Source organism: Ruegeria lacuscaerulensis, from assembly GCF_013033355.1.
Lineage (GTDB): Bacteria > Pseudomonadota > Alphaproteobacteria > Rhodobacterales > Rhodobacteraceae > Ruegeria > Ruegeria lacuscaerulensis_A.
Genome location: NZ_WQDY01000011.1, coordinates 114,801 through 170,680, shown reverse-complemented (window position 1 = coordinate 170,680; position 55,880 = coordinate 114,801). Strand labels below are relative to the sequence as shown.

The following is a 55,880-nucleotide window of genomic DNA, read 5'->3' as shown; positions in this document are numbered from 1 at the left end:
GTGCAGATGTTCATGAACCCAGCCGGGAATTTGGTCGGGTCCGCACAGGCGTCAAAGCCGCCGTGATCCGCCGTCGTGTGACACCACAGACCGGTGATCTTACCGTCCGTCGTTGCCGCGATTTTGCCCTGCATCCAGTAGTCGCGGGCAAAGGCGGTGGACATAAGGTTCTCCATCCGGTCCTCGACCCATTTCACCGGCTTGCCGGTGACAATCGAGGCCACAACCGAGCAAACATACCCTGCATAGGCCCCAACCTTGTTACCAAAGCCGCCGCCGATATCGGGACTGATGACGCGGATATTGTGCTCGGCAATGCCCGAGATCAGCGACACAACAGTTCGGATCGCGTGCGGGGCTTGGAACGTACCGTAGAGCGTCAGCTTGCCGGTCACTTTGTCCATGCTCGCGACCGACCCGCAGGTCTCCAGCGGGCAAGGATGGGTGCGGTGGTAATAGACCATCTCTTCAGCCACCACATCGGCCTCGGCCAGAATAGCCTCCGTCGCGTCTTTGTCGCCCTGTTCCCAGGTGAAGATGTGGTTGTGATGCTTGCGCGGCCCGTGCGCACCTTCGGTCTGACCCTCAAGGTCTTCACGCAGGACCACATCGGATTTCAGCGCCTCGAACGGGTCGGTCAGAACAGGAAGTTCCTCGTATTCAACCTCGACCAGTTCCGCAGCATCCGCCGCGATATAGCGATCCTCGGCCACAACGAAAGCGACTTCCTGACCTTGGAACAGCACTTTGCCATCGGCCAGCACCATCTGTTTATCGCCTGCCAGTGTCGGCATCCAATGCAGGCCCAGCGGCGACAAGTCTTCGGCAGTCAGAACAGCGATCACGCCGGGCAGCGCCAGCGCGGCCTCTTTGTTCACGCTGACAACGCGGGCATGTGCGTAGGGGGAGCGCACAAAGTCGCCGAACAGCATGCCATCCAGCTTGATGTCATCGACATAATTGCCCTTGCCTTGGGTAAAGCGCACGTCCTCGACGCGTTTGCGCGAGCTGCCCATCCCTTTGAGGTTGGCTGCGCGTTCTTCGGGGGTCAGAGTTTGATCGTTCATTCCGCGGCCTCCTTCTGAGCGTTCAGCATGTCAGCCGAGGCCGAGATCGCCTTGACGATGTTCTGGTAGCCGGTGCAGCGGCAGAGGTTCCCAGCCATACCGAAACGAATTTCTTCCTCGGTCGGGTTCGGGTTTTCCTGCAGCAAGCGATGCGCGCGGGTGATCATGCCCGGCGTGCAGAAACCGCATTGCAGGCCATGATGTTCACGGAACATCTCCTGCAGCACACCAAGGCTGCCATCGTCGTTGGTAAGCCCTTCGACCGTTGTGATATCGGCACCGTTCACCTGCGCCACGAAGGTGGTGCAGGATTTGACGGACTTGCCATCGATATCAACGGTGCAAGCGCCGCAATGGCTGGTTTCGCATCCGATATGGGGGCCGGTGATTTTCAGATCTTCCCGCAGGAAGTGGATCAGCAACGTGCGCGGCTCGGCCAGACCTTCGACCTCTTTGCCGTTCACGGTGAGTTTGACGTGCATTTTTGACATGGGTTCTCCTCCCCTCAACCCGCGCGGTTTTGGGCGCGGTCGATGGCGCGGCGCAGCATGACGCCTGCCACATGTTTCTTGAATTCGACGGGGCCGCGGTTGTCGGCCACGGGCTCGATCGCATCCAGCATCGCGGCAACGCAGCCATTCACATCGCCATCGGCCAGTGCAGCACTTGCGCTTTCGGACCACACAGGCGTGTCAGCCAGATTGGTCATCGCGACCGAGGCCGTTCCGTTACCCACCATCACAGCAGCCGCAGCCGTGGCATAGTCGCCAATCTTGCGCTTTTGCTTTTCATACGCCTGACCGACTCCCGCGCCGGGCACCGGGATCGAGATACGGGTCAGGATTTCCTCATCCTCGCGGGCGGTGAAATACGCGGCCTCGTAAAACTCACGCGCGGCGACGCTGCGATTGCCATCGGGACCGGACAGATCAAATGTGGCGTTCAGGCATTGCATCAACCCCGGCATGTCATTGCCCGGATCCCCATTGGCCACATTGCCACCGACGGTGCCCACATAGCGCACCTGCGGATCAGCGATCTGCAATGCCGCCTCGCGGATCAGCGGAATTGCAGCGGCCAGACCGTCATGCGTGATCAATTCGTGCTGCGTGACCATCGCACCCAAGGTCACGGTGTCGGAGCCGACCTCGATGCCCTTCAATTCGTCGATGGCTTGCAGATCAACCAGATGGCCCATCTCGGCCATGCGCAGCTTCATCATCGGGATCAGGCTGTGCCCACCCGCGATCACGCGCGCTTCGTCTCCGTGTTCTTGCAAAATGCCGATGGCCGAGGCGATATCGCCTGGCCGGTGATACTCAAAACCGGCTGGTATCATGTTTTTCCTCCCTGGGTCCGAGCAATATGCCTTGGGGGACCTGACGTCAGGAAAGAACGCCCTCGTCAGCCGTGCCAGTCAACGAGAACGGGGCGCGCAGCTTGTTTCACGAAATACGAATAGGCTGCACGAGTTGCGATCAAAGGCCCAGCGCGTCGCGAATGTCAGGCAGGCGTGACCGGCTGACCGGCACCTTGGTCAACGCATCCACACCGTCGAAATAACAAGTGCCATTGTCCTTGTGACGCTCAAAACTGGAGACATGTTTGGGATTCACCAGATAGCTGCGATGGGCGCGCAAAAACCCGTCCGGCGTCAGGCGGGTTTCAGCCTCGGTGATGGACCAGGGACAGAACAGTTTCTCGGCCCCGATATAGAGCACGGTATAATGCCCTTCGGCCCGGATTGCGGCGATCTCGGTCGGGGTGGCGAAAAAGGTCTGGCCTTCGCGCTCAAACGGAATGCCTGCCCGCAAGGTCGCAGGTTCAGGGCTGGGTGGAGCAGGCGCCACAACAGCAGCAGGTTCAAGGAAGCTAACGCCGGTCAACAGGAACGCTCCACAGATCAGGAACACCGCCACGGTGACACCCATCGCCAGCACCTGATTGTTCAGTGCCGGACCGGCCCCGCCGGTGCTGTCGCTGACGGTGAAATCGGTCAGACCGGTGGCCACGAAGTGCATTGTAAACACCGCCAATCCGAAACAGGCCGTTCCCAGCAAGATGTTACGCTGCGTGCGGTTGTCGTAGGCCACCCAGATCGCCACAACCGACAGCACGACCGAGGCCAGCGTTGACAACAGTACGTCCCACACGTTGTAGACCGGGCGACACAGTTCCATCCCGGCCATGCCTATATAGTGCATGACAACGATGCCAAGGCCCACGATCACGCCCGCCCCCACTATGGTCTGCACCGAACGTGGCCGGAAATGCAGCAACAGCAGCGCCAAACCTACCATCAGGATCGCGACAAGAGCCGAAATCAGTGTGATCAGCGCGTCATAGTAGAACAGGATCGGAAGTTGCAGGCCCAGCATGGCGACGAAATGCATCGACCAGATGCCGCCGCCCAGAACCACCGCAGCCAGCGCCACGATGATCTTACGGCGCTGGTCGTCCAGCTTCGATGCGCCATGCGTAAGATAAAGGCCGGTAAACCCCGCCATCAGCGCCACAGCTAACGAGGCTGCCACAAGCCAAGCGTTATGCGAATAGTCCAGCATTTTTGGTTTAGGCGCCCTCCCCGACGCGTGGACGACGTTAGCAAACGGATTTGATTGGGACAATTGGCTCTTGAACACGAATTCGGTGCTCGCCTCGGCCGTAACCTTTTTTCGTTTGCGGCTTAGAAATTCAGCGCGTTACAAGTTCGCGCTCAGATCTACTTGATGGTCCCCGCTGCCTATTGAATCACCGCATTTTCCCATGCGGAAAGAAACTTTTTACGCTTAAGGTCATCCAAAAAAGTCAGCAAAGCCGGGTTCAATCCAATCGTTTCTCTGTCAGTCACCCCTCCCGGAGACGTCAGCGGCGGGAGGGAGGACTGCGTTTCCCGCGCGGCAGATTTTTCGGCAACGAGATGGCGGATGAAAGCTTCTGCTGCGTCTGGTTCCCGAGTTGCATTAGAAACCAAAGCTGTACGCATCATAATCGTTTGAAAATCAGTCGGAAAAATAACTTCAAGCGCATCTTTACCTTCGGCTCGGACAGCGGCGTAGCTGCCCAACACGTTATATGCGACCAAAATCGTGCCATCGGCCAGATCATTGATCATTTCGCCCGAACAACAATACAACCGCACATCAAGCCCGCCCATAACTTCCATCAAGCGCCAATAGGTTTCCGAAGCTCGCGCATCCTGCGTTGCAAAGAGGTAACCCAAACCGGACTGGCGAACATCATAAGTGCCTACCTTGCCACGGAATTCTTCCGGGCGTTTACGTAAAGCTTCGATCAACATTTGGCGCGTTACGGGAACTTGCTGGCCTTCAAATGCCGCCCTGTTGATCACAATGGCCGCCGGCTCAGTGGTGAACGAGAAAAGGCTGTTGTGCCATTGTGCCCAGTGCGGTGTATCGATGTCGTCGATTGGTAGGGCATACCCATCATTGGCCAGTTTGAGTTGCAGATCCATCGCACTGGACACTACTACGTCAAATGCATCAGCAGCGGCTCGGACCCGCATGTTGATATCGGCCGTGCCCGAGACCAGGTATTCGACACTAATTGAGGGATTCTTCGCCACAAACTCCTCGATCAGTGGCGCAAATAGAACTGTGTCCGTGCTCGAGATTACCCGCAGCCTGGGACCCTCTGCACCCTCGTTGAAAATCAACTGATCTTCCCAGTCTTCTGCCCATCCAGCGCCGGGCAGAAAAGCCAGCATCAAAGCGATAATGTAACGCATGCGCCCCCCATTGGCCGGTTCGATAGAACCAGCATTCCCCCATGTGCAGTCGCCACATCCTTTGCAATGGTTAGTCCCAGTCCAGAGCCAATGGTTCCTACAGCGTTTTCCCCACGCTCAAATCGCCGGGTCAGTCTGTCAACTTCGCTCGGAAGAAAGCCGGGCCCGGTGTCGCTGACCTTAATCTCGGGTTTCGCTGTGACCTCTATTTCTACGATGCTGTCTGCAGGTGCATATTTCAACGCGTTGTCGATCATGTTTCTGACAGCGTTTTGAATAAGAATAGGATCTCCAGAATATGGAACCGATTTATCGCCCGTCAGACAGAGCGACAGTTCCTTCATTTCAGCGATAGGCGTCAAACGCTGAACCAGCTCTTGGATCAACTCGACAAGGTCAACATTCTCGCGCTCTAGCCGGTCCGCGCGAGACGTAATCATGGCGTGATCCAAAAGTTGACCTGCCGCGCGCGAGCTTTCGTCGATCGCGCGAACCATAGCACGCAGCGCCTCGCGGTTTTCTTTTCTTTCCACGCGGTGGAGCGTGGCTTCGGCGTATGATCTGACAGTCGCCAAAGGTGTCCTGACGCGATGGGCTGCTTCGGCGATAAAGTCCTCGGATTGGCTAAGCGACTGATCCAACCGGCCCATCAAGGAATTCAAGGACATGACAAGCGGTGCCATTTCTCGTGGCACTGGTTTTTTGAAAGGACTCAGATCCTGCGGCCCCCTTCGGGTTACCGAAGTCGTCAACTTGTTGAGCTGACCAATGGTTGTCGACGTGATCCAGAAAGATAAAGCTGCGGTGAGTAGAAAGAACCCCAACCCAAGAAAAGCAGCATTGCGCGAAATCTGATCAAGAGTTTCGGAAAGCGCATCCTGAGTTTGACCCAGTACGACTTCGACCTCGGTTTGTCGGTCAAGTCCAACAAGAGTCCGGCTGGCGCTGACCTGTCGGATAAGTTCTTCGCGAACTTCGCCGGTTTTGAACGACCAATCGCTTTCTCCGAGCCCACCAGCAAACCGAAGGTCTTCGTAGCCTGATAGGAACTCACCGTCCCGAAAGATCGCATAGAACACTCGGTCATCTGACGGTGTACTCAGCATTGAAAATGCTGCGTACGGGATATCTACCTCGAGTGCACCATCTCTGAGCGCCGCAGCATCCAGTATTGATGTCACTGAAGCTTCAAGTATGTTGTCCTGACCTTGTTGTGCCACCTGCGCCGCGTAATTGCGAACTGTGAAAAACAGAAGAATTGCAAGAACAGCCGCACCGCCAATCAACGCGAGCACCAGCCTGTTTCGCAATGACCCAGAAACGGTCGGATTAGTTGTCATGATCCAGCCTATACCCCAGACCGCGCAGAGTAGTTATCTTGAGGTCCGACTTTTCAAGATGCCTGCGCAATCGGCCCACATAGACCTCGATGGCGTTGTCTGAAATGTTGTCATCGTAGGAAAACAGCCGATCTGCCAGCTTCTGTTTCGAGAACACATGACCAGGTGCGTTGATGAACAGCTCCATCATACGCAATTCACGATTCCGCAAAGAAACAATGTCCCCGGCGACGACCAAATGCCCCGCGACCGGATCGAAGACAATGCCGCCCATCTCGATCGTCGTTTTTGTGATGCCTGACTTGCGACGCAAAACGGCACGGCATCTAGCCTCGAGTTCAGCGTGATCAAATGGCTTTGTGACGTAATCGTCGGCCCCAAGATCCAAAGAACCGATTCGATCAGAAACCTGACTGCGCGCGGTCAATACAATCACGGGAGTGTCCAATCGACTTGCCCGATGCCGTTTCAGAAAGTCTCGGCCATCCCCATCTGGGAGCATGATGTCCAACAGAATCAGGTCGTATTCTTCGGTTTCGACAAAGGCGGTTGCGTCCTCCAAATTCGCTGCGTGATCAATGACATGACCGTCCAGACGCATGCGCGAACTGACCGCGTTCGCGAGGTCCAGGTTGTCTTCGACAAGTAGAAATTTCATCAGGCTTTTTCAGTATTTTGCCGCGTGACAGGTTGATGTCAGGTTGGTGTGTTTTTGTACCATCCAATCTGAGCCGCCATGCGGCCGGTTGTCAAACGGGAGGAAATCATGACAACGATTAAACTGGGCCGTCGCGCCCTAATCGCAGCTGTGGCCGCAATCGGCCTGACCGGCCCGACATTGGCCGAAGATCAAGTCGTGGACAGCATCCACTTTCTGATCCCCGGCGGTGCCGGTGGTGGCTGGGACGGAACTGCCCGCGGCACGGGTGAGGCCCTTACGAATGCGGGTCTTGTTGGCACTGCATCCTATGAGAACATGTCAGGTGGCGGCGGCGGTAAGGCCATCGGCTTTCTGATTGAAAACGCTGACAGCAATCACGGCACATTGATGGTGAACTCAACGCCCATCGTAATCCGTTCGCTGACCGGTGTTTTCCCGCATAACTTCCGCGACCTGACTCTGGTTTCAGGCACCATCGGTGACTATGCGGCGATCGTCGTAGGCAAAGACAGCCCGATCAACTCGATGGACGATCTGTTGGCAGCTTTTGACGCTGATCCTTCGGCCACAGCAATTGGTGGTGGCTCTGTACCGGGCGGCATGGATCACTTGGTTGCAGCCATGGTCATGGAAGCAGCTGGCAAAGACGCTCTGGGCGTAAAGTACATTCCGTATGACGCAGGCGGCAAAGCCATGGCGGCGCTTCTGTCCGGCGAAATCGCGGCTCTGTCGACGGGTTTCTCGGAAGCTGTTGACCTGTCGAACGCGGGCGAAGTCAAAATCATCGGTGTCACATCGGAAGAACGCGTTGACGCCGCTCCTGATGCGATGACCATGAAGGAGCAGGGTATTGATACCACCTTCGTCAACTGGCGCGGATTCTTCGCAGCACCTGGTCTACCGGAAGACAAGCTGGCGGCATATCAAGACGCAATCGCCAAGATGTACGACACTCCTGAATGGGAAGAGGTTCGGGCGCGCAACGGATGGGTCAACATCCACAACTCGGGCGCTGACTTCCAGACGTTCCTTGAGCAGCAGGAACAGCAGATCGGTGATCTGATGAAGAAGCTGGGCTTTCTCTAACTGAAAATCGGCAGAGCGGACCGCCGCTCTGCCTTCCCCAAAGACAACAAAAAAGGAGGGGGCATCATGGCGTTGGATCGCTGGATCGCGCTCGTTCTGCTGGGTGTTTGTTTAACATATGGCTACGCCGCCTGGTTCACGATGGACGGTAGCCTTCCCCCCTTCATGCAAAGAAATCCCATCTGGCCAAGCACCTTCCCCAAAGTGCTGTCCATTCTGGGTATCGTCACGACGACAATTATCCTGCTAGGCTTTGAAAAGTCCGAGATCAAGGAAGCCGACATCGATTATCGCCGGCTGGGTGATTACCATCTGGATCAGGCGCTAATGCTGCTGGCTTTGATGGTGATCTACGCTTTGTGCCTGCGTCCTGTCGGTTTCCTGATTTCCACATCGGCATTCCTGATCCTTGGCTCTTTCATTCTGGGTGAGCGCAAGTGGCACATCATGCTGCCTGTTGCCTTCATCGCTACTGGGGCCGTCTGGTATCTGGTTCAGGAAGTTCTTGGCATTTACATGCGCCCCCTGCCGGGCATTTTCGGAGGCTGACATGCTTGAAGGACTTCTGATCGGCCTGCAAACGGCATTCTCAATCCAAAACCTTCTGATGGTTATCGCTGGGTGCCTGATCGGCACGTTCATCGGGATGTTGCCCGGTCTTGGACCGATGTCGATCATCGCCATCATGATCCCGGTTGCGATCTCGATGGGCGACCCATCCGCCGCACTGATCCTTTTGGCTGGGGTGTACTACGGAGCGATCTTTGGAGGATCGACATCCTCGATTCTGCTGAACGCGCCAGGTGTCGCGGGCACGGTAGCTTCAAGTTTCGATGGCTATCCGATGGCACGACAAGGCAAAGCAGGCAAGGCGCTGACAATCGCTGCGATCGCCAGTTTTGCCGGCGGCACGCTGGGTGCTGTGCTTCTAATGGTGTTTGCCCCTGCCCTGTCATCAGTGGCGCTGTTGTTCCATTCGGCCGAGTATTTCGCGCTTATGGTTGTAGGTCTTTCAGCCATCGCAGCCTTTGCTGGAAGCGGGCAAGTCGCCAAGGCCGTCATCATGACAGTCCTAGGGCTGATCATGGCAACTGTCGGCGAAGGCGCGTTGTTCAACCTGCCTCGGTTCACCATGGGAATCATGGACCTGCAATCCGGCTTTGGCTTCATCACGCTGGCCATGGCCATGTTTGCCTTGCCCGAAGCGCTGTTTCTGGTCCTGAAGCCAAAAGATCTGAAAGGTGATGATGGTGAGATCAAGGACCTGCGCATCACCAAAGAAGAAGCCAAAGCAATTGCGCCAGTTGTGGGACGGCAGTCCGTACAAGGTTTCTTCATCGGCGTTCTTCCCGGCGCCGGTGCGACAATCGCCAGCTTCCTCGGCTATGCTGTTGAACGCAACATCGCTCCGAAAGAGGAACAGGAAGAATTTGGCAAAGGCTCGATCAAGGGTCTGGCAGCCCCGGAAACAGCGAACAACGCGGCCTGCACAGGATCATTCGTTCCACTGCTGACTTTGGGTATTCCAGGTTCCGGCACCACGGCGATCCTACTGGGCGCGCTGATTGCTCTGAACGTGACACCCGGCCCGCGTCTGATGCTGGATGAGCCTCAGATCTTCTGGGCTGTGATCATGTCCATGTTTATCGGAAACCTTGTCCTGTTGATCCTGAACCTACCGCTGATTCCTTACATCGCAAAGGTGCTATCCGTTCCGCGCAACTACCTGATACCGTTCATTTTGTTCTTTACGTTGATGGGCGCTTATATTGGGCAGAACAATGCAACGGAGTTGTTGATCCTTGTGGGTTTCGGCGTCTGCGCCACGGCTTTGAAGTTTGCCGACTATCCGCTGGCCCCGCTTCTGATCGGGTTCATCCTTGGCGGAATGATGGAAGACAACTTTGCAAGGTCCATGCAGCTTTATGACGGGATCTCGTTTATCTGGGAACGTCCCATGACGCTGGGCCTGCTGGTTATCGCCGCGCTGCTGGTGTTGCTGCCCAGCTATCGCGCGCGGCGCGCACGGGCACGGGCTGCCGGTATCGCCGATGGCGACTGAGCCTCTGGCAGGAATACGGGTTCTTGACCTGACGAACGTTCTGGCGGGCCCGTATTGCTGCTATCAGCTTGCCCTGATGGGGGCCGAGGTGATCAAGGTCGAACGGCCTGAGGGCGGCGACCTTGCTCGGGTGTTGGGGGCAGACCCAGACCGCAACAAGGCCGGGATGGGCATCAGTTTTCTCGCCCAGAACGCGGATAAGAAATCCGTCACGCTGGATATGAAGCCCGCAAAGGGCAAAGACTTGCTGAAGAAGCTGGTTCAAACCGCCGACGTGCTGGTCGAAAATTTCCGGCCCGGTGTAATGGACCGGCTTGGCCTTGGCTATGACGTTCTGCGCGCTGAAAATGCCAACCTGGTCTATTGTGCAATCAGCGGTTTTGGGCAGGACGGTCCTCGCAAAAAAGACCCGGCCTACGACCAAATCGTTCAGGGTATCAGCGGTGTCATGTCGATCACCGGAGCAGCCGATACAGCGCCCTATCGCGTCGGCTACCCGCTGGCCGATACCGTCGGAGGGCTAACAGCCGCTTTTGCTATCAGTGCGGCCCTGAACGCCAGACCACGCGGCACGTTTCTGGATATCGCAATGTCCGAGGCGGTGATCTCCACCATGGGCTGGGTGGTGTCGAACTACCTGATCGGGGATGTCACACCGGCAGCGCATGGCAACGAAAACACCACATCCGCCCCGTCAGGAACCTTTGCCACTGCGGACAACCCGATCAATATCGCGGCCAATCGTGACGAACAATGGCAGGCGCTTGCTCGACACCTTGGACGGGAAGATTTGCTGGGTAACCCTGACTATGCCTCGCGTGAAGATCGCAAGAGGAACCGCCATACGCTAAGGGACGATCTTGAAGCCACGCTGCGCACCCGACCCTCCCGGGAATGGGTTCGCGAGTTGAACGCGATTGGCGTTCCGACCGGGCAGGTGCTGACCGTGCCCGAAGCGCTGACCGACGAACAGCTTACAGGCCGCGGATTGATTGGATCTTTGCCGTCCCACAGCGAGGAGTTGAAACTGACTGGCAGCCCTGTTGTGATGGATGGTCAACGCAGAATGCCCCGGACCGCCCCACCGGACTTAGGGGCAGATAATGCCGTGATCTGGTCTGAGCTTGGTCTGAGCCGTGACGAAATAAACGCGTTGACGAAGGAGGGGATCATATGAGCGATGTCGCTGACTGGTGGTCAACATCCATCATCGACATGGAACCCGGACGAATAGACCTGCGGGGCACACCTATTCAGGACCTTATCGGCAACCTTGGTTTCGCGGAAATAATCTGGTTCATGGTGCGCGGAGACAGGCCATCCGCCGCACAGTTGAAATTGTTCGAGGCCGCCTTGGTTGCTGCCGTGGATCACGGGCCACAAGCCCCTTCGATCGCTACGGCACGCATGGCAGTGACGTGCGGACTGCCGCTCAACAATGCCATGGCAAGCGCGGTGAATATGCTAGGGGACATCCACGGCGGCGCTGGTGAACAAGCGGTGACCCTGTATCAGTTTGTCAATGCTCACCCATCCGCCGTTGGCCCGGCGCTGGATGACTGGATTGCCGCGCAAGGGAAAATTCTGCCCGGATTCGGTCACCGCTTTCACACCCCAACGGATCCACGCGCACCACGTTTAATGAGCCTTGTGGACGAAGCGATTGAGGCAGGTGCCTGTGATGGGCGCTACAAATCTGTCGCGATCGACATCGAAGGCGAATTGGCGCAGCGCAAAGGCAAACCCGTTCCGATGAATATCGACGGAGCCACAGCGGTGATCTATGCCGAGCTTGGTTTTGACGCGCCATTGGCGCGTGGCCTGTTTTGCCTGTCCCGTTCTGTCGGCATTCTTGCACATGCGTGGGAACAGTCTCAGCAGGGTGGCCGAAACAAGGGACCGACCCCGCCAAAGTATCGCTGGACGTACTTGCCCAGCGACACGTAAGTGGCATCAAGGTTCTAAAGTGTCCGTTGATCCGAGTCCTCAGACCTTCTCTTCGATCGCAGGCTCGACATCGGGGCGCACGGGTTCGGCCTCCATTTCGATCACGTCGGGCGAAACTTCTTCTTCCGGCTCTTCAATCTCCGGCTCGACCTTGTCTTCAAGCGCGCCAACGATCAGGGGCAGCATGTGAACACCGGTCGCCGAGGCGATCTCGGGCGTTTGTGGGGTTTGCCAGCTGAGCGTGTCAAAGCTGTGGCAGTTCTGGCAGACCGGAGCCCATTCGGGCTGAATATCATGGCAATTATCGCAAACCCATTGCGGCCCGCGCGGCGCGTTCAGCGCCTTGGCCAACCATCCCTGCACCACCGCGTCCGAGGCGCCCTCGCCCCGTTCAATCGCTGCCATCAGCGTATAGGCGCGGGCATCGGCCTGTTTTTCGACCACATCGCCCAGCGCACGGCGAGCTTCGGGGAAATCCTCGGCCACGATGTTCAACTCGGCCAGGATCAGGCGCGTTTCAGGGTTTTCCGGGTGGATACGGGTCAGGGCGGTGAACCGCTTGATCCGCGCATCCGGCGTTTCATCCGGCGCGATTTCCGCAAAGGCATGGGCCAGATCGGGATGCGGCTGCACCTCCCACGCTTTTTTCAGGATCTTGGTCGCGGCGCGCGGCTTGCCCTTTTCGATATAGGCCCGCGCGGCCATCGCAGCGGCAGGAACCAGATCAGGCGACAAGCGGTTGGCCTCGATCGCGTGTTCTTGCTGTTCGACCGTGGCGCCTTCGTCCAGAATGCCCTTGGCTTCGGACAGAGCCAGCACTGCATCACGGCGTTTGAACACGTCGCGCGGCAGATGACCAGCCTTGAGCTTGGCCGTCAGAGTCGAACGCGCGCCCGTCCAATCCTGCGACTTGGTCTGCAAACCCAGCAGAATATCCTGCGTTTCGGCGTGGCGCGGCTTGATCGCCAACGCCTTTTCGGCCAGCTTCCGGGCGGTATCGTCATCACCCTCGGCCAGTTTCTGCTTCAAGATACCACGCACGCCCACAAACCGGGTGGCGTTGTTCGTCACCAGTTTCTTATAGGTATCCGAGGCTTTCTTGGTGTCACCATTCATCTCGGCCGCCTGTGCCACCAGCAGATTGGTTAGTTCAGGCTTGTTCAGCAGTTTTTCGGCCTTGGTGGCCTTGGACATGGCAATGCGCCCCTCGCCCGAAGCCAGTGCCATTAGCCCATCAGCCAGCGCCTGATAGCCGCGCTGTTCACGGCTGCGGTCGAAATAGCGCGACAGGGCGGTTTCATCGCCATTTAGGAATTTCAGCGTGGCGATCAGCAGGGTCAGCAGTTTGAAGAACACCCAGATTGCAAAGACCAACACGCCCAGCGCAATAACCGATTGCAAAGGCCCCAGAGTGTATTCCGTGCCACCCGCCGTGATCTGAATACCGCCGCTGGTTTCCATCAGGAACCCGGCACCAATAGCCAGAAGGCCAACAATGGCAACAAATACAAGGATTTTTATCAGTGACCACAGCATGGCAGGTCCTTCAGTTCGAGTTCGCGCCAGAAGCAAGCGCATCTGCGGCATCCACGGCAGATACCCGTGTCTGCGCCGCTTTTTCCCATTCAGCCAGCGCAGCACGGGCCGCCTCGGGCAGAGATTTCAGTTCGTTCAAAGCCCCAGCCACATCACCGGCGGACAGCGCCGCTTGCGCACGAGACAAGATCGCATCCGGATCATCACCCTCTTGCGGTGTTACCGAACGCGCACCGGTCTGGCGCTGGAGGAACGCGACGATCCCCGTGCCTTTCTCCGCCTCTCGGGCGTCGGCAAGAGCAGCGCGGGCGGCTGGCGCAAAATCCTCACGCAGGGCCGAAACCGTCGCGACTCCATTGTCGGCCGCCGTGGACAGCGCACCCGGGATTTCGACCCCGCCAGCTGACAGCTCGGAAAGAAGGTCGGAATAGGGTTGCCCTGCATCCAATTGCCCGTGGAGCTTAGACAGTATCGCTGCATTGGTCGCGGCCAAAGCCTCATCCGAAGCTTTTGCTTCTAGAGCCTGAGCTTCCGCAACCATCTTTTCAACCTCGGCGCGTTGGGCAGCCAGCGAGTCCTGCAGTTTTTTCAACTCGGCTTCAAATGCGGCTGTGGTTTCGGGGGTGGCTCCTTGGGTCAGCGCGCCGCTTTCCAGCGCGGCCAAGCGATCAGCCAGAGGCTGGATCTGTCCTGACAAACCATCAAGGCCGGATTGGACGGCGTCCAGATCCGAAGTGATCGGAGCCAACTGTTCTGTCAAAGCAGCAATCTTGCTTTCCAAGTCCGAGCCATCGGACAGAGATTTCGAGAGCGCGTCGATTTGGTTGGCTTGATCGGTCAGCTTTGCCTCGAGCGTGGTCAACGCGTCCGAGCTGCCGGAGTCGAACAAACCAGCACTGCCCGCCGCGAACCCGATTGCGGCTGCAATCGCACCGCCGATCAACGCCGGAACAAAGCCACCTTTCTTTTCCGAATGACGTTCGGACAGGTTCTCCTTGAAACGTTCAAGATTGGCTTCGGCTTCGGCTTCGGCTTCGGCTTCGGCTTCGGCTTCGGCTTCGGCTTCGGCTTCGGAAAGGGTCTCTTCTAACGCTGTTGCATCGTCAATAGTCGGTTCCTCAGATGCGGAAACAGCTTCAACCGACTCATCTGTCTTGGGATCATCCACCGGTTTTTGATCGGAGTTCTTCTTATCAGCCACCGCAATATTCCCCTTATCGAATCCGAAATGCTTGGAACAACAGACCCGGCTAAGTTAGTCGGTGGCCACGTCGCCCTCAACCCGCAACGCATGTTTCACAAGTTTTTTAACGGCCTTACGCATTTTCTTGGGTGTCGGCGCTTTCGCGACCTTCAACCGCGCATAGGGCAAAGAATAAAGGGGTTCGGCCGTGGCCTGGCTGATGGTAGCTACCCAAAGCGGGGCAGAACCGCGCCAGATGTCGGCAAAATGTCGCGCCGTTCTGGGTGAAAATATTGGAACCAAAACAGGGGATTTACCGCTTGCGGCGGCAGTCGCTTCGGGTGTCAGCGGTAACAGGTTTTGCTGGTAAACGGGCTGTTCGCGCACGGTCAGCCCGGATTCGGTCAGCCGCGCGGCAATATTGCCCCGGCTGTGCTCGCCTCGCAGGTGCAGTAGCGGACTGAGCGGTCGTGTTTGCAAAAGGGCTGCGATTAACTCCTCGGCGGTCTGGCCCATCATTTGCGCGTCCCACCCAGCACCTTTTGCCGTACCTGTTGTTGCAGGACCCACGCAGAAGGCAGGCAGAGACCGCTCAACCCCAGCCGAGGCCACCGCGTTCACCGCATTGGCTGAGGTGAAAATCAGCCCACGCGTATCAATCGTATCCACACGAACCGGCAGGGGTTTGATTTCCAGAATCGGGGAATAGATGACCTGCACCCGAGACCTGACGCGGGTCGGAAGCTGCGCAACGAACCTTTCAGAGGCCGCGCGCGGGCGGGTCATCAACAAATACAACGGTCGGCGCCTTGGGCCTTGGGATTGTTTGCATCCGCACAGGGTGATACCCCGCTTGGCAACCAAGGTGTAACGGATCGGGCCAATGGTGCAAACACTTACTGTCCTCGGGTTGGAAAGCAGCTGTGACGACACAGCCGCAGCCGTTGTGCGCCATGGCGAAAACGGGGCCGAGGTTTTGTCCTCGATCGTTCATGGCCAAAACGAACTGCACAGTGCCTTTGGCGGCGTTGTCCCCGAGATTGCTGCCCGCGCTCATGCCGAGAAACTGGACACTTGCGTCATGCAGGCGCTTGAGGAGGCCGGTTTGGCTCTGTCCGACATGGACGCCGTAGCCGTGACTGCGGGGCCGGGTTTGATCGGCGGCGTCATGTCCGGCGTGATGTGCGCCAAAGGGATCAGTGCCGCGACAGGGCTGCCCTTGATCGGGGTGAACCACTTGGCAGGCCACGCGCTGACGCCACGCCTGACCGACGGGATCGCGTTTCCGTATCTGATGCTGCTGGTTTCGGGCGGACATTGCCAATACCTGATCGCCCACGGGCCGGACCACTTTACCCGTCTGGGCGGCACCATCGACGACGCGCCGGGTGAGGCGTTCGACAAAACCGCCCGTCTACTGGGCTTGCCGCAACCCGGCGGCCCTTCGGTCGAGGCCGAGGCCCGCGCAGGCGATCCCAAACGGTTCCGCTTTCCGCGGCCTTTGTTGGACCGCCCCGGATGTGATCTGTCTTTTTCAGGCCTTAAGACTGCACTGATGCGGATGCGCGATCAGGTCGTGGCCGAGAAAGGCGGGCTGACCCGTCAGGACCGCGCCGATCTGTGCGCCGGATTCCAACAGGCCGTTGTCGATACACTGGCCGAGAAAACCCGCCGAGCGATGGATCTGTATTTAAACGAAAACCCCGCGGAGCCGGTGATTGCAGTGGCCGGAGGCGTCGCGGCAAATTCGGCCATTCGTTCAGCATTAGAGACTGTATGCGATGAGAAAGGCGGGCGTTTCACCGCACCGCCTCTCGCCCTTTGCACCGACAACGCGGCCATGATCGCCTATGCCGGGATCGAGCGATTCCGCACCGGCGCGCGCGACGGGCTGGACTTGACCGCCCGCCCCCGCTGGCCTTTGGACCAGACCAGCCCCGCAATGCTTGGCAGTGGCAAAAAAGGGGCCAAGGCATGAGCGTTTCGGTTCTGGGCTCGGGTGCATTCGGGACCGCGCTGGCAATTTCGCTGGCCGGAAACGGACCGGTAACGCTTTGGGCGCGAGACGCGGAACAGGCGCGGGTGATGCACAGCACGCGTGAAAACGCGGCGCGGCTGCCGGGTGTGACCTTGCCGGATGCGATCACCGCAACGGCGGACATTACGCAGGCAACGCGCAGTCAAACGTTACTGGTCTCGGTGCCGATGCAAAAACTGCGCGGTGTGCTGACGGATCACGGCGTGGTTCTGGCTGGGAAAACGCTGGTGGCCTGCTGCAAAGGTATCGAGCTATCCACCGGGCTGGGTCCGATCTCGGTCATCCGCCAGACCATTCCCGACGCGCGCCCTGCCCTGCTGACCGGCCCGAGCTTTGCCGATGATATCGCACGCGGATTGCCCACCGCGCTGACGCTGGCCTGCGCTGAGGATGCGCATGAGCTACAGCATGACCTGACCACGGCGAACCTGCGCCTGTACCGCACCACCGATCTGATCGGGGCGGAACTGGGCGGCGCGTTGAAGAACGTCATGGCCATCGCTTGCGGAGCAGCGATCGGAGCCGGTTTGGGCGACAGCGCCCGCGCCGCGCTGATGACGCGCGGATTTGCTGAGATGCAGCGCTTTGCCCTAATTCGCGGCGCGCGGCCCGAAACCCTTATGGGCCTGTCGGGACTGGGCGATCTGGTGCTGACCTGCTCGTCCGAGTTATCCAGAAACTATCGTTTTGGCCTGTGTTTGGGTCGAAATCAGCCCTTTGACACCACCACCACGGTCGAGGGCGTCGCAACCGCGCGTGCCATGTCCGACATTGCCCGGGCCGAGGGGCTGGACATGCCTATCAGCGCTACTGTCGCCGACCTGAGCCAAGGCACATATAGTGTGGCGCAGGCCATTGATACTCTGCTCAACAGACCCCTGAAGGAGGAATAATATGCTCATCGCTCTGATCGCCCGTGACAAGGACGGCGCATTGCAAACCCGGCTGGACAATCGCGCCGACCACCTGGCTTACATCGAAGAAACCGGTGTCGTTGCACAGGCCGGACCCCTGTTGGATGGCGACGCAATGATCGGATCGCTGATCATACTTGAGGTGGAAGACATGGCCGCCGCCCAAAGCTGGGCTGACAATGATCCCTATGTCAAGGCCGGGTTGTTCCAGTCCGTCGACCTGATCGCGTGGAAAAAGGTCATCGGCTGATGGCATATTGGCTGTTCAAATCCGAACCCTCGACCTGGAGCTGGGACCAACAGGTTGCCAAAGGGGACGCAGGCGAGGAATGGGACGGCGTGCGCAACTATCAGGCGCGCAATTTCATGCGTCAGATGGCGGTGGGCGACCGGGGGTTCTTTTACCATTCGCAAAAGGACAAGGCGGTGGTTGGCATCGTCGAGGTCTGCGCCGCCGCCCATCCCGACAGCACCACCGATGACGAGCGCTGGGAATGCGTGGATATCAAGGCCGTACGGCCCTTCAAAACACCGGTCACGCTGGACCAGATCAAGGCCGATGGACGGCTGGACGAGATGGTGCTGGTGAAAAACTCGCGCCTGTCGGTGCAGCCGGTTACGGATGCCGAATGGCAGGTGATCTGCGATCTGGGGCAGACTCAGGCGGAATAAAAAAGGGAAGGTTCCGACGGATGCAGAACCTTCCCTACCCCGCGTGCTCCCGACTCACCACACGCGTATAGAAATTCTTCGGTTCTGACCGTCCTGGCCACAAGATGACACTAGCCGAAACAGCGGCGCCGATACAAACACCAAGTACTTAAAATTGGAAACGCCCGCCGCTGCGACGGGCGCTATTGGATCAGCCGTAGACCGATTCCTTGCCGAAGTGTTTGGTCAGCATGTAATAGACCACAGCGCGGTATTTGTTGCGCTCTCACATACCATAAGTGCCAAGCACCGATTGTATCGCCTCATCTAACGCAGAACTATCGGACAGGCCCAGTTTCTTGATCAGGAAGTTGTTTTTGACAGTCTCAATCTCGCCCTCTTGCGAGGCCGCCACGGTCGATGCGTCGGCATCGTAGATCGCCGGACCGCAACCGATCGTGACCTTGGTCAGCAAGTCCATATCGGGATCCATCCCGCATTTGTTCTTCAGATCTTCCGCGTATTTTGCAATCAAGTCGTCGCGTTTTCCCATGACTGGCTCTCCCGTAAAGCAGCGTCTTGCTGCGAAGTCACAAAAGGTTGAAACAAGTGCGGGAAATCTATTCAGCTGAGGGTAGGTCACAACGGGAAAAACTGGTTTGTTTCCCCCCAAGGAAACACGGAAAACTCACTGAAAGGCGCGATTGGCCAAATCCGAGAAAGCGCGCACCTTTCGCCCATGTGTTGCGTTCCCTGCATGCACGAATGAGATCGGAGCGTCAGGTGACCGCAAAACACCAGGCATGACCTCAACCAGTGCTCCGCTTTCCAACTCGCGCTGAACAGCTAAGCGGGATTTGACCGCAAGCCCCAACCCCTGTACCGCCGCTTCGGTCAACATATCCGAGTTCGATACTGCAATCCCGCGCGGGATCGAAAACTGCGCAGCACCGTGACCATCCGTGATGTCGAGCCGAGTTTGCCACGGCAGACAGGCCCAGCGCATTAGGCGTAAGTCTTCAGCCGTGGCCGGCAGTCCATATGTCTCGCAAAACACCGGTGAAGCACAGATGATCCTGTCATTATCGCTTAGTTTACGGGCCTTTAGTGTGCTGTCGGCCATCTGTCCCACCCGGATCGCGCAGTCGATACCCTCATCCACCAACGCGACATAGCGATCAACGGCCAGAAACTCGACCGTCAGGTCCGGATGCTCGGCCTGAAACGCGCTCATAACCGGCATGATGAAGCGCGACAAAATCCAGGGTGACAGCGTCACGCGCAAATGTCCGCGCAATGCGCCAGTGCCACTGCCGGCCTCAAGCTCGGCGTCGCGCAAATCGGCCAACAAAGGTTCGATCCGGTCCAGAAAGATCAGACCTTCTTCGGTCAGTTGCACCTTGCGGCTGTTGCGGTGGAAGAGTTTGAGGTTCAGAACCTCCTCAAGCTTCGTGATGCGATGGCTGACCGTCGCCGCCGAGATCCCCTGCGCCTTGGCCGCGGACCCGACGCCGCCGGTTTTCGCGACCGAGACAAAGGTCAGCAGGTCATTCACATGGTACATTCGAAAATTCCTAACGCTGGTTTCAAGATTGAGCCAGTTATCGCGGAAAATTTCAAATGGTATCTGCTGAATCACGACCAGAGGAGGACCTGATGAAATCACTTTACGCAGCCACATGCGCGCTTGCGCTGGCCATGCCCGCAGCGGCAGCCGAGTTGGAAACCTATCTTGAGTTTGAAAAGGCCATGCCTCCGGGCAATCTGGCCATTGGCCCGGATGGGCGCATGTTCATGTCCGTGCATGAATTCTATGGCCCCGAATTGCGCGTGGTTGAAGTGATGCCGGACGGCTCCACCCAACCCTACCCGACCGAAGACTGGGCCCGCGCCCCGAACGATGATGCGGACGGGTTGAACGGCGTGTTGGGCCTGCGGGCGGATCGCGATGGAATCCTGTGGATGCTGGATGGTCAGGGCGAGAACCAGACCGGACGCGTCGTTGGTTGGGACACCAAAACCGAAACGCTGCACGCAATCCACTATATCGGCGCGCCTGTGGCGCGGCCCACATCGTTCCTGAACGATCTGGCTGTGGATCGCGATCATGGGGCTATCTACATCTCGGATACCGGCGACGGGCAGAACTCGGCCATTATCGTGGTTGATCTGGATACCGGGCGGGCGCGTCGGGTCCTGGAAGGCTCTAAATATACGATTCCTGAAGATACGCCGATGGTGATTGACGGGCGCGAGATTACGCTGGGCGGCAATCCTGCGAAGATCGGCATCAATCCGATCACCGTCGATCCGACCAACACGTGGGTTTACTTCGCGCCCATGACAGCCAGCGCAATGTACCGCATTCCCACCGCCGCGCTGCTGGATGAAAGCCTGTCAGATGCCGATATTGAAGCCAAGGTTGAACGCTATGGCGACAAGCCGATCTCAGATGGGTCAACCGTGGATACCGGCGGCAATGTCTATATCACCGCGATGACGGACAATGCGCTGGGCGTCACCAAGCCGGATGGCAGTTATGAAGTGCTGTTCCAGTCGGACGATGAATTGCCGTGGCCAGACGGGTTTTCGATCGGTGCGGATGGGTATGTCTATGCCACGATTAACGAGTTGCACCGCTCGCCCGTACTGAACAATGGCGAAGATGCCTCGAAGGGTATCTACAAGATCGTCCGGTTCAAATCGCTGGCTGATGCGGTCAGCGGACGCTAAGCCAATCTCCGGCCCCGTTTCGCGGGGCCGGATTATCTGCAATAGCCCCAGCCGGGCCCCTGCAAATGGAAGTGGTCCGCGTGCAGCTTGTTGAAATTGGGGCTCAGCACCACGCGGAACCAATCACAAGCGCCCTGCCCGATCTGGCGTAGGAATTCGGATTCGGACCCTTCAGTTGGCCAGTCGCGCAACAGGTTTAGTGTGCGTCCATCGGCCAGATCGACCCCCACGATATCAATGGAATCTGCAGTTGCATGACTGCTCCATCGGCTGTTCTGCCCCTGCGCGGTCCGCATCCGACGGCAGTTATAGCTGCCCAGATGCCGCAGAGCGCGCGCCTCGGTGCCCAAAATGTCCCGCGCAGCAGGCTGAACCACGTGATGTTCCCACATGGCAAGACGCAGAGCTGTGGTACAGCGCGTTTCGACCCCTCGGACATCTGCGGTAACAAGGCGCGACAGAAGGCCCCGTCCGCTGATCCCGCAATTCTGATCGACGACCAAATCCTCCATCTCAGCAAACGCCACTTCGTCCGCAGACAGCACCGCCTTGCATTGCGCCTCATCCGCCAGAGCACGGTTCAGTTGAAACCGCGTGACCAGATTGACCGGGGCCGTAATCGACAGATCGCGCAAGGGGTTCCAATGGTCAGGCAAGGGTGACTTCGGGTGTGTCACCAGAAGGAATCCGGCAGAGCCAACTAGAAATAGAAATAGAAATAAGATGATGGAAAAGAAAGACGCCGCCAGTCGCATGAACCGGCGGCGTCCCGTGCGTTTCGTCATACCCGATCCGCGATCAGTAGCGGTAATGCTCGGGCTTATAGGGACCTTCGGGTTTCACGCCGATATAGGCCGCTTGTTCCGAGTCCATCTGAGTCAGCTTCACGCCGATACGGTCCAGATGCAGGCGGGCGACTTTCTCATCCAGATGCTTGGGCAGGATATAGACTTCGTTTTTGTACTCATCGCCTTTAGTGAACAGCTCGATCTGCGCCAGAACCTGGTTGGTGAAGGATGCCGACATCACGAAGGATGGGTGCCCAGTGGCGTTGCCGAGGTTCAGCAGACGGCCTTCGGACAGCAGGATGATGCGGTTGCCCGAGGGCATCTCGATCATGTCCACCTGTTCCTTGATGTTGGTCCATTTGTGGTTTTTCAGGCTGGCCACCTGAATTTCGTTGTCGAAGTGGCCGATGTTGCCGACGATGGCCATGTCCTTCATCTCGCGCATGTGCTCGATACGGATCACGTCCTTGTTGCCGGTGGTGGTGATGAACACATCAGCGCTGGCAACTTCGTCTTCCAGCAGAGTGACCTCGAACCCGTCCATTGCGGCCTGCAGCGCGCAGATCGGGTCAACTTCGGTCACCTTCACACGGGCACCGGCACCGGCCAGCGAAGCGGCCGAGCCTTTGCCCACATCGCCATAGCCGCAGACCACGGCAACCTTACCGGCCAGCATGGTGTCGGTGGCGCGGCGGATGCCGTCGACCAGCGATTCTTTGCAGCCATACTTGTTGTCGAATTTCGACTTGGTGACGCTGTCATTCACGTTGATCGCAGGGAAAGGAAGGTGGCCTTCTTTCACCAGCTGATACAAACGGTTCACGCCGGTGGTTGTTTCCTCGGACACGCCCTTGATCTGATCACGCATCTTGGTGAACCAGCCGGGGCTTGCCGCCATACGCTTGGCGATCTGCTTCTTGATCACCTCTTCCTCTTCCGAGCCCGGAACGGGGATGATGTCTTCACCCGCTTCGGCGCGTGCGCCCAGCAGGATATACAGCGTCGCGTCGCCGCCGTCGTCCAGGATCATGTTCGGGCCATCTTCGAACATAAAGGACTTGTCCAGGTAATCCCAATGCTCTTCCAGCGTCTGGCCTTTGATGGCGAAGACGGGAATGCCAGCCTCGGCGATTGCCGCTGCCGCGTGGTCCTGGGTCGAGAAGATGTTGCACGACGCCCAGCGCACATCTGCACCAAGCGCTACCAGCGTTTCAATTAGAACGGCTGTTTGAATGGTCATATGCAGCGAGCCAACGATGCGCGCGCCGCTCAACGGTTTGCTTTCGCCATATTCTGCACGCAGGGACATCAGGCCCGGCATCTCAGTTTCGGCGATATCCAGTTCTTTGCGGCCGAACCCGGCCAGCGAAATGTCTTTGACGATATAGTCCCCGGCCATCAGGTACTCCATTCCGGTAAATACTGTTCCGGGTTGCCCCTAACATCCCTTTATGGGCGTGGCAACGCAGATGGCCGGAAACGGGATTCTTGTCGCTAAAATCAGCTTGGCGTGCCGTCTACCTTGATCTTTGGGATCGCCTCAAAAAAATCGGTGCCAACGGCGACGATACAACTCAGGCCGTTCGCATGGGTCACCAAAACGGTATAGCTTCCCGTTTCCTCAGAGGTCCAAACCTCCATCACCGATTGCCCGCCGCGCGATTTCTGCAATTCGCCAAAGGCTAGCTGTTCCGAATAGCTGTCCTGTAGCTTGGCGATTACGTGATCACGCTGCGCACAAGTGTTCTGCTGTGCAAAAGCCGGAGGCGCAGTCGCGGCCATTCCAAAAGCCAGGGCAACTCCAAATAAACGCTTGAACATAACAAGCTCCTTTCGATTCTGGTTTCAATCGAGAGGGGCACACCGGGAGAAGCATGCGCCCCCCTCGGTACTTGATGTCGGTATCACCGCGCACTTGTTCAAAGCACGAATGCTCAAGAAAAAGTTGGCAGCTGGTGATCTTGACAGGTAAACCATACCATAAAATTGAGGCGCAATCGCGGCTGTACGGACGAGGCATGGCATAATGGCAACACAACCCCGCGCGTGGCAGAGGATGCTGTCGGGCCGTAGGCTGGACCTGCTGGACCCCACCCCTGTGGATATCGAGATCGAAGATATCGCGCATGGACTGGCCTTTGTGGCGCGCTGGAACGGCCAGACGGCAGGGGATTTCGCCTATTCCGTGGCCGAACATTCGCTGCTGGTCGAAGAGCTTTATGGCCGCATCGCCCCCAATGCGCCGGTCAAATGGCGGCTGGCCGCGTTGTTACATGACGCCCCCGAATATGTGATCGGAGACATGATCTCGCCGGTCAAATCCGCCGTCGGTCCCGACTATGGTGCGTTGGATGATCGGTTGGCGGCAGCGATCCACATCCGCTTTGGCCTGCCCGCTGCGGTGCCGAAGACAGTGAAACGTCAGATCAAAAAGGCAGACAAGATCAGCGCCTGGATGGAGGCCACCCAGATCGCGGGCTTTTCCGAAGCCGAGGCGACCAAGTTTTTTGGTCGCCCCGACAAGTCGGTGACAGAGGGGCTGAACATTGTCCTGCGCCCTCCGGTCGAGGTGCGACGCGCCTATACTGACCGGCACGCCGCCCTGTTGGCACAGCTTTAGCCGAAGACGTAGAAACAGATCTTGTTATTGTCCGCATCACGGACATAGGCCCCGTAGAACACATCCGGCACGCGCTGGCCGGGCTCGCCTTCGTCGGTGGCACCAAGGCTGATCGCCTTGTCGTACATCGCCTGCGCGTGCTCTTTCGAATCCGCTGCAAAAGCCACCATAGTGCCGTTTCCCGGCGCACAATCACCACCGTCATAAGGTTCGCACACAGCCAGCATCGGCGCACCGGGCTGGTTGCCGATAAAGGCGATGCGCCCCACATCCAGCGTCACCTTGGCATCGCGATCCGAAAGCAGTTCGGTATAGAATTTCTTTGCGTGCTCCATGTCTGACACGCCGATGGTCACGTAACCGATCATTTGAGAGGTTCCTGTCTTGTTAAGTGTTTTCCCGAGGCGAACACTTGGCCTCAGGTCGCAGAGGTGCAAGTCACGAAGGCGTGACACATGACGACACACGGCAACTTAACTGCCGGCTAGAACATATAGAAAGACTGAATCTCAGCGCCGAGGACTCAAACAAGCTTATCGCGGGCTGCGCTTTGCCAAAATCCGCTGCAACGTCCGACGGTGCATGTTCAGTCGGCGGGCAGTCTCGGACACATTCCGGTCGCACAGCTCATAAACCCGTTGAATATGTTCCCAGCGCACGCGGTCCGCGCTCATGGGGTTTTCCGGGGGCGGTGGTAGTTCGTCGCCCTTGGCCAGCAGCGCGTTGGTGATGTCAGTGGCGTCGGCGGGTTTCGAAAGATAATCGGTCGCACCGATCTTAACGGCGGCCACGGCGGTCGCGATCGCGCCGTATCCGGTCAGAACCACAACCCGGCTATCCGGGCGCTTTTCACGCAGCACTTCGACCACGTCTAAACCATTGCCGTCCTCAAGCCGCAAATCCACGACCGCATAGGCGGGTGGGCGGGCTGTTGAAATGGCACGGCCTGCGGCGACTGAACCTGCGGTCTCGACCTCGAAGCCGCGCTTTTCCATGGCTTTGGCCAGACGTCTCAGAAAAGGCTCATCATCATCTACCAGAAGCAGGGATTTGTCCGGGCCGATATCCAGGTCAGAGCTGTCTGCCATATTCTATTCTTTCCGCTATTTCACGCCGTTGGCCTAGCTATGAGTAATAGCAGCGCCATTGCAAAGGTCAAACGGATCACAGTTTGTCCAGAAAACACCCGACCTTGTCGGCCATCTGTTCAGCTGAGTCATTGCGGTTGAAGAATTCAAGAAATCCGGCCTCGGGCGTCATCAGGTAGGTAAAGGTGGAATGGTCGACCAGATAGTATTCGTCGCTTTTGTCATGGGCCTTGTAATAGGTCTTGTAAGCCTGGCTGGCGGCTTTGACCTGCTCGGCCGAACCGGTCAGCGCGATGGTTTTACCGCCCATGTTAAAGGCATAGTCGGCCACCACTTCTGGCGTGTCCCGGTCTGGGTCGATTGAGATGAAAAGAGGCGTCACCGACTGGCCACGACCTGCCAGTATATCCACGGCCTCGGCGTTGCGCGACATGTCGAACGGGCAGACATCAGGACAGAACGTATAGCCGAAATAGACCAGTGTCGGCTCGGTGATAACGTCGGCGTCGGTGACAGTTTGACCCTCTCCGTTGATCAATTCGAATGGGCCGCCAATGGCTGCGGTGCCGCCGGCAATCTGGCTGGACCGGCATTGTGCGAACTGATCATCCGATCCGGCACCTCGGGTCAGCAGCCACATGACCCCCAGACCAATGGCAAGAACAACGGTGGCTAGAACGGCATAAAGACGGACCATGACTTCAATCCTAATGATCAGAGGGGTTGTTGATCGTTTCGGCCCGGACACCTATCAAGATGATCAGCCGATGCAACAGGACATAGTGAACCCATGGCCAATTCCAACATCATATTATGGCGTGGACAGGAACGCAGCAGCTGGATCAGGCTGCGCACGCTGATCCTGCTGCGCTGGGTTGCCATCATCGGCCAGATCACAGCCATCACCGTCGCCCAACAGACCTATCACGTCGAGCTGGATGTGATGCTGTGCTACCTGGCCATCGGGGTCTCGATCCTGGGCAACCTGACTGCGATCCTGATCTTCCCAAGAAACAAGCGATTGTCAGAGTTCGAGAACTTTCTGATGGTTCTGTTCGACCTGCTGCAATTGACCGTTCTGCTGTACCTGACCGGGGGGCTGAACAATCCGTTTGCCTTGCTGCTTGTGGGGCCAGTAACGATCTCGGCCAATGTCATGAGCACCCGGTCGACGTTGATCGTTGGCGTGGTTGCAATTGTTCTGACCACTCTGCTGGCCGAATTCCATGTGCCCTTGCGTACGGATGTCGGAATGGATCTTGAAATCCCGGATATCCTGTTGTTCGGAAACTGGGCCGCGATCGTCATCGCGATCGTCTTTTTGGGTGCCTATTCACATCGTGTCAGTTCCGAAGTTCAATCCATGTCCGAGGCTCTGGCCGCCACGCATATGGCCCTGGCGAGAGAACAGAAGCTGACCGACCTAGGTGGGGTTGTTGCTGCGGCCGCGCATGAACTGGGCACGCCGCTGGCCACAATCAAATTGACCAGCTCGGAGTTGATCGAAGAGCTGGATGACCGGCCCGAACTAAAAGAGGATGCCGCGCTGATCCGGGAACAGGCCAACCGGTGCCGGGACATATTGCGCGACATGGGCAGGGCCGGAAAGGATGATCTGCATCTGCGGCAAGCCCCTCTTTCAACCGTGGTGAACGAGGCTGCAGAACCACACATTCACCGGGGCAAAACCGTCCATTTTACCGAAGGCCCTGCGGATGACGGGGATGTTCAGCAACCCTCGATCCTGCGCAAGCCCGAAATCATTCACGGGTTGCGGAACCTAATCCAGAATGCGGTGGATTTTGCCCGCGCGAACGTTTGGGTCGAGGCGGAATGGAGCTCTGATCAGATCATTGTCAGCATCATGGATGACGGGCGCGGATATCCGTCTCAGATGATCGGGCGGATTGGCGACCCGTTCATGCGCCGCCGTCGCGCCGAAACCGATCAACGCGCACGCCCGGAATACGAAGGCATGGGTTTGGGCCTGTTCATCGCCAAAACCCTGCTGGAGCGCAGCGGAGCGGAATTGGATTTTGCCAACGGTTCAGACCCCTATCAGACCTTATCCGAATACCCCGAACGTCGGGGGGCTATCGTGAAGGTCACTTGGCCGAGAAACCTGGTTGATGCGCAACAAGGAGACACCCCGGTCCCGTCTGGCGCGAACCAACGGATTCAGGTCTGAGTTAAGACCCCGTTAACTATTGGTAACCATAATCCGCTTTCGTAATTTCTGTTGCGGGGCGTTCATGGTCGACTGGTTCATTCTGGCTGTCATCAGCTTGGTCTCTGCCGGCCTTGCGGTGCAATGGCTGCTGCCGCGCCGTCGGCACAGGGGTGACAATTTCGGCCTATCCTCGCCCACGTCCTTGTTTGACGCGGTGTTTTTGTTCGACGATCAACGTCTGATCAGCCACTCGGATATGGCGCTAGAAGGGTTTGAAGAAGTCCGGTCCTGGCACGACCTGCGCCGTTTACTGCAGCGTGACTTTCCCACGTTTCCCAAAACTCCGGACTGTATCCGACAAGAGGGTAATTTGATCATCCCCGCCATAGACTGCACGGTCGAGCGAGACGTCATGTGCGAATGGATCGACGGCATAGTCAGGGTTCAGTTGCGTGAAAACAGCATCTGCCCTGCCACCATCCACCGTGAAGCGAACGATCCAATCCGCCTGGCAATGGAACGCGCGCCGTATCCCGTCTGGTTACTGGATGAACACGACACAGTTCGTTGGTGCAACGCAGCCTATATTTCTTTAGTGCGCAAAGTACGAGGTCAGGATACGGATCTGACCGCGCCGTTGTTTCCCGGATCCGAAGAAGATGCCCGACTGGGTGGAAAGACGCGGGTTTCAATTTCGTCGGACGGCAGCGAAATCAAGCTTTGGTTCGATCTGACACGGGTCCACCATCCAGAGGGGCACTTATGTTACGCCGTCGACATCAACGCGATTGTCGACGCCGAAACCGCCCAGCGCAAATTCGTTCAGACGATGACCAAGACCTTTGCCCAGCTTTCCATTGGCTTGGCGATTTTCGACCGCAACCGACAATTGGCCCTATTCAACCCGGCCCTAATTGACCTCACCACCCTGCCCCCGGACTTCCTCAGCTGCCGGCCAAGCCTGTCCAGTTTCTTCGACCGGCTACGGGATCAACACATGATGCCTGAACCCAAGAACTACCGAAGCTGGCGCAGTCAGATGAATGACCTGCTTGAGGCTGCCGAGGACGGGAATTATCAGGAAACGTGGTCGCTGCACTCAGGGTCGGTTTATTCGGTTAGCGGTCGCCCCCATCCCGACGGTGCCGTAGCCTTTTTGTTCGAAGACATCACGGCCGAGATCACCCTGACCCGGCGGTTCCGTTCAGAAATGGACCTGATGCAATCGGTTCTGGACAAACTGGCGGATGCGGTCGCCGTTTTTGGCGATGACGGAACCCTGGCCTTTACCAATTACGCCTATCAAAATCTGTGGGGCGACAGCGGAGACTCGGGGTTTGATGCCGATTCAGTTCTGGATGTCACACGCAATTGGCAGGAACTCTGTACTGCGTCCCCTGTTTTCGGTGAGATTCGAGAGTTTGTAGGGATGCGCGACAACCGGGCAGAATGGTCGGCCGAGTTGCGTATGCGCAATGGTGCTTCGCTTGAATGCACAATCTGCCCGGTGCAAAACGGAGCGACAATTATCCGGTTTGCAACCGAAGATAAAACAGTTCTTCAACCTAAGTTACATCAGATCAGCGCCTGAACCGGGTTGCAGGCAAACCGGTGCGACGTCATTGTGGCGCCATGACGACCGCGCCCTTTGCAATCACCTTCAACTCGCCTTGTGAGACGGCATATTTTGCCGCTCGGTTGGGCCGGATTCTACGTCCGGGCGATACTCTCTTGCTAGAAGGCGAAATTGGTAGCGGAAAAACCCACTTCTCCCGCAGTCTTATTCAATCGGTAATGAGCATCCCCGAAGACGTTCCTTCGCCAACATTCACGTTGGTTCAGGTTTATGACACCGAAATCGGAGAAATCTGGCACTGTGATCTTTACCGCCTTGGCGCAGTGGATGAGGTCGATGAGCTTGGCCTGACCGAGGCATTTGAAACAGCGATTTGCCTTGTGGAATGGCCTGACAAACTCGGGTCGATGCAACCTGAAAATGCCTTGACACTTTCGTTTGAAACAGACCCTAACACTGTGGAAAAACGCCTTGTAACCCTATCGTGGGTAAATACCGAATGGGCCAACAGACTGGAGGCCGCGCAATGACAAACCGAGCTGTGCTGGCCGAAGCGCTGATCGCTCAGACCCCGTGGGCAAATGCGCAGCGTGCGCCTTTGGCCGGGGACGCCTCGAACCGCCGTTATGAGCGTCTGACCGATCCGGATACCGGCAAGACAGCGGTTTTGATGGACTCGCCACCGGGTCAGGCTGAACCCGTCGAAGCATTTGTCCGAATGGCAAACCATTTGCGATCCATCGGCCTTAGCGCGCCCGAAATTTATGCCGAAGATACCGAATATGGCTTTTTGTTGCTTGAGGATTTGGGCGACGATCTATTTGCGCGTGTGCTGCGGCGATCTCCGACGTTGGAACGTGAATTCTACGAGGCAGCCACAGACGTTTTGATCACGCTGCACAAGGCACCGACGCTTTCATTGCCATCCTATGGCCCATCCTTGATGACGGAACTGGCCGCACTGTCGTTCACCAAATACGCCCAGTCGATTCAAGGATCGCATGACGAGGACGCACGGGATCGGTTCGAACACCGGTTTGCAGATATCCTGCACCGGGAAACTGCGGGAACAAAAGTTGTTGTCCAAAGGGATTATCACGCTGAAAACCTGATTTGGTTGCCTGAACGCGACGGCGTTGCCCGCGTTGGGTTGCTGGACTTTCAGACAGCCATGCTGGGCCATCCCGCTTATGATCTGGTCTCGCTTCTGCAAGATGTGCGCCGGGATGTAGCACCTGGAACCGAAATGCGGATGGTTAACAGGTATATTCAGACAACCGCAGTGAACGACCACGATTTCCGCACCGCATATGCCGTTCTGGGAACGCAACGAAACCTGCGTATTCTCGGTGTATTTGCCCGATTGGCGACGGAATATGGAAAACCGCAATATGTCGACCTGATCCCCGCGACATGGACGCATTTGATGCGCGATCTGGAACATCCCGCGTTGGTCACTGTGTCCGATCTGTTGCGTGATGGGCTACCTTCACCGACACCGGAAAACCTTGCAAAGCTCAGACAATCATGACCGACACGCTTGATGCCATCATGCTGTTTGCTGCCGGGTTCGGAACTCGTATGGGTGCGCTGACCAAGAATCGGCCGAAACCTCTGGTGGAATGCGCAGGCCGCCCACTGATTGACCACGCGCTTGATTTGGTCAACGACCTTGATCCAATTCGTAAGGTCGCCAACCTGCATTACCTTCCAGATCAGCTTGAGGCTCATCTTGCCCCCAAGGGTGTTTTGCTGTCCCATGAACAACCCGAAATCCTTGAAACAGGGGGTGGATTGCGCGCAGCATTGCCTTTGTTAGGGTCTAGTACTGTTTTCACCCTGAATTCAGATGCGATCTGGTCGGGGCCAAATCCACTTGGGATGCTGCGGGATGCTTGGGATCCCGAAAAGATGGATGCGCTATTGATGTGCATACCAACAGACCAAGCCGTTGGACATGCGGGTCAGGGTGATTTCACTGCAGATCGTAACGGCCGCATCACGCGCGGCCCGGGGTTGGTTTATGGTGGCGCGCAGATCATGAAAACCGATGGATTGGCCGATATCCCGGACAAGGCGTTTTCGTTGAATGTTTTGTGGGACCGAATGCATCAGAACGGTCGGTTGTTTGGCCTGACATATCCCGGGCGCTGGTGCGATGTGGGCCGTCCCGAAGGGATCGCTCTGGCTGAAAGGATGTTGGCGGATGTTTGACCCCAGCGGTCTGCCCCGTGTATTTGCCGTTCCCCCCGGCACGGATTTTCCGGCCGCTTTGGTGAAAGGGTTGCGTCACCGCAGCAAGGACTATCCGCCCGAGGAATTGGCCAAGGTGCAGCTGGTGGTAAACACAAGGCGAATGGCTCGACGTGTGCGCGAGTTGTTCGACCAAGGGCCAGCATGCCTTCTGCCGCGTTTGTCCTTGGTCACAGACTTGGGCGAAAGCGTTGACCTGGCTAGCGTTCCGCCAGCTATTCCGGCACTACGCAGGCGGTTGGAGTTGACACAGCTGGTCTCAAAACTACTGGACCAACAACCTGATCTGGCGGCGCGATCTTCGCTGTTCGATTTGTCTGACAGTCTGTCCGCATTGATCGACGAAATGCAGGGCGAGGGCGTGTCGCCCGAGGCAATCGGGCAGCTGGATGTCAGCGACTTGTCTGGCCATTGGGCACGCGCGCAGGCCTTTATTGGGATCGCAGATCAATTCATCGACGCAGGGCCCGATGCGCTGGACGCGCAGGCCCGGCAGCGCATCGTCGTCGAAAACCTTATTGCGCGGTGGCGGGACGCACCTCCGCAACATCCGGTCATTCTGGCGGGATCGACCGGATCACGCGGCACCACACTGATGCTGATGGAGGCGGTGGCGCGCCTTCCACAGGGTGCTTTGATCCTGCCAGGTTACGACTTCGATCAGCCTGATCACGTCTGGCGGGGATTGGACGATGCCCTGACCTCGGAAGATCACCCGCAATACCGATTTCACAAATTGATAACTCAGCTTGATCTGAGGCCCGATCAAGTCACGCCGTGGACACCTGATACACCTCCGTCACCAGCGCGTAACCGGTTGGTTTCCCTAGCATTACGCCCAGCACCGATCACGGATGCCTGGATGTCCGAAGGGCCCAAGCTGACGGATTTGGACAGCGCGACGAAAGACCTGACCCTGGTCGAGGCACAATCGCCGCGGGACGAGGCGCTGGCCATTGCTCTCCGCTTGCGGCAAGCGGCCGAGACAGGTCAGACCGCTGCTCTGATCACCCCAGACCGGATGCTGACGCGGCAAGTCAGTGCTGCTTTGGATCGATGGAACATTATGCCAGATGACAGCGCAGGTCTGCCGCTGCAGCTTTCACCACCGGGGCGATTCCTGCGCCATGTGGCCGGATTGTTTGCGCGACGGCTGGATGGCGAGGCCCTGCTGACACTGCTAAAACATCCCCTTTGCCACGATGGTGGCGATCGCGGTACGCATCTGCTGCACACGCGCGATCTGGAGCTTGACCTGCGGCGGCATGGGCCTCCGTTCCCGGACAGCCGCAGCCTGATCGCGTTTGCGATCCGCAAAGAGGTGCCGGATGATTGGGTTCGTTGGGTGTCGCATCACTTCTGCGACCAGCAGGTGACCACAGAACTGCCACTATCGGACTGGGTCATCCGGTTACGCGACCTGGCCGAAGCGATTTCAGCCGGAAATACCGGGGGTCCCGGTACGCTTTGGGACAAGAACGCAGGGCAAAAGGCTTTGTCGGTTCTGACCGCACTTACGGAAGAAGCTGGTCATGGTGGTCCCATGACGGCGCATGACTTTGCGGATTTGCTGGGTGCATTGCTGTCAGGCGAAGAGGTACGGGATCGCGACGCACCGCATCCCCATATCATGATCTGGGGCACGCTTGAGGCGCGGGTGCAGGGGGCCGATCTGCTGATTCTTGGCGGATTGAACGAAGGCAGTTGGCCCGAAGCCCCCAGCCCTGATCCCTGGCTGAACCGCCAGATGCGCGCCAAGGCCGGATTGTTGTTGCCCGAACGGCGGATTGGTCTGTCGGCGCATGATTTCCAACAGGCCATCGGCGCGCCCGAGGTCTGGCTGACCCGGGCCACCCGATCCGATGATGCCGAAACCGTGCCGTCGCGCTGGTTGAACCGTTTGACGAACCTGTTGCAGGGCCTGCCGGAACAGGGCGGTCGAGCCGCCCTTTCGGCCATGCGCGGGCGCGGGCAGAAATGGCTGAGCTGGTCGGAACAACTTGAAATCGCGCCCGAAATTTCGGCGGCGTCGCGCCCGTCCCCGCGCCCACCGATCGCGTCGCGCCCGCGTCGCCTGAGCGTGACCGAGATCAAGCGCCTGATACGGGACCCTTATGCGATTTACGCCAAACATGTGCTGCGGCTGCGGCCTCTGGACCCGTTGGTGCAGGCCCCCGATGCGTTATTGCGTGGCATCGTGATCCACGAGATTCTGGAACATTTCGTCAAGGACAGCGTATTGGACACCGCACTGCTGACCCGCGAAACATTTCTGAAACGCGCAGAAACCCTTCTGGATCAACATGTTGCGTGGCCCACCGCCCGCAAATTGTGGCTGGCACGGCTGGAGCGGATCGCCGATGACTTCTTACGCGCCGAAACCGCCCGACGCAGCGATGGCGGGCCCGTGGCGTTTGAGGCCGCTATGAAGCTGGTGCTAGAGCCGCTGAATTTTACCATCGCAGGCCGCGCCGACCGGATCGACCTGAACAGCCGGGGCGCGCTGCGGCTGGTGGATTACAAAACCGGTGCGCCTCCGACCGAAAGCCAGCAGTCCAAATTTGACAAGCAACTGCTGATCGAAGCCGCCATGGCCGAGCAGGGCGGGATCGAGGGTTTTGACCCTCTGCCCGTGGCTGAGGCGGTGTTTATCGGCATGGGCGGCAGCTACAAAGAAGTGCCCGCACCGTTAGCGAAAGAACCGACGGACAAGGTGTTGGCCGAGCTAAAAGAGCTGATTTCGGCTTATTTAGAGCCTAACCAAGGCTTTTCCTCGCGTCGGATGCTGCACAAAGACACCGACTCTGGCGATTACGACCATCTGGCCCGGTTCGGCGAATGGGACCGCACCGCAGACACCAAGCCCGAGGATCTGACATGAGCGCCCGCAACGACGCGACCGAACGGCAGGTGCAGGCAGCGCGGCCCGATGCCTCGACCTGGCTGGCGGCAAATGCGGGCTCGGGCAAAACGCGGGTTCTGACCGACAGGGTGGCGCGGTTACTGCTGGACGGGGTGCAGCCGCAGCACATCTTGTGCCTGACCTACACCAAAGCCGCCGCCAGTGAGATGCAGAACCGTCTGTTCAAACGGCTGGGCGAATGGGCGATGCTGGGTGACGCGGCGCTGCTGGCGCAACTGACCGATCTGGGCGTCCCCGGCCGGATTGATCCCGACCGTCTGGCACAGGCGCGCACGCTCTTTGCCCGCGCGATTGAAACGCCGGGCGGGCTGAAAATCCAGACGATCCACTCCTTCTGCGCGTCACTTCTGCGGCGATTCCCGCTGGAGGCCGGGGTCAGCCCGCAGTTTTCCGAGATGGAAGACCGCGCCGCCGCCTTGCTGCGCGAAGAAATCGTCGAGGATTTCGCCGAAGGCCCTCATGCCGCTCTGATCGAGGATGTGGCGCGGTTTGTCACCGATACCGGGTTCGACAATTTGACCGCCGCGATCAGCCATAAGCGCAACCTGTTTGCGCAGCCCTTGGGCTGGGCCGAGCTGCCGGGCCGGTTCGACCTGCCCGACGGATTCGACGAAGACGCCCTGATCGCGCGCGTGTTTCTGGGCGGTGAGGTCGACCTGATCCGCACGATCCTGCCCGCGTTGACGGAAAGCGGCGGCAATAACGCCAAAGCAGCGGCAAAACTGGCGGCGTTCACCGAACCCCGGATCAGTAGCCTGCCTGTTTTGGAAAGCGTGTTTCTAACCGGAAAGGCCGCCAAAGAACCCTTTACCGCCAAGATCAACGCGTTCCCGACCAAAGCCCTGCGCGAAGGCGCATTGGCCGGGCAGATGCCACAGCTTGAGGCGTTGATGCTGCGCATCGAGGCTGCGCGGGAACAGCGGCTGGCGCTCGTGGCGGCGCGCAAGACCCATGTGCTGCACCGGTTCGCCTCTGCCTTTCTGCCAGAATATGAGCGCCGCAAGCAGCTGCGTGGCTGGCTGGATTTCGACGATCTGATTCTGCGCGCGCGGCAAGTGCTGAACGACCCGGCGGTTGCCGAATGGGTGCTGTACCGGCTGGATGGCGGCATCGACCACATTCTGGTGGACGAGGCGCAGGACACCAGCCCCGACCAATGGGACGTGGTCGAGAAACTGGCGCAGGAATTCACCAGCGGCGAGGGGGCCAGGTCCGGGGTTGAGCGCACGATCTTTGTGGTCGGCGACAAGAAACAGTCGATCTATTCCTTCCAAGGCGCGGACCCTGCAGCCTTTGACCAAATGCAGCAGGAATTCGGGCGGCGGTTGATCAATTCAGGCTCTAAACTTAAGAGTTTGGAGTTGGAATATTCCTTCCGCTCGTCCAGCGCGATCCTGTCTTTGGTCAATATTCTGTTCGAAGGCCACGCCGAGGCCGGGTTTCAGGACAAAGCCTTGCACCGCGCGTTCAAGACCAGCCTGCCGGGGCGGGTCGATCTGTGGCCGGTGGTTGAAAAGGTCGAGGACGAAGAAGACGGCGACTGGACCGATCCCGTCGATCGCCCCGACGCGCGGCATCACACGGTCATTCTGGCGGAAAAGGTGGCACACTCGATCAAGGACATGATCGACCGGGGCGAAACGATCCCCGAGGATGGCGACTCCCCCGGCGCGTTCGTGCGGCGTAAGGTGCAGCCGGGCGATTTCCTGATCCTTGTGCAGCGCCGGTCCGATCTGTTTGCCGAGATCATCCGCGCCTGCAAGGCCCTGCGCCTGCCCATCGCCGGGGCCGACCGGCTGAAGGTCGGGGCGGAACTGGCGGTGAAAGATCTGGCTGCGCTGCTCAGCTTTCTGGCCACGCCCGAAGACAGTCTGTCGCTGGCCACTGTGCTGAAATCACCGTTATTCGGGTGGAGCGAGCAGCAGCTATTCGATCTGGCACACCGGCGGTCCGAGCAGTTCCTATGGGCCGCCCTGCGCCACCGGGCCGAGGATTTCCCCGAAACGCTTGAGATTCTGAATGACCTGCGCGGCCAGATCGACTTTCTGCGCCCCTATGACCTGATCGAGCGCATCCTGACCCGCCATGACGGGCGGCGCAAATTGCTGGGCCGTCTGGGGGCCGAGGCTGAAGACGGCATCAACGCGCTGCTGTCGCAGGCGCTGGCCTATGAACGCACGGATATTCCCAGCCTGACCGGTTTTCTGGTCTGGATGCAAACCGACGATCTGGAAATCAAACGTCAGATGAGCGGCGTCGGCAACATGATCCGGGTGATGACAGTGCATGGCTCCAAGGGGCTGGAGGCTCCGATCGTGATCCTGCCCGATACCGGAAAACGTCAAGCCCCTCGCGATGCCGAGATCATGGTGGGCGAGGGGGTGCCTTTGTGGAAAGTGCCCGCGGATGCCTCACCCGCGTTGATTGCTCAAGCCCGGTCTGAGGCCCGCGCGCGGGAAGAGAATGAGCGCCTGAGATTGCTCTATGTGGCTCTGACACGGGCAGAAAAGTGGCTGATCGTCGGGGCCGCGGGCGATGTCGGCAAGGATGGCACCAGCTGGTATCAGATGGTCGAAGCGGCAATGGCGCGGGCAGGGGCCACGCAACTGCCGGGCTCGGAAACTCTGCGCCTGTCGCATGGGAATTGGGACGCGCTGTCGCTTGTCGAACAGGAACAGGCCGAAACCACGCAGACTGATCTGCCCGCAATGTTTGAACCCCCCGCCGCGCCGCCTTTGCCGCAGTCCGAGACGCTCAGCCCTTCGAATCTGGGTGGAGCCAAGGCGCTGCCCGGTGATGCAGGACAGGATGAAGAGGCCGCCAAACTCAGGGGCACCCGCCTGCATCTGTTGCTGGAACACCTGCCCGGCGCACCACATCAGGACTGGCCGCAGCTTTGCGCCAGAGTACTTCCCGATATGCAAGACATCGAACGCATCGATCTGCTGGCAGAGGCAAAGGCCGTTCTGACCTCGGGCCAATTGCAGCCTGTCTTTGCGGAAAACACGCTGGCCGAAGTTCCTGTTAGCGCAGATCTGGGCGGTCAACGAATGCATGGGGTGATTGACCGGCTGATCGTAACCGAAACTGAGGTGCAGGTGATTGATTTTAAATCAAACGCCACCGTTCCAGAGGCCTCGACCGCGTGCCCCGAGGGTCTTTTGCGGCAGATGGGAGCTTATGCGCAAGCGATGGCCCAAATCTATCCCGACCGAAAAGTGAAAACCGCCATCCTATGGACCCGTACCGCGCAGTTGATGTGGTTGCCACACGAACTTGTGACCCAAGCACTGACCCGCGCCCAGATACCTTGACCTCGGGATACCCCGTGCCTAGGTTCTGAAGCCAAGCATTCCCCATTCAGGAGACAGAATATGTCGACCGTAGCCGTAACCGACGATACCTTTGACGCCGAAGTCAAGAATTCCGACATCCCTGTTGTTGTCGATTTCTGGGCAGAATGGTGTGGCCCCTGTAAGCAAATCGGCCCCGCTCTGGAAGAGCTGGCGACCGAGTATGGCGGCAAAGTGAAAATTGCCAAGGTAGACGTGGACAGCAACCCGAACGCCGCTGCAGCGATGGGTGTACGCGGTATTCCCGCGCTGTTCATCTTCAAGGACGGTCAGGTTGTTTCGAACCGCGCAGGCGCGGCACCCAAAGCCGCGCTGCAAAGCTGGATCGAAGAGTCCATCTGATCCATTGGATCAACCGAAATAAAAGGCGTCCCACTAGGGGCGCCTTTTTTGTGACCGAGGATCAAATGGCTAAAACACGTATTCTTGTTGAATTTGGCATGGGAACGTCCTTGCGCCGCCACGACTATACCGAGGCTGCGCTGCGCGCGATCAATGATGCCTTGTGGCACAACTCGGTCAATATGGCAGAGCTGTTCGGCTTTCCGAAAGAGGCCATGATCATTGATGCCGAAATCGGCGTAGCCCAACCGGATAAGGTGGATGTCGAGGCGTTAAAGGCCGTTTTTCCCTATGGGAGACCTTCGATCCAGGTCAATCAAGGGGGATTGGATATAGAAAAGCCTGATGCGCAAGGTCACACCGTTATCGCCAATGCCGCAATCATAGTCTCGTTTGATATGGAGGCCGTTTGATGGGTGAGAAGCGAATTATCCTTGAGATGGGCACTGGAAATGACCTGTACGGGCAGGATTACACAAAGGCCGCAAGACGCGCGGTGCAGGATGCGCTGCACCATTCCTCGATCACGCTTTTTTCCAAGCTTGGTGTGGATCACACAGCGATGCGGGTTCAGTTGACGATCGGGGTACAACAGCCGTCGGCTGTGGACTGTGATCAGGTGGCTGCTGATTTGCCACGCGGTCGGGCGCAGGTTCGTGCGGTTCAAGGTGGGCTTGATGTCGTTGACCCGGACGGGGGGCGTCATGTTGTGGCCGCCGCTGCGATCGAGGCATTTCTGCCTGACATGGACGGCCAATACAAACTGTCCTGAAAAAGAAAAAGCCGCTCGACTTCGAGCGGCTTGTCTAAGCGGGTATCCTGATTGCGGATCAGAATTTTTCGATATCCGCACGGCACAGACCGACATCGTCCAGCTGGGTGTCGGAGAGTTCCCACAACAGCTTGCGTGTCTTGCGGGATTCATTCCACGCCAGTGCCTTTTCATAGGTTCCGAAGAACGCGTCCACTACATGCAGGATGGTAGCTGCTCCGAGCGGCGCATGGATATTTGCGGTGGTTGCCATTTGCGCATTCCTTGTAACTGAAACAGCCGACCCTTCGTCGGTTGTGAGGCTCATGTAGGATCAAAGCCGGAGTCTCACAATTGCTAGTCCGGTAACCCCGAATTGCACTCAATGCATATCTTTTGAGCAGTTTGTGAACTGTTGCGCTGAACGCACGCCCGGCCCATATAGGATGCCAGTTGAAAACGGAGGCCCCTATGGCAGACAGCGATTTTCCCGGTTGGCATGGCACGACAATTATTGGCGTCAAGAAAGGCGGCCAAGTGGTGATTGCCGGGGATGGGCAGGTCAGTCTGGGCCAGACCGTGATCAAAGGCACCGCCCGCAAGGTGCGCCGCCTTTCGCCCGGCGGGTTCGAGGTTGTGGCTGGTTTCGCCGGATCAACAGCCGATGCGTTCACTTTGCTGGAACGGTTGGAAGCCAAGCTTGAGGCAACGCCGGGCCAACTGGCCCGCGCCTCGGTCGAGCTGGCGAAAGACTGGCGCACCGACAAATACCTTCAAAAGCTTGAGGCGATGCTGATCGTCACCGACGGCAAAGACCTTTTGGTGATCACCGGGGCAGGGGATGTGCTAGAGCCCGAACACAACGTCGCCGCCATCGGGTCGGGTGGCAATTTTGCATTGGCCGCCGCCCGCGCGATGATGGACAGTGACAAAAACGCCGAAACCGTGGCGCGCGAGGCAATGGCCATTGCCGCCGATATTTGCGTCTACACCAACGGCAATCTGACGGTCGAGGAAATTTAAGACGTTCTGCGTTTAATTCGGTGAAATGCATCTAAATGCGCGTTCGACCGGAGGGAGAGGCAGCGTATTTCGATTCAAATCAAACGCAAAACTGTCTCAGGCCAATAGCGCCTTGACCTCTTTCCCTTTCCAGCGGCGGTGCATGCCGATCAGGCCCAGTATCGCCGCGACGATGACGATGTAGTAGGGCACGCGAATGTCGATGCTCATCAATCCGCCGCCAATCAGTGACATGATCCCTCCAGCCAGGCAGAAGACGGCTGTTGTCACGCCCATGACCCAGCCCTGATCGGTTTCGCTGACACTTGCAGAAAACAAGCCCAGTAAAGTCGGATAAGAAACGCCGAAGAAGAAATAGAAAAAGAACACCGGCACGTAACTGAGAACACCGCTGGGGCTAAAGGCGAAACCAAAACCACAAATCACCATTGTGATCAGCGAGACATAAATGATCTGATGCTTGCTGAACCTTTGTTGTGCTGGTTTCACCAGAAAAGTGCTGGAAAAGGCCAGGGCAAAGCCGATGACGACCATGGCCATGCTCCCTCCGATGACGCCATAGCCAAAGCGACTGGTCAGATAATTGTCGACGAACACGTAGAAGGTGACGTTGGCGATCATGAAGAAGGAATAGACTGGCAGGATCTTCAAGACCATCGGATGCCCTCGCACCGCAATCAGGCTGTCGGTAATATCGCGGGGGCGAAACACGAAAGCAGTCCGCTCGGTCCTTGTGTCTTTGAAAAAGGTCATCACCATAAAGATGGCGATCAGCACCAGAACAAACGCGCCGTAGAACGGCATCTTGAGCGTGGCATAGCTGCCCAGCAAAGTGGCGTCGGACAGAACGGCGCCGATGATGGGCCCTCCGACCAGGCCAAAGCTGACGCCGGTAACGATGTACCCCATGTTACGATCCCGGTCGGCGGCATCCGTGCTGCCATCAATCATCGCCGCCTGCGCGATTGGTTGGTTTCCGGCTGTGAACCCAGTAATTGACCGCCCGACGATCAACAGCAGCAGGCTGTTGAGGTAAAGTGAGGCGATCGTCAGCGCATAGCCCACAAGCGCCCCACCCAGACAAACCAGTAGCGCGTTCTTGCGTCCGATCGAGTCCGAGACCTTGGACACATAAACCACCCCAAGAAACCACGACAGAAAGAAGCACCCGATCACCAAACCGTAGTAGAAATGCCGCCGTCCCATCGGTGTACTTTCGGGCAGAAAACTGGACGACGTCTCCATGATCAGCGAGTTGATGATCGGAAAGACCAGACCCTGACCCAACAGGTCCACAAACACCACGAACAGCAGGGTGATCTTGGCAATTTTCGTCATTTTCAAGCTCCTGACCTTCAGGCCACCGTAACAGAATGGGCGCGTTTCACCTATGGAAAGCAATTGCAAACACGATAGGGCGTTGCTAACCAACGCTGCCGCTGTTGTTTTCACCTGTGCGGTGACTACGTCAACCAAACCGCTGATCGAAAGGACTTCACCCGTGACCGACCTGACCCCGCGCGAGATTGTCTCGGAACTGGACCGTTTCATTATCGGTCAGAAGGATGCCAAACGCGCGGTCGCCGTGGCGCTACGCAACCGCTGGCGGCGCAAACAACTGGCCGATGACATCCGCGATGAGGTTTATCCCAAGAACATCCTGATGATCGGACCCACCGGCGTCGGCAAGACCGAGATCAGCCGCCGTCTGGCGAAGCTGGCTCGCGCCCCCTTTATCAAGGTTGAGGCCACAAAGTTCACCGAAGTGGGTTACGTCGGCCGCGACGTCGAACAGATCATCCGCGATCTGGCCGATGCGGCGATCATCCAGACACGCGAGTATATGCGCGAGGATGTGAAAGCGCGCGCCTATCAAGCCGCCGAAGACCGGGTGATCGAAGCCATCGCTGGGGAAGACGCACGCGAAGGCACGCGCGAGATGTTCCGCAAAAAACTAAAGGCCGGCGAGCTGGATGACACGGTGATCGAGCTGGAGCTGGCCGACAGTTCAAACCCGATGCCGATGTTTGACCTGCCCGGTCAGCCCGGCAGCCAGATGGGGATGATGAATCTGGGCGATATCTTCGGCAAAGCGTTCGGCGGCCGCACCGTTAAGAAACGCATGACCGTGGCCGAAAGCTATGACGCACTGATCGGGGAAGAGGCCGACAAGCTGCTGGATGATGAAACCGTCAACCGCGTGGCCTTGGAGTCAGTCGAACAGAACGGCATCGTCTTTCTGGATGAGATCGATAAGGTTTGCGCCCGCTCGGATGCGCGCGGTGGCGATGTCAGCCGTGAGGGGGTGCAGCGCGACCTGCTGCCGCTGATCGAGGGCACCACAGTATCCACCAAACATGGCCCGGTGAAAACCGACCATATCCTGTTCATCGCCTCAGGCGCGTTCCACATCGCCAAGCCCTCGGACCTGCTTCCGGAATTGCAGGGGCGTCTGCCGATCCGGGTTGAACTGCGCGCGCTCACCGAAGAGGATTTTGTCCGCATCCTGACCGAGACCGACAACGCCCTGACCCGCCAGTACACCGCGCTGATGGGCACCGAAGAGGTGACTGTCAGTTTCACCGATGACGGCATCGCGGCGCTCGCCAAGATCGCGGCGGATGTGAACCAAAGCGTCGAAAACATCGGCGCGCGACGGCTTTATACGGTGATGGAACGCGTGTTCGAGGAACTCTCGTTCACAGCACCCGATCAGGCCGGAGTGGAAATCACTGTGAATGCGCAATTCGTGGATGACAATCTGGGCGAATTGACCAAATCCACCGATCTCAGCCGTTACGTTCTGTAACGCACCCGGCTGATTTTTGCCGCCTGTGCCAACCTGCCTCGCTGGACGTGGGGCGGGAATGCGTTAGCCTAGGGCCAAACCTCTAAAGGGCCGTTCCCCGTGCTGCGTTACCTTCTGATTATTCTGACCGCGACGTCTCTGACCGCCTGCGTGGATCGCACCGTGTCCAAAACTGTGCCATCTGCGCTGAGCGTCGGCACGGCCGAGACCATTTTTGCCACCACCACCCGCGCGCGTGAAGTGGATGGATCATATGGGTTCAAACGCGGTGAGACACTGCAATTTCTGGAAATGACGGTCTCTATCCCGCCCAACCACACGCCGGGAACGCTGGATTTTTCTTACGCCAATCCAAACCCTGAAAAACAGTTTGTCATGGCCGGGGTCGAGGAATTGCAGGGGCCCAAAGACATGAAATCACGCCTCAAAGGCGCAGATGAGGTGTCGATATTTATTCATGGGTACAACACCACCCAGGCAGAAACCGCCTTTCGTGCCGCTCAGCTTAGTCACGATCTGAACATCCCCGGCGCGACAATGGTCTATTCCTGGCCCAGTCAGGCCACGGGATATGGCTATGCCTATGATCTGGACAGTATGCTGTTTGCCCGCGACGGGCTGGAAAAAACCGTCCGCCACCTGAAATCCATGGGTGTCAAACGCGTTGTTCTGGTGGCGCATTCCATGGGCACTGCCCTGACGATGGAGATGATGCGACAGGCCGAGCTGCGCGAACCCGGATGGTCCAAGCGCAACATCGAGGGGGTTGTTCTGATCGCGCCGGATCTGGATGTGGATCTGTTCCGGTCCCAGATGGACGTCATCAAGACCCCGCCTGACCCCTTCATCGTCATCGTTTCACAAAAGGACAAGCTGCTGAGCATCTCGGCCCGGCTGCGCGGCACCACCAAGGGCGAACGGCTGGGCAATATCAGCTCGACCGACGCGCTGGCCGAGTACAAGATCAGCATTTTGGACACGACGGCCTTTAATGATGACGCAAAATCCTCGCATTTCGTGGCTGCAACCTCGCCTGCATTGCTTGCGATTATCGGGTCGGCCCGCCGGGTCAGCAATACATTTGGCACCGAACAGCGGGGCATCGACGTGATTGCCCCAGCAAGCGTCCGCAACCCGACCGGCGCGACCGAGATCGTTCTGACCGAAACAGGACAAGCGCAGGTCAGCTCTCCGTGACGCAGTTTCAGGCTGCCCTGTTTCTACGTGACAACGGGGCGTGGTTGGGTGCGGGAGTGGTGCTGACATTCCTGTCCAGTTTCGGTCAGACCTTTTTCATTTCGGTTTTTTCGGGCGAGATTCGTACCGCCTATGGGCTGAGCCATGGAGCGTGGGGTGGGTTGTATTCGCTGGGCACCACAGTTTCCGCTGTCGTCATGATCTGGGCCGGAGGTTTGACGGATATCTTCCGCGTGCGTGTGCTGGGGCCTGCAGTTCTGGGCGGTTTGGCGCTGGCGGCGTTGGCCATGGCGCTCAATAGCCTGTTGTTCCTGTTGCCGGTCATAATTTTTTTGCTGCGCTTGTTTGGTCAAGGCTTGAGCATCCATCTGGCCATGGTCGCAATGGCGCGCTGGTTCACCGCGACGCGGGGCAAGGCGTTGTCAATCGCCTCGGTCGGGTTCGCAGTGGGCGAAGCATTGCTGCCAGTGATCTTTGTGGCCGCGATGGTGTTTTTAGACTGGCGAGTGCTTTGGGTGATGTCCGCCGGAGTAGTGGTTTTGGGAATCCCAGTCCTACTGCTTCTGCTGCGGAAAGAACGAACCCCGCAAAGCCTTGCCACCGAATATTCCTCTGTCGGTATGCAAGGGCGCCACTGGACCCGGAGGCAAGCACTCCTGAACCCGCTTTTCTGGTTCATGACCCCTGCAATACTGGGACCATCCGCCTTCATCACTGCGTTCTTCTTTCATCAAGTGCACCTGGCTGAAATCAAAGACTGGCAACATATTGAACTGGTGGCCCTGTTTCCGGTCTATACCGGGGTTTCGCTGCTTTCGATGTTTGCAGCGGGTTGGGCTTTGGACAAATGGGGCACTGCGCGGATTATGCCGTTTTACCAATTACCTATGGCAATTGGTTTCATGATCGTCTCGGCCACAGATACACTGGGAGGAGCGGCACTGGCATTGATCTTTCTGGCCCTGACCGTCGGGGCAAACAGTACCCTGCCCAGCGCTTTCTGGGCCGAGTTTTATGGAACCCGCCATATTGGTGCGATTAAGGCGATGGCCACGGCGGTCATGGTATTGGGTTCAGCAATCGGTCCCGGTTTGACAGGAGTTCTGATTGACCAAGGTATGGCACTGGACAATCAGTTCTTATGGATCGGTGTTTTCTTTATTGCCGTTAGCGCGTTGGTCTGGATCGGAATTACACGCGCTGTTCGCTAGTTTTAGCGCGTGCGTCGCAGATAGACGTAATACGCGCCATCACCGCCATGACTGATATGCGCAGGAGTAACCTGCAAAACCGCCTGCGCCAGCGGCGGGATCGACAGCCAATGCGGCACTTGATTGCGTAGAACGCCGCGCGGGGTGGGAATGGGACCGGGTTCATCCCGATCCTTGCCTTTACCGGTCACCACCAGAACCAGCCGTTTGCCCTGTGCCTGCGCGGTCAGCACAAATCGGACAAGGGCAGGATGGGCCGTGTCCATGCGCATTCCATGAAGGTCCAGCTTGCCCTCTGGCTTGATCTTGCCTCGCTTCATGCGACCAAATGCCTTGGCGTCCATCTGCACCGGGCTAGCCCGCAGCCGATCCGTGACAGAGGGCTGCAGCGAATTTCGCGATGGCTTGGCTGGCGCTGTTTGGCCAAGCTCGAACGGGTCGACCCGCGCTTTGGGCGTTTTGGTCGGCTTGGGCTTGGGCAGTTGGGTCGGATGTACGGATTGTGGCAACTCGGGATGCATCCGTTCAGCTTGTTTGGCAACTTTGCGCCATAGCTCGATCTCGTCCTCGGTAAGTTTGCGCCGGGTCATCAGAATGCATCCGGCAACAGCGCATAGGCGCGCTGGATTGGCAGCAAAACGACCATGCGCCCCGAATCCTTAAGACGACCAGCAGCGCGGCCAGCCTCGTCCCCGGTTCCAAAGAAGATATCTGCCCGCTGCGCGCCTTTGATTGCAGCCCCGGTATCCTGTGCAATCATCAAGCGGCGCAAAGGATCTTTGCCGTTCTTTTCGACCCAGACCGGTGCGCCCAGCGGCGTATAGGCCGGATCAGCGGCAATACTGCGCATGGTCGTGACAGACCGATTCATTGCGCCCAACGGCCCAAACTCGGGTGCCACGCGCGTGACCTCTCGGAAAAACACGTAAGAGGGGTTGTGAAACAGAAGTTCGGCACCGGCCTCGGGGTTTTTGCGCACCCAGGATTTGATCATCTGCGCACTGACCTGATGCGCAGCCAATGCACCTTGTCGGATCAGCTCTTTCCCGATCGAACGATACGGATGGCCGTTCGCCCCGCCATAACCCACGCGCAATCCACCACCATCGGGCAGACGAATACGCCCCGAGCCTTGAATCTGCAAAAAAAACAACTCGACCGGGTCATCGACCCATGCGATCTCAAGCCCGCGGCCGTTCATTGCCTCGCCTGTCAGAATATCGCGGCGGCTCAACCAAGGTCCGTCGACCCGTGCCTCGGGGGGCATTTTGTAAATCGGGTATTTGTACCGTTCCGTCCGCGTGCGAGAGCCATCCAGTTCGGGTTCAAAATACCCCGTGAACAGGGCATCATCACCGTCCTCGACCAGAACGGGGCGAAAGAACAGTTCAAAAAAGGAACGTGCAGCATCCGCCTGGTAGGTGCGGGCGACAGCACACAGGGCGCGCCAGTCCGGATCTTCCAGATCACCACATGTGTTCAAGAAAACTGAAAGGGCCGCACCGTGGTCATCGGCTGCCCAGCCATCAAGATCGTCAAATGACAGAATGGAACGCGTCGCCTCGGCGCTGGCAGAGGTTGCCATCACAGCCCCCAGCAAAAGCGACCGAAGCGCAGCAATCATGCGTCCGTGGCAACAAGCAGCCAGTTAGGATCGTCCGAGCCCATGACGCGGGCAAAGGTCCAGCTGTCCTTTTGGCGTTTGACGGTGTTGGGGTTGCCTTCGATGATATCCCCACCGCGATCCCGGACAACCGATGTCAGCTCACCCACAAATCGCATGGTGATTTCGGCTTCGTTGGTGTCCTTGTCGAACTTCACATCAGCTAGGGCGGTTTCCCGCACACCGATAAACTCGGCCTCGATGGTCAGACCCTGATCTTCGCGAGAGGCGACCACCGAAACAAATGTGTCAAACACTTCTTCGGACAAGAAGGGCTGGATTTCATCCAGATTGCCCTTTTCGAACCCCATGACGATCATCTCATAAGCACCGCGGGCGCCTTGGACGAATTCGCTGACAGAAAAGCCGGGCTCAATCCGTTTCATCGCGGCCAGGGATTGGGCCTGCTCGCTGTCTTCGGCGACGTGGTCGGTAATGTCGTGATCCGGGCCACCTTCGATCACCTCGAAGTCTCGGCGCGATTTATGCGCTTCTGGCTGCTGTTGAACGGGGGGCTTCTCAAAACCCTCACGCGTCCCCAGCACGCTTTTCAGGCGTAGGATCAGGAAAACGGCAATTCCGGCCAGGACCAGCAACTGGATCATCGGTTCGTTCATTTCATCCTCTTTATCAGACCGCAGCTTTGTATACGCGGCCTCATGCCACTATGTAGGTGACAGTTCGGGACAAGTCTACTGCCCGACCTGTAGTAAAGGATAACGCTTATGTATCTGTTTCTGGCATTTTTGCTGGTTCCGATCATCGAAATCGCCCTGTTCATTCAGGTCGGAGGTCTGATCGGCCTGTGGCCCACGCTTGCAATTGTCGTTGTGACCGCTGTTATGGGTACTGCTTTGGTCAGGACACAAGGTCGCATGGCGCTGGCAAATCTGCAGCGTTCCTTTGCTGACCTTGACGATCCGACCGAGCCATTAGCCCACGGAGCGATGATCCTGCTGTCCGGTGTATTGTTACTGACGCCAGGCTTTTTCACCGACGCGGTCGGATTTGCCCTTCTTATTCCGGGGGTTCGCGTCGCTGTATTTCGATATCTGAAATCAAAAGTGCAGATAACTCAATTCCAGATGGGTACGGGCACGCAGTTTCGCGGTGGCCCCAACCCATCGGGTGATGACGTGATTGATGGGGAATACACCGAAGTTCAACCCCGTCGTGACCCATCAAAACCATCGAAATGGGTGGATGGCCCGTGACCTGCATTGAGGTGCCGCGCCCAACTTGCTAAGCAATGGCGGATTTTAGTTTCGGAGTAGACCCATGGCCGAAGAAGACGCCAAAGAAAACACCGCAGCCGCACCGGCTGCACCTCAGATTCAAATGCGCGTTCTGGGACAATTCATTCGTGATCTGTCTTTTGAAAACGTGATGGCCCAAAAGGGTGTGTCGGGCGACGTGCAGCCCGAGATTTCTGTTCAGGTCAATCTTGACGCTAAAAAGCGTCAGGTCGAGCATCAGTATGAGGTCTCGGTTAAGCTGAACCTCAAGTCCAAAGCCAAGGGGATGGAAGACGTCCTGTTCCTGTGCGAGATTGACTATTGTGGTCTGTTCCATGTGGAAGGCGTGGCCGAGGATCAGCTGCACCCCTTCCTGATGATCGAATGTCCCCGGATGCTGTTCCCGTTCCTGCGCCGTATTGTCAGCGACGTAACACGCGACGGTGGATATCCGCCGGTCAATCTGGACAATATCGACTTTGTAGCTTTGTACCGGAATGAGCTGATGCGCCGTCAGGCCGAGGCGCAGAAAGCAGAAGCCTAAACGATCTGACCCGCGCCGGGAACACCTTCAGGCGCGGGTCCACAGGGCGTTTTCGCCCAGTTTTTCAACAAAACCTTCATGCGCCGCGCGCTCTTCTTCCGTGATCCTTGAAGCCAACGGCGTCGGACGGGCTGTGGGCCGCCATTCCTCACCCCCGGCTGCTGTTGCCGCCGCCGAAGTCGACAGACCAAAATCCGGCTGTCGTCCGCCGATCAGTTCAAGATACACCTCGGCCAGGATCTCTGAATCCAAAAGCGCGCCGTGCAATGTTCGGTTTGAGTTGTCGATATTAAACCGCCGGCACAGCGCGTCCAGAGTCGCAGGCGAGCCGGGGAATTTCTTGCGCGCCATAGCCAGCGTATCCAGTGCCTGTGCCATAGGCAGGGTCGGCAAACCCATCCATTTGAGTTCGGCGTTCAGGAATTTCATGTCGAATGAGGCGTTGTGGATCACCAACCGCGAATCCTGCACGAAATCCAGAAACCCCTGACCGATCTTTGCGAAAACCGGCTTATCCTTCAGCGTGACCTCGCCCTTTTCTGGCGGGCGTGGGTTATCCAGCAGGTCGGGGCCGATACCATGCACGCCAAACGCCTCTTCAGGCATCCCGCGTTCGGGGTTGATATAGACATGATAGGTCTCACCCGTGGCCATGTGGTTCCACAGCTCAACCGCGCCGATCTCGACGATTCGATCGCCACTTTCGGGGTCAAAGCCCGTGGTTTCGGTATCCAGTACAATTTCACGCATCTGCCAGCCCCGCCCGTATCTGCCTGACCACATCCTGCACCTGCGCGCGGGCGTGGTCCAGACTGTCCGTCTCGATCACATAGTCCGACCGAGCGCATTTTTCGTCATTGGGCATCTGTTTGGCACGGATCTGTTCGAACTGCGCCTCGGTCATCGTGCCGCGCGCCATCACGCGACGCTTTTGCTCATCGGCTGGGATCGACACGCAGGCGACGGCATCCATCACAGCGTCTCCACCGGTTTCAAACAACAAGGGAATGTCGAAAACCAGAATATCCGCCGTGGCGTTCGCCCGAAACGACGCACGGTCTGCGGCGACCAGAGGGTGCACGATGCCTTCGATCTGTTTCAGCGCAGCCGGGTCATTTCCGATGATTTGTTTCAACACTTCCCGGCTGACGGCGCCGTCAACGATTGCGGTCGGGAAAGCTGCTTGCATTGGGTCAATAGCAGCTCCACCCCTTGAATAGAGTCTATGTACGGCCGCATCGGCATCCCACAGCGCGCAGCCTTCATCAACAAACATCTGCGCCGCCGTGCTTTTGCCCATTCCGATCGAGCCCGTCAGGCCCAGCGCGAAACTCATGACAAAACAGCCGCGCGCAGGTCCAAATTGACCTCGGGGCGGACGCCGAACCAACTTTCGAAACCCGGAACCGCCTGATGCAGCAACATGCCTAGGCCATCGACAGTGGTGCAGCCGACCTCTTCGGCGGTTTTTAGTAAATGCGTTTTCAGCGGTGCGTAGACCAGATCCGTCACAACCGCACCGGGCTGCAACCCGTCCAGCGGCACACGCAGTTCGGGCTGCCCTTGCATCCCCAAAGAACTGGTGTTGACCACCAATTCCGCATCCTCGATCACATTTCCAGCCTGAATCCAATCGACAACCTTGATGCTGGGTCCAAATTCATCGCGCAGTATCTCGGCCCGTTCACGGGTACGGTTGGTCAACAAAATCTCGGGCACCTCTGCGTCAACCAAAGCCTGAAGCACCGCCCGCGCGGCACCGCCTGCCCCGAACACAACCGCAGGTCCGCCCGACGGGGACCAATCCGGCGCACCGCTGCGCAGGTTCTCAAGAAACCCGTAGCCATCGGTGTTGTCTGCGTGAATTCGGCCATCTTTCTGGAAAACCAGCGTATTTGCCGCGCCGATCTTGCGTGCCCGGTCCGAAACCTCGTCGGCCAGTCGCAGCGCAGCCTCTTTATGTGGAACAGTGACATTTGTCCCCACGAACCCAGCCTTGGGCAATGCGCGCAACACATCCTGCAAGTCTTCCGGGGCCACATCCATCGGCACGTAGTGACCCTGCAGCCCATAAGTCTTCAACCAATGCCCATGTAACTGAGGTGACTTCGAATGCGCGACCGGGTGCCCGATCACCCCAGCCAAAGGAATTTTTGTCTTGCTCATTGATCAATCACCCCTTTGACAGCCAGGTAGTTCAGCAGCTCTAATAGAGGCATACCCAAAACGTTAAAATAATCTCCGTCAATGGTGGCGAACAGGCGTACGCCCTCTTCTTCAAGCTTATAGGCCCCGACCGCATGGCGGATACTCTCCCAGTTGCGGTCGATATAGTCGCGCAGATACGCATCCGAGCTCATCCGCATCCGCAGGCGAACCTGACCCACATGCCGCCAGATCGGCTCGCCGTCTTGATAGATCACGGCAGCAGATAACAACATGTGCCGCTTGCCCCGCATCGCCTTAAGCTGCGCAAAAGCATCCTCGGCCGTTTTGGGTTTGGACAACAGCTGACCGTCGAAATCCAACACCTGATCACAGCCCAGCACCATCGCGCCGGGGCTCTTGTCACTGACCTTGCGGGCCTTCATCTCGGCCAGCGCATCGGCAATGTCGCGCGGGCTGGCACCCTCGGCCAGCAAGGCGCGTTTCATCGTCTCTTCGTCTACGCGCGCGACTTGGACGGTAAACGGCACGCCTGCGTTCTGCAGAAGCTGCGCGCGAATGGATGACCCCGAGGCCAGAATGATGGGGACAGACATGTGGAAAACCCCGTGTGCAAATCGTTGAGCGTTCTAGGATGTTTTGTATGGTTTTCAGGTTGACACGCAAGCCCGGTGCTTTCGACTGAAACTTCCCCGAGTCGCCCAAATCCTGTCCATCCGGGACAAGGATAAGTCTGTCGAATGGTATAACCCGAATTTCCTTAATTACCCAAAGAGTTATCCCCAGAAGTACACATTCAATAATGGTTTAAAATACTGTTTTTTATAAAGAATTTTTTTTCTTCAACAGAATCGTTTTATTCAAGCTGGATTCTATCCACCTGGGGAAAACACTTGTGTAAAAAAGTAATCCACGGAAATTGTTCACCCTACAAAACCATCTTCCTTTTTCTTTTCTTATTTTTTTATTAGGGAGGGTTTCGAGCAACCCTCGGAGCCAGCATGACCGACCTCCTTTTCGCAATCTACCCGTGGGTGAAGTCAGTCCATATTATGGCTGTGATCTCTTGGATGGCGGGCTTGTTCTACCTGCCCCGTTTGTTCGTCTATCACGTAGAAAAGGCGCAAGCAGTAGACGGAGCGCAGGAGATCTTCTTTGAAATGGAAGAGAAGCTGCTGCGTGTGATCATGCGTCCGGCGATGATCGTGGCGTGGGTCTGCGGGCTGATCATGGTCCTTACACCTGGCATTGTTGGCTGGGACTGGACCTGGCCCTGGGCCAAGGGGGCTGCGGTGATCGGGATGACCTGGTTCCATCATTGGCTGATGGCGCGACGCAAGGACTTCATAGCGGGGCGAAATAAGCTTACTGGGCGGCAGTACCGCATGATGAACGAGGTTCCGACCGTTTTGATGGTGATCATCGTTCTGGCGGTCGTTCTGAAGTTCTGAGCGAGCATTTGACTCGGACCTCTGGGATGCGTATGTAACGCACAACACGCCCGTCCGGGCGGCGTATCTTCCGTACTGAAATTCCACTTCGTGCCGCGCAGTCAGCGGTGAAGGTTTGTATCATGTCCAATGAATCTCTGAATCTGGCCGATCTGAAAGCCAAAAGCCCCAAAGACCTTCTGGCCATGGCTGAAGAGCTGGAGATCGAAAACGCCTCGACCATGCGTAAGGGCGAGATGATGTTCCAGATCCTGCGCGAACGCGCGGACGAGGGCTGGACCGTGGGCGGCGACGGCGTTCTGGAAGTGCTGCAAGACGGCTTTGGTTTCCTGCGTTCGCCCGAGGCGAACTATCTGCCGGGTCCGGATGACATCTATGTGTCGCCTGATATGATCCGCCAGCATTCGCTGCGCACTGGCGACACCGTAGAAGGTGAAATCAAAGCGCCGGATGACAATGAACGTTATTTCGCGCTGATCAAAGTGACCAAGATCAACTTTGAAGAGCCCGAAAAGGCCAAACATAAAATTCTGTTCGACAACCTGACGCCTCTGTACCCGGATGAGCGCCTGAAGATGGAGATCGAGGACCCCACCATCAAGGATAAATCGGCCCGTGTGATCGACCTCGTGTCGCCGATTGGGAAAGGCCAGCGGTCGCTGATCGTGGCGCCTCCGCGGACGGGTAAGACGGTGATCTTGCAAAATATCGCGCATTCGATCGAACAGAACCACCCGGAGTGCTATCTGATCGTCCTGCTGATCGACGAACGCCCCGAAGAGGTGACGGACATGCAGCGTTCGGTGAAGGGGGAGGTTGTATCCTCGACCTTTGATGAACCTGCAACGCGCCACGTGGCCGTTTCGGAGATGGTGATCGAAAAGGCTAAGCGTCTGGTTGAGCATAAACGAGATGTTGTGATTCTTTTGGACTCGATCACAAGACTTGGTAGGGCGTTTAACACTGTGGTCCCATCTTCGGGTAAGGTTCTGACCGGTGGTGTGGATGCGAATGCTCTGCAACGACCCAAGCGGTTCTTTGGTGCGGCCCGGAACATCGAAGAGGGCGGTTCGCTGACCATCATCGCCACAGCGCTGATCGACACCGGCAGCCGGATGGACGAGGTGATCTTTGAAGAATTCAAAGGCACCGGTAACTCGGAAATCGTGCTGGATCGCAAGATCGCCGACAAGCGCGTGTTCCCAGCCATCGACATCCTCAAATCCGGCACCCGGAAAGAGGACTTGCTGGTCGACAAGGGCGATCTGGCCAAGACATTTGTTCTGCGCCGAATCCTCAACCCGATGGGCACGACCGACGCGATCGAATTCCTGCTGTCCAAGTTGAAACAGACGAAGACGAATGGCGAGTTCTTCGATTCAATGAATACCTGACACAGGTCTTAACCAACGCGAGGCCTTCGAATGGATACGATATTCGCCTTGGCCAGCGCGCAAGGCAAAGCCGGGGTGGCGGTGATCCGCCTCTCGGGGCCCATGGCGCATTCTGCAGCGGCAGATTTGACGGGTGGGGATTTACAGCCGCGCGGGATGAAGTTGCGGACCTTGCGGACACCAGATGGGTCACGTCTGGATGATGGGCTGGTTTTGACATTTCAGGCACCAGCCAGTTTCACTGGCGAGGACGTGGCAGAGCTACAAATACATGGCAGTACAGCCGCGGTGAATGCCGTCATGCGTTGCCTGTCGGATACGAACGGTCTGCGCCTGGCAGAACCCGGAGAATTCACCCGCCGCGCGCTTGAGAATGGTAAGATGGATCTGACCCAGGTCGAGGGGTTGGCCGATCTCATAGATGCGGAAACAGAAGCGCAGCGCAAGCAGGCGCAGGTAATACTTGCAGGTGGACTAGGAACGCTTGCGGAAAGATGGCGTCGAGATTTGATCAGAGCGGCCTCATTGTTGGAGGCCGTGATCGATTTTGCCGACGAAGAGGTTCCAACAGATGTAACTCCTGAGGTCCGCTCTTTGATCTCGGGTGTTGTTACGGACTTGCAGTATCAAGCCGAAGGTGTCCGGATTGCTGAACGCATCAGATCTGGTTTTGAAGTGGCTATAGTAGGTCTTCCAAATGCAGGTAAGTCGACTTTGCTTAACGCATTGGCAGGGCGTGAAGCGGCAATCACTTCCGAATACGCCGGAACTACCCGAGACGTCATTGAAGTAAGGATGGACTTGGATGGGCTTCCGGTTACCTTGCTGGATACAGCGGGCCTTCGCGAGACTGAGGATCACGTTGAAAATCTGGGAATCGAGCTTGCCAGGAAACGGGCGGAAACAGCTGATCTTAGAGTTTTCCTTGCCGAAGATCCCGAATTATTGGGTATCTCTATGCAAAAGGGGGATATCCATGTGTTGCCGAAATCTGATCTTCGCAGTGTATCAGATGGTGGAGTATCGGGGATAACAGGTCAGGGCGTGGATAGACTAGTATCCGATATATCGGGGGTACTTGGTCAACGAACCACTAGTTCTGGTATTGCAACACGGGAACGGCATCGTGTTGCGCTGGTAAATGCTCAGACCTCCTTGATCGCTGCGATGTCGTTTCTTGAATCAGGCCCCGACATGTATGATATCGTGGCTGAGGAGTTGCGCAGTTCAATTCGGGCGCTCGAGGCGTTGGTTGGCAGAATAGGCGTGGAAGATTTGTTGGACGAGATCTTTTCAAGTTTTTGCCTGGGTAAGTAAGGAGTGTTTCACGTGAAACATTCAGATTTCGATGTTGTAGTTATTGGTGCAGGCCACGCAGGAACCGAGGCTGCTCATGCTGCGGCACGGATGGGTGCCAACACTGCACTGGTGACCCTTTCTGCGTCAGATATTGGCGTCATGTCCTGCAACCCAGCTATTGGAGGTCTAGGTAAAGGGCATCTTGTTCGAGAAATCGACGCGTTGGATGGCGTCATGGGCCGGGTCGCCGATGCGGCAGGAATTCAGTTTCGTTTGCTGAATCGCCGAAAAGGCCCAGCGGTGCAAGGGCCCAGAACACAAGCAGACCGAGCTTTGTACCGATCTGCAATGCAGAAAGAAACACAAGCACAACAGAACCTCACCGTAGTTATTGGTGAAGTCGTTGACTTTCTGATGTCTGGCAACAAGGTTGTCGGCATAAAGCTCTCGGATGAGTCCGAATTAAGCGCCGCTGCAGTGATCTTGACCTCGGGTACGTTCCTGCGGGGAATCATTCATATAGGTGATGTTTCTAGACCTGGTGGCCGAATGGGTGATAGACCATCGGTTAAACTGGCCGAGAGACTGGATAGCTTCGAACTTCCATTAGGTCGGCTCAAGACTGGAACGCCCCCGCGGCTTGATGGCCGCACCATTGATTGGTCTAATCTGGAACGTCAGGACGGTGATGACGTTCCGACGTTATTCTCATTTTTATCCAAGACCGTCCAAGCGCCTCAGATTTCTTGCGGTATAACACATACTAACTCACGAACGCATGAGATTATCGAGCAAAACCTGTCGCGATCAGCGATGTATGGTGGCCACATTGACGGGATTGGTCCTCGGTATTGTCCATCTATAGAAGACAAGATTGTTAGGTTTGCAGACAAGGACTCTCATCAAATTTTCCTTGAGCCCGAAGGTGTGAATGACCACACAATCTATCCTAACGGAATCTCCACCTCTTTGCCCGAAGATGTTCAATTGGAATACGTTCGGTCGATTAAGGGCCTGGAAAACGCTGAGATTCTTCAACCTGGGTACGCAATTGAATA

Annotated in this window: 57 protein-coding genes and 1 pseudogene (2 of these 58 cut by a window edge); 31 read left to right on the top strand and 27 right to left on the bottom strand. The window is 57.5% G+C overall.

The features are described from left to right. The 7 genes from GOW48_RS18115 to GOW48_RS18085 all read right to left on the bottom strand — a co-directional run. Positions 1–1,067, bottom strand: partial view of an aerobic carbon-monoxide dehydrogenase large subunit gene (locus tag GOW48_RS18115; protein WP_170755560.1) — the 5' portion only. Its footprint begins 1,351 nt before the window's first position; 1,067 of the gene's 2,418 nt are visible here — the first part of the coding sequence; the start codon lies at positions 1,065–1,067; its stop codon lies off the left edge, out of view. Next, complete coding sequence (locus GOW48_RS18110) at positions 1,064–1,558, bottom strand: (2Fe-2S)-binding protein (protein ID WP_170355562.1); 495 nt, start codon at positions 1,556–1,558, stop codon at positions 1,064–1,066. Before GOW48_RS18110 ends, GOW48_RS18115 begins: the two co-directional genes overlap by 4 nt. A gap of 14 nt (positions 1,559–1,572) precedes the next feature. Beyond that, positions 1,573–2,406 (bottom strand): FAD binding domain-containing protein, encoded by an 834-nt coding sequence (locus tag GOW48_RS18105; protein WP_170755559.1) that lies wholly within the window; start codon positions 2,404–2,406, stop codon positions 1,573–1,575. Positions 2,407–2,545: 139 nt separating this feature from the next. Then, positions 2,546–3,631: an MHYT domain-containing protein gene (locus GOW48_RS18100; RefSeq protein ID WP_170755558.1), complete on the bottom strand. Its 1,086-nt coding sequence runs from the start codon at positions 3,629–3,631 to the stop codon at positions 2,546–2,548. 179 nt (positions 3,632–3,810) lie between these two features. Continuing rightward, entirely contained in the window at positions 3,811–4,815 is a 1,005-nt protein-coding gene (locus GOW48_RS18095; protein ID WP_170755557.1) for an ABC transporter substrate-binding protein, read from the bottom strand. Continuing rightward, entirely contained in the window at positions 4,794–6,155 is a 1,362-nt protein-coding gene (locus GOW48_RS18090) for a sensor histidine kinase (protein WP_170755556.1), read from the bottom strand. The genes GOW48_RS18095 and GOW48_RS18090 overlap by 22 nt, the downstream gene beginning before the upstream one ends. Further along, positions 6,145–6,813 carry a response regulator transcription factor gene (locus GOW48_RS18085; protein ID WP_170355567.1) on the bottom strand — a complete coding sequence of 223 codons (669 nt, stop codon included), beginning with the start codon at positions 6,811–6,813 and terminating at the stop codon, positions 6,145–6,147. The genes GOW48_RS18090 and GOW48_RS18085 overlap by 11 nt, the downstream gene beginning before the upstream one ends. A 108-nt stretch (positions 6,814–6,921) precedes the next feature. Here GOW48_RS18085 and GOW48_RS18080 point away from each other — a divergent pair, with 108 nt between their 5' ends. The 5 genes from GOW48_RS18080 (at position 6,922) to GOW48_RS18060 (ending at position 11,911) form a co-directional block, all read left to right on the top strand. Continuing rightward, positions 6,922–7,902: a Bug family tripartite tricarboxylate transporter substrate binding protein gene (locus GOW48_RS18080; RefSeq protein ID WP_170355568.1), complete on the top strand. Its 981-nt coding sequence runs from the start codon at positions 6,922–6,924 to the stop codon at positions 7,900–7,902. A 66-nt stretch (positions 7,903–7,968) separates the two neighbouring features. Next, positions 7,969–8,451 carry a tripartite tricarboxylate transporter TctB family protein gene (locus GOW48_RS18075; RefSeq protein ID WP_170755555.1) on the top strand — a complete coding sequence of 161 codons (483 nt, stop codon included), beginning with the start codon at positions 7,969–7,971 and terminating at the stop codon, positions 8,449–8,451. 1 nt (position 8,452) lies between these two features. Beyond that, positions 8,453–9,964 (top strand): tripartite tricarboxylate transporter permease, encoded by a 1,512-nt coding sequence (locus GOW48_RS18070; RefSeq protein ID WP_170755554.1) that lies wholly within the window; start codon positions 8,453–8,455, stop codon positions 9,962–9,964. Further along, on the top strand, positions 9,954–11,141 hold the full coding sequence (locus GOW48_RS18065) for a CaiB/BaiF CoA transferase family protein (RefSeq protein ID WP_170755553.1): 1,188 nt from the start codon (positions 9,954–9,956) through the stop codon (positions 11,139–11,141). The genes GOW48_RS18070 and GOW48_RS18065 overlap by 11 nt, the downstream gene beginning before the upstream one ends. Beyond that, positions 11,138–11,911, top strand: coding sequence for a citryl-CoA lyase (locus GOW48_RS18060; protein ID WP_170755552.1), 774 nt, complete (start codon positions 11,138–11,140; stop codon positions 11,909–11,911). The genes GOW48_RS18065 and GOW48_RS18060 overlap by 4 nt, the downstream gene beginning before the upstream one ends. Before the next feature lie 39 nt (positions 11,912–11,950). On the opposite strand, the gene GOW48_RS18055 is transcribed toward GOW48_RS18060, so the two are convergent. From GOW48_RS18055 to GOW48_RS18045, 3 genes are read right to left on the bottom strand one after another with little or no spacing between them, the layout of a single operon-like run. After that, positions 11,951–13,447, bottom strand: a complete 1,497-nt coding sequence (locus GOW48_RS18055; protein WP_170755551.1) for a heme biosynthesis protein HemY — start codon at positions 13,445–13,447, stop codon at positions 11,951–11,953. A gap of 10 nt (positions 13,448–13,457) precedes the next feature. Next, complete coding sequence (locus GOW48_RS18050; protein ID WP_170755550.1) at positions 13,458–14,648, bottom strand: COG4223 family protein; 1,191 nt, start codon at positions 14,646–14,648, stop codon at positions 13,458–13,460. Positions 14,649–14,702: 54 nt separating this feature from the next. Continuing rightward, positions 14,703–15,428, bottom strand: a complete 726-nt coding sequence (locus GOW48_RS18045; protein ID WP_234899348.1) for a uroporphyrinogen-III synthase — start codon at positions 15,426–15,428, stop codon at positions 14,703–14,705. 85 nt (positions 15,429–15,513) lie between these two features. Between GOW48_RS18045 and tsaD the strand changes: the two genes are divergently transcribed. The 4 genes from tsaD to GOW48_RS18025 are packed head-to-tail and all read left to right on the top strand — an operon-like array spanning position 15,514 to position 18,254. Further along, a complete protein-coding gene (gene tsaD, locus GOW48_RS18040) occupies positions 15,514–16,608 on the top strand; it encodes a tRNA (adenosine(37)-N6)-threonylcarbamoyltransferase complex transferase subunit TsaD (RefSeq protein WP_170755548.1) in 1,095 nt (364 codons plus the stop codon). Next, positions 16,605–17,561: an NAD(P)H-dependent glycerol-3-phosphate dehydrogenase gene (locus GOW48_RS18035; RefSeq protein ID WP_170755547.1), complete on the top strand. Its 957-nt coding sequence runs from the start codon at positions 16,605–16,607 to the stop codon at positions 17,559–17,561. Before tsaD ends, GOW48_RS18035 begins: the two co-directional genes overlap by 4 nt. A gap of 1 nt (position 17,562) precedes the next feature. Further along, positions 17,563–17,832: a YciI family protein gene (locus tag GOW48_RS18030; protein WP_170755546.1), complete on the top strand. Its 270-nt coding sequence runs from the start codon at positions 17,563–17,565 to the stop codon at positions 17,830–17,832. Further along, positions 17,832–18,254: an EVE domain-containing protein gene (locus GOW48_RS18025; protein WP_170755545.1), complete on the top strand. Its 423-nt coding sequence runs from the start codon at positions 17,832–17,834 to the stop codon at positions 18,252–18,254. Before GOW48_RS18030 ends, GOW48_RS18025 begins: the two co-directional genes overlap by 1 nt. Before the next feature lie 190 nt (positions 18,255–18,444). On the opposite strand, the pseudogene GOW48_RS18020 reads toward GOW48_RS18025, so the two are convergent. Next, positions 18,445–18,786, bottom strand: a pseudogene (locus GOW48_RS18020) (DUF2853 family protein). Positions 18,787–18,921: 135 nt separating this feature from the next. Continuing rightward, on the bottom strand, positions 18,922–19,797 hold the full coding sequence (locus GOW48_RS18015) for a LysR family transcriptional regulator (protein WP_170755544.1): 876 nt from the start codon (positions 19,795–19,797) through the stop codon (positions 18,922–18,924). A 92-nt stretch (positions 19,798–19,889) separates the two neighbouring features. Between GOW48_RS18015 and GOW48_RS18010 the strand changes: the two genes are divergently transcribed. Beyond that, entirely contained in the window at positions 19,890–20,966 is a 1,077-nt protein-coding gene (locus GOW48_RS18010) for an L-dopachrome tautomerase-related protein (RefSeq protein WP_214648675.1), read from the top strand. 32 nt (positions 20,967–20,998) lie between these two features. Here GOW48_RS18010 and GOW48_RS18005 read toward each other — a convergent pair whose 3' ends face one another. The 3 genes from GOW48_RS18005 to GOW48_RS17995 form a co-directional block, all read right to left on the bottom strand. Beyond that, entirely contained in the window at positions 20,999–21,751 is a 753-nt protein-coding gene (locus GOW48_RS18005; protein ID WP_170755542.1) for an extensin-like domain-containing protein, read from the bottom strand. A 13-nt stretch (positions 21,752–21,764) separates the two neighbouring features. After that, a complete protein-coding gene (gene ahcY / locus GOW48_RS18000; protein ID WP_170755541.1) occupies positions 21,765–23,153 on the bottom strand; it encodes an adenosylhomocysteinase in 1,389 nt (462 codons plus the stop codon). A gap of 101 nt (positions 23,154–23,254) precedes the next feature. Further along, a complete protein-coding gene (locus tag GOW48_RS17995; RefSeq protein ID WP_170755540.1) occupies positions 23,255–23,575 on the bottom strand; it encodes a hypothetical protein in 321 nt (106 codons plus the stop codon). A gap of 205 nt (positions 23,576–23,780) precedes the next feature. Here GOW48_RS17995 and GOW48_RS17990 point away from each other — a divergent pair, with 205 nt between their 5' ends. After that, on the top strand, positions 23,781–24,374 hold the full coding sequence (locus GOW48_RS17990; RefSeq protein ID WP_170755539.1) for an HD domain-containing protein: 594 nt from the start codon (positions 23,781–23,783) through the stop codon (positions 24,372–24,374). Here GOW48_RS17990 and GOW48_RS17985 read toward each other — a convergent pair. The 3 genes from GOW48_RS17985 to GOW48_RS17975 all read right to left on the bottom strand — a co-directional run bounded on the left by GOW48_RS17985 (position 24,371) and on the right by GOW48_RS17975 (position 26,159). Then, positions 24,371–24,742: a VOC family protein gene (locus GOW48_RS17985; RefSeq protein ID WP_170755538.1), complete on the bottom strand. Its 372-nt coding sequence runs from the start codon at positions 24,740–24,742 to the stop codon at positions 24,371–24,373. The genes GOW48_RS17990 and GOW48_RS17985 overlap by 4 nt on opposite strands. Before the next feature lie 165 nt (positions 24,743–24,907). Then, the gene (locus GOW48_RS17980; protein ID WP_142637470.1) at positions 24,908–25,462 is read right to left on the bottom strand and encodes an ActR/PrrA/RegA family redox response regulator transcription factor; all 555 of its coding nucleotides are present in this window, start codon (positions 25,460–25,462) and stop codon (positions 24,908–24,910) included. Positions 25,463–25,538: 76 nt separating this feature from the next. Beyond that, the gene (locus GOW48_RS17975) at positions 25,539–26,159 is read right to left on the bottom strand and encodes an SCO family protein (RefSeq protein ID WP_170755537.1); all 621 of its coding nucleotides are present in this window, start codon (positions 26,157–26,159) and stop codon (positions 25,539–25,541) included. Positions 26,160–26,252: 93 nt separating this feature from the next. Between GOW48_RS17975 and regB the strand changes: the two genes are divergently transcribed. The 10 genes from regB (at position 26,253) to GOW48_RS17925 (ending at position 38,851) form a co-directional block, all read left to right on the top strand. Further along, positions 26,253–27,650, top strand: a complete 1,398-nt coding sequence (gene regB / locus GOW48_RS17970) for a sensor histidine kinase RegB (protein WP_170755536.1) — start codon at positions 26,253–26,255, stop codon at positions 27,648–27,650. A 64-nt stretch (positions 27,651–27,714) separates the two neighbouring features. Next, the gene (locus tag GOW48_RS17965) at positions 27,715–29,223 is read left to right on the top strand and encodes a PAS-domain containing protein (RefSeq protein ID WP_170755535.1); all 1,509 of its coding nucleotides are present in this window, start codon (positions 27,715–27,717) and stop codon (positions 29,221–29,223) included. A 41-nt stretch (positions 29,224–29,264) separates the two neighbouring features. Beyond that, positions 29,265–29,738: a tRNA (adenosine(37)-N6)-threonylcarbamoyltransferase complex ATPase subunit type 1 TsaE gene (gene tsaE / locus GOW48_RS17960; protein ID WP_170755534.1), complete on the top strand. Its 474-nt coding sequence runs from the start codon at positions 29,265–29,267 to the stop codon at positions 29,736–29,738. After that, on the top strand, positions 29,735–30,739 hold the full coding sequence (locus GOW48_RS17955; RefSeq protein WP_170755533.1) for an aminoglycoside phosphotransferase family protein: 1,005 nt from the start codon (positions 29,735–29,737) through the stop codon (positions 30,737–30,739). Before tsaE ends, GOW48_RS17955 begins: the two co-directional genes overlap by 4 nt. Beyond that, positions 30,736–31,422, top strand: coding sequence for a nucleotidyltransferase family protein (locus GOW48_RS17950; RefSeq protein WP_170355592.1), 687 nt, complete (start codon positions 30,736–30,738; stop codon positions 31,420–31,422). Before GOW48_RS17955 ends, GOW48_RS17950 begins: the two co-directional genes overlap by 4 nt. Next, complete coding sequence (gene addB, locus GOW48_RS17945; protein WP_170755532.1) at positions 31,415–34,342, top strand: double-strand break repair protein AddB; 2,928 nt, start codon at positions 31,415–31,417, stop codon at positions 34,340–34,342. Before GOW48_RS17950 ends, addB begins: the two co-directional genes overlap by 8 nt. Next, the gene (addA, locus tag GOW48_RS17940; RefSeq protein WP_170755531.1) at positions 34,339–37,698 is read left to right on the top strand and encodes a double-strand break repair helicase AddA; all 3,360 of its coding nucleotides are present in this window, start codon (positions 34,339–34,341) and stop codon (positions 37,696–37,698) included. The genes addB and addA overlap by 4 nt, the downstream gene beginning before the upstream one ends. Before the next feature lie 60 nt (positions 37,699–37,758). Then, positions 37,759–38,079, top strand: a complete 321-nt coding sequence (gene trxA, locus GOW48_RS17935) for a thioredoxin (protein ID WP_170355595.1) — start codon at positions 37,759–37,761, stop codon at positions 38,077–38,079. 65 nt (positions 38,080–38,144) lie between these two features. Continuing rightward, positions 38,145–38,492: a Lin0512 family protein gene (locus GOW48_RS17930; RefSeq protein ID WP_170755530.1), complete on the top strand. Its 348-nt coding sequence runs from the start codon at positions 38,145–38,147 to the stop codon at positions 38,490–38,492. After that, positions 38,492–38,851, top strand: a complete 360-nt coding sequence (locus GOW48_RS17925) for a Lin0512 family protein (protein WP_170755529.1) — start codon at positions 38,492–38,494, stop codon at positions 38,849–38,851. The genes GOW48_RS17930 and GOW48_RS17925 overlap by 1 nt, the downstream gene beginning before the upstream one ends. A 58-nt stretch (positions 38,852–38,909) precedes the next feature. Here GOW48_RS17925 and GOW48_RS17920 read toward each other — a convergent pair whose 3' ends face one another. Beyond that, entirely contained in the window at positions 38,910–39,104 is a 195-nt protein-coding gene (locus GOW48_RS17920) for a DUF1127 domain-containing protein (RefSeq protein WP_170355739.1), read from the bottom strand. A 197-nt stretch (positions 39,105–39,301) separates the two neighbouring features. Between GOW48_RS17920 and hslV the strand changes: the two genes are divergently transcribed. Continuing rightward, positions 39,302–39,853: an ATP-dependent protease subunit HslV gene (hslV, locus tag GOW48_RS17915; RefSeq protein ID WP_170755528.1), complete on the top strand. Its 552-nt coding sequence runs from the start codon at positions 39,302–39,304 to the stop codon at positions 39,851–39,853. Positions 39,854–39,949: 96 nt separating this feature from the next. On the opposite strand, the gene GOW48_RS17910 is transcribed toward hslV, so the two are convergent. Then, complete coding sequence (locus GOW48_RS17910; protein ID WP_170755527.1) at positions 39,950–41,191, bottom strand: MFS transporter; 1,242 nt, start codon at positions 41,189–41,191, stop codon at positions 39,950–39,952. Between the two features lie 163 nt (positions 41,192–41,354). On the opposite strand from GOW48_RS17910, the gene hslU reads away from it, so the two are divergent. The 3 genes from hslU (at position 41,355) to GOW48_RS17895 (ending at position 45,070) form a co-directional block, all read left to right on the top strand. Beyond that, entirely contained in the window at positions 41,355–42,662 is a 1,308-nt protein-coding gene (gene hslU / locus GOW48_RS17905; protein ID WP_170755526.1) for an ATP-dependent protease ATPase subunit HslU, read from the top strand. A gap of 99 nt (positions 42,663–42,761) precedes the next feature. Continuing rightward, positions 42,762–43,859: an alpha/beta hydrolase gene (locus GOW48_RS17900; protein ID WP_170755525.1), complete on the top strand. Its 1,098-nt coding sequence runs from the start codon at positions 42,762–42,764 to the stop codon at positions 43,857–43,859. Continuing rightward, positions 43,856–45,070 carry an MFS transporter gene (locus tag GOW48_RS17895; RefSeq protein ID WP_170755524.1) on the top strand — a complete coding sequence of 405 codons (1,215 nt, stop codon included), beginning with the start codon at positions 43,856–43,858 and terminating at the stop codon, positions 45,068–45,070. The genes GOW48_RS17900 and GOW48_RS17895 overlap by 4 nt, the downstream gene beginning before the upstream one ends. A 2-nt stretch (positions 45,071–45,072) precedes the next feature. Here the strand turns inward: GOW48_RS17895 and GOW48_RS17890 are convergent, their stop codons facing one another. Genes GOW48_RS17890 through GOW48_RS17880 form a run of 3 tightly spaced genes read right to left on the bottom strand, consistent with a single transcriptional unit; the run spans position 45,073 to position 47,350 of the window. Then, positions 45,073–45,660, bottom strand: coding sequence for a Smr/MutS family protein (locus GOW48_RS17890; RefSeq protein ID WP_170755523.1), 588 nt, complete (start codon positions 45,658–45,660; stop codon positions 45,073–45,075). After that, positions 45,660–46,694 carry a murein transglycosylase A gene (mltA, locus tag GOW48_RS17885; RefSeq protein WP_170755522.1) on the bottom strand — a complete coding sequence of 345 codons (1,035 nt, stop codon included), beginning with the start codon at positions 46,692–46,694 and terminating at the stop codon, positions 45,660–45,662. The genes GOW48_RS17890 and mltA overlap by 1 nt, the downstream gene beginning before the upstream one ends. After that, the gene (locus tag GOW48_RS17880; RefSeq protein ID WP_170355605.1) at positions 46,691–47,350 is read right to left on the bottom strand and encodes a Tim44/TimA family putative adaptor protein; all 660 of its coding nucleotides are present in this window, start codon (positions 47,348–47,350) and stop codon (positions 46,691–46,693) included. The genes mltA and GOW48_RS17880 overlap by 4 nt, the downstream gene beginning before the upstream one ends. A 108-nt stretch (positions 47,351–47,458) precedes the next feature. Between GOW48_RS17880 and GOW48_RS17875 the strand changes: the two genes are divergently transcribed. After that, positions 47,459–47,947, top strand: a complete 489-nt coding sequence (locus GOW48_RS17875) for an FxsA family protein (protein WP_170755521.1) — start codon at positions 47,459–47,461, stop codon at positions 47,945–47,947. A gap of 64 nt (positions 47,948–48,011) precedes the next feature. Further along, complete coding sequence (gene secB, locus GOW48_RS17870; protein ID WP_170355607.1) at positions 48,012–48,512, top strand: protein-export chaperone SecB; 501 nt, start codon at positions 48,012–48,014, stop codon at positions 48,510–48,512. 27 nt (positions 48,513–48,539) lie between these two features. Here secB and dnaQ read toward each other — a convergent pair whose 3' ends face one another. From dnaQ to GOW48_RS17850, 4 genes are read right to left on the bottom strand one after another with little or no spacing between them, the layout of a single operon-like run. Next, entirely contained in the window at positions 48,540–49,262 is a 723-nt protein-coding gene (gene dnaQ, locus GOW48_RS17865; protein ID WP_170755520.1) for a DNA polymerase III subunit epsilon, read from the bottom strand. Next, positions 49,255–49,848, bottom strand: a complete 594-nt coding sequence (gene coaE / locus GOW48_RS17860) for a dephospho-CoA kinase (RefSeq protein ID WP_170755519.1) — start codon at positions 49,846–49,848, stop codon at positions 49,255–49,257. Before coaE ends, dnaQ begins: the two co-directional genes overlap by 8 nt. Further along, positions 49,845–50,678, bottom strand: coding sequence for a shikimate dehydrogenase (locus GOW48_RS17855; protein ID WP_170755518.1), 834 nt, complete (start codon positions 50,676–50,678; stop codon positions 49,845–49,847). Before GOW48_RS17855 ends, coaE begins: the two co-directional genes overlap by 4 nt. Beyond that, positions 50,675–51,274 carry a Maf family protein gene (locus GOW48_RS17850; RefSeq protein ID WP_170755517.1) on the bottom strand — a complete coding sequence of 200 codons (600 nt, stop codon included), beginning with the start codon at positions 51,272–51,274 and terminating at the stop codon, positions 50,675–50,677. The genes GOW48_RS17855 and GOW48_RS17850 overlap by 4 nt, the downstream gene beginning before the upstream one ends. Positions 51,275–51,679: 405 nt before the next feature. On the opposite strand from GOW48_RS17850, the gene GOW48_RS17845 reads away from it, so the two are divergent. The 4 genes from GOW48_RS17845 to mnmG form a co-directional block, all read left to right on the top strand. Then, positions 51,680–52,129: a CopD family protein gene (locus GOW48_RS17845; protein ID WP_170755516.1), complete on the top strand. Its 450-nt coding sequence runs from the start codon at positions 51,680–51,682 to the stop codon at positions 52,127–52,129. Between the two features lie 122 nt (positions 52,130–52,251). Then, positions 52,252–53,523 carry a transcription termination factor Rho gene (gene rho, locus GOW48_RS17840; protein ID WP_170755515.1) on the top strand — a complete coding sequence of 424 codons (1,272 nt, stop codon included), beginning with the start codon at positions 52,252–52,254 and terminating at the stop codon, positions 53,521–53,523. A gap of 30 nt (positions 53,524–53,553) precedes the next feature. Further along, the gene (gene mnmE, locus GOW48_RS17835) at positions 53,554–54,840 is read left to right on the top strand and encodes a tRNA uridine-5-carboxymethylaminomethyl(34) synthesis GTPase MnmE (protein WP_170755514.1); all 1,287 of its coding nucleotides are present in this window, start codon (positions 53,554–53,556) and stop codon (positions 54,838–54,840) included. Between the two features lie 12 nt (positions 54,841–54,852). After that, positions 54,853–55,880, top strand: the 5' portion of a protein-coding gene (mnmG, locus tag GOW48_RS17830; RefSeq protein WP_170755513.1) for a tRNA uridine-5-carboxymethylaminomethyl(34) synthesis enzyme MnmG. The gene runs 841 nt beyond the window's last position; 1,028 of the gene's 1,869 nt are visible here — the first part of the coding sequence; the start codon lies at positions 54,853–54,855; its stop codon lies beyond the right edge, outside the window.

Coding starts and splice junctions, on each gene's coding strand:
- GOW48_RS18110 (WP_170355562.1), bottom strand. CDS start 1,558: ATGTCAAAAATGCACGTCAAACTCACCGTGAACGGCAAAGAGGTCGAA.
- GOW48_RS18105 (WP_170755559.1), bottom strand. CDS start 2,406: ATGATACCAGCCGGTTTTGAGTATCACCGGCCAGGCGATATCGCCTCG.
- GOW48_RS18100 (WP_170755558.1), bottom strand. CDS start 3,631: ATGCTGGACTATTCGCATAACGCTTGGCTTGTGGCAGCCTCGTTAGCT.
- GOW48_RS18095 (WP_170755557.1), bottom strand. CDS start 4,815: ATGCGTTACATTATCGCTTTGATGCTGGCTTTTCTGCCCGGCGCTGGA.
- GOW48_RS18090 (WP_170755556.1), bottom strand. CDS start 6,155: ATGACAACTAATCCGACCGTTTCTGGGTCATTGCGAAACAGGCTGGTG.
- GOW48_RS18085 (WP_170355567.1), bottom strand. CDS start 6,813: ATGAAATTTCTACTTGTCGAAGACAACCTGGACCTCGCGAACGCGGTC.
- GOW48_RS18080 (WP_170355568.1), top strand. CDS start 6,922: ATGACAACGATTAAACTGGGCCGTCGCGCCCTAATCGCAGCTGTGGCC.
- GOW48_RS18075 (WP_170755555.1), top strand. CDS start 7,969: ATGGCGTTGGATCGCTGGATCGCGCTCGTTCTGCTGGGTGTTTGTTTA.
- GOW48_RS18070 (WP_170755554.1), top strand. CDS start 8,453: ATGCTTGAAGGACTTCTGATCGGCCTGCAAACGGCATTCTCAATCCAA.
- GOW48_RS18065 (WP_170755553.1), top strand. CDS start 9,954: ATGGCGACTGAGCCTCTGGCAGGAATACGGGTTCTTGACCTGACGAAC.
- GOW48_RS18060 (WP_170755552.1), top strand. CDS start 11,138: ATGAGCGATGTCGCTGACTGGTGGTCAACATCCATCATCGACATGGAA.
- GOW48_RS18055 (WP_170755551.1), bottom strand. CDS start 13,447: ATGCTGTGGTCACTGATAAAAATCCTTGTATTTGTTGCCATTGTTGGC.
- tsaD (WP_170755548.1), top strand. CDS start 15,514: ATGGTGCAAACACTTACTGTCCTCGGGTTGGAAAGCAGCTGTGACGAC.
- GOW48_RS18035 (WP_170755547.1), top strand. CDS start 16,605: ATGAGCGTTTCGGTTCTGGGCTCGGGTGCATTCGGGACCGCGCTGGCA.
- GOW48_RS18030 (WP_170755546.1), top strand. CDS start 17,563: ATGCTCATCGCTCTGATCGCCCGTGACAAGGACGGCGCATTGCAAACC.
- GOW48_RS18025 (WP_170755545.1), top strand. CDS start 17,832: ATGGCATATTGGCTGTTCAAATCCGAACCCTCGACCTGGAGCTGGGAC.
- GOW48_RS18015 (WP_170755544.1), bottom strand. CDS start 19,797: ATGTACCATGTGAATGACCTGCTGACCTTTGTCTCGGTCGCGAAAACC.
- GOW48_RS18010 (WP_214648675.1), top strand. CDS start 19,890: ATGAAATCACTTTACGCAGCCACATGCGCGCTTGCGCTGGCCATGCCC.
- GOW48_RS18005 (WP_170755542.1), bottom strand. CDS start 21,751: ATGACGAAACGCACGGGACGCCGCCGGTTCATGCGACTGGCGGCGTCT.
- ahcY (WP_170755541.1), bottom strand. CDS start 23,153: ATGGCCGGGGACTATATCGTCAAAGACATTTCGCTGGCCGGGTTCGGC.
- GOW48_RS17995 (WP_170755540.1), bottom strand. CDS start 23,575: ATGTTCAAGCGTTTATTTGGAGTTGCCCTGGCTTTTGGAATGGCCGCG.
- GOW48_RS17990 (WP_170755539.1), top strand. CDS start 23,781: ATGGCAACACAACCCCGCGCGTGGCAGAGGATGCTGTCGGGCCGTAGG.
- GOW48_RS17985 (WP_170755538.1), bottom strand. CDS start 24,742: ATGATCGGTTACGTGACCATCGGCGTGTCAGACATGGAGCACGCAAAG.
- GOW48_RS17980 (WP_142637470.1), bottom strand. CDS start 25,462: ATGGCAGACAGCTCTGACCTGGATATCGGCCCGGACAAATCCCTGCTT.
- GOW48_RS17975 (WP_170755537.1), bottom strand. CDS start 26,159: ATGGTCCGTCTTTATGCCGTTCTAGCCACCGTTGTTCTTGCCATTGGT.
- regB (WP_170755536.1), top strand. CDS start 26,253: ATGGCCAATTCCAACATCATATTATGGCGTGGACAGGAACGCAGCAGC.
- GOW48_RS17965 (WP_170755535.1), top strand. CDS start 27,715: ATGGTCGACTGGTTCATTCTGGCTGTCATCAGCTTGGTCTCTGCCGGC.
- tsaE (WP_170755534.1), top strand. CDS start 29,265: ATGACGACCGCGCCCTTTGCAATCACCTTCAACTCGCCTTGTGAGACG.
- GOW48_RS17955 (WP_170755533.1), top strand. CDS start 29,735: ATGACAAACCGAGCTGTGCTGGCCGAAGCGCTGATCGCTCAGACCCCG.
- GOW48_RS17950 (WP_170355592.1), top strand. CDS start 30,736: ATGACCGACACGCTTGATGCCATCATGCTGTTTGCTGCCGGGTTCGGA.
- addB (WP_170755532.1), top strand. CDS start 31,415: ATGTTTGACCCCAGCGGTCTGCCCCGTGTATTTGCCGTTCCCCCCGGC.
- addA (WP_170755531.1), top strand. CDS start 34,339: ATGAGCGCCCGCAACGACGCGACCGAACGGCAGGTGCAGGCAGCGCGG.
- trxA (WP_170355595.1), top strand. CDS start 37,759: ATGTCGACCGTAGCCGTAACCGACGATACCTTTGACGCCGAAGTCAAG.
- GOW48_RS17930 (WP_170755530.1), top strand. CDS start 38,145: ATGGCTAAAACACGTATTCTTGTTGAATTTGGCATGGGAACGTCCTTG.
- GOW48_RS17925 (WP_170755529.1), top strand. CDS start 38,492: ATGGGTGAGAAGCGAATTATCCTTGAGATGGGCACTGGAAATGACCTG.
- GOW48_RS17920 (WP_170355739.1), bottom strand. CDS start 39,104: ATGGCAACCACCGCAAATATCCATGCGCCGCTCGGAGCAGCTACCATC.
- hslV (WP_170755528.1), top strand. CDS start 39,302: ATGGCAGACAGCGATTTTCCCGGTTGGCATGGCACGACAATTATTGGC.
- GOW48_RS17910 (WP_170755527.1), bottom strand. CDS start 41,191: ATGACGAAAATTGCCAAGATCACCCTGCTGTTCGTGGTGTTTGTGGAC.
- GOW48_RS17890 (WP_170755523.1), bottom strand. CDS start 45,660: ATGACCCGGCGCAAACTTACCGAGGACGAGATCGAGCTATGGCGCAAA.
- mltA (WP_170755522.1), bottom strand. CDS start 46,694: ATGATTGCTGCGCTTCGGTCGCTTTTGCTGGGGGCTGTGATGGCAACC.
- GOW48_RS17880 (WP_170355605.1), bottom strand. CDS start 47,350: ATGAACGAACCGATGATCCAGTTGCTGGTCCTGGCCGGAATTGCCGTT.
- GOW48_RS17875 (WP_170755521.1), top strand. CDS start 47,459: ATGTATCTGTTTCTGGCATTTTTGCTGGTTCCGATCATCGAAATCGCC.
- secB (WP_170355607.1), top strand. CDS start 48,012: ATGGCCGAAGAAGACGCCAAAGAAAACACCGCAGCCGCACCGGCTGCA.
- dnaQ (WP_170755520.1), bottom strand. CDS start 49,262: ATGCGTGAAATTGTACTGGATACCGAAACCACGGGCTTTGACCCCGAA.
- coaE (WP_170755519.1), bottom strand. CDS start 49,848: ATGAGTTTCGCGCTGGGCCTGACGGGCTCGATCGGAATGGGCAAAAGC.
- GOW48_RS17855 (WP_170755518.1), bottom strand. CDS start 50,678: ATGAGCAAGACAAAAATTCCTTTGGCTGGGGTGATCGGGCACCCGGTC.
- GOW48_RS17850 (WP_170755517.1), bottom strand. CDS start 51,274: ATGTCTGTCCCCATCATTCTGGCCTCGGGGTCATCCATTCGCGCGCAG.
- GOW48_RS17845 (WP_170755516.1), top strand. CDS start 51,680: ATGACCGACCTCCTTTTCGCAATCTACCCGTGGGTGAAGTCAGTCCAT.
- rho (WP_170755515.1), top strand. CDS start 52,252: ATGTCCAATGAATCTCTGAATCTGGCCGATCTGAAAGCCAAAAGCCCC.
- mnmE (WP_170755514.1), top strand. CDS start 53,554: ATGGATACGATATTCGCCTTGGCCAGCGCGCAAGGCAAAGCCGGGGTG.